The following is a 56159-nucleotide window of genomic DNA, read 5'->3' on the forward strand; positions in this document are numbered from 1 at the left end:
GGGGGGGGGGTGGGGGGGGGGGGGGTGGGGGGGGCGGGGGGGGGGGGGGGGGGGGGGGGCGGGGGGGGGGGGCCCCCCCCCCGCCCCCGGCCGGACCGCGTGGCCTACGGCCGCTTCGTCATCTGCGCCAGGTCGACCGCCCCCGCGACCCGGGCCGCCACCGTCTCCGCGTACGCCGCGTCCGGCCGCTCGAAAGCGGTGCGATGGGCGGAACGCAGAAACGTCACCACGCCCAGCGTCCGCCCCCTGCTCCGCAGCACCGCGCACAGCGCGTGCACCGAATCGCCCGGCCACTGTCGTTCGGCCGCCCACACCCCGGCCTCCTGCCCCGCCCCCGCACTGGCCCGCACCGAACCCGTACGGTCCACCGCCTGAAGGGCCGGATGGCCCGCCGCGTACCGCAGCGGAACGCCGCCACCGGCCACCGGCAGGCACGGCCCCGGCTCACCGGACGGGGTCGCCGCCACCCGCACCAGCCGCTCCCCCGCCACGAGATCGATCAGCGCGTGGTCGGCGAAGCCCGCGAGCGCGTAGTCCAGATGGGACGTCGCCGCCTCCATGGGGTCCTCGCACTCGGACGCGGACCGGGAGGCCCGGTGCAACTGGTTGGAACGGAACCGCACCCGGTCCGCCTCCTGCGCCGCCAGCTTCTCTGTCGTCACGTCCTGGAACAGCCAGCCCACCCCCAACGGAACCGGCTCCTCCGTAAGCGGCGACGCCAGCCGCAGGAATCCGCTGCGCCAGCACCTCCGCCGGTCCCCCTCCGCCGTCCGGAGCGTCACCCACAACTCCGCGAGTGCCGGGGGCGCGCCTTCCGCGAGCACATGCTGCAGCGCGCCCTCCAGATCCTCGAAACCCTGCGCGATCAGCTCCCCCAGCGGTCGCCCCAGCAGCGTCGTACGGCCACCACCCAGCGCCCGCGCCGCGTGCGCGTTGACGACCGTCGGCCGCAGATCGGCGTCCACGAGCACCACCCCCCACGACGCGTCCTCGAACAGCGCCTCGCTCAGCGCGATCGACCGCTCCAGATCGATCTGCGCATGCACCTCGCCGAACGCGCAGTACACCCCGGCCGGCTTCCCGTCCGCGCCCCGGACCCCCGCCGACTGCGTCCGTACGAGCACCCGGCCGCCGTCCTTGCGCAGCAGCGCGAACTCGTGGACCCGGCGACCGCCCCCGTCCATGACCGCCATCAGCCGCTCCTGGACCTCCCCCGCGTCCGCCCGCCGCACCGCCCACCCGGCGAACCCGGGCCGGCCGACGGCCTCCTGCGCGGACCAGCCGAGGATCCGCTCCGCCTCGCGGTTCCAATGGGTGATCGTGCCGTCCGCGTCGAACGCGCAGAGCGCGGTGTCCATCCCGTCGAGCAGCGCCGCGAGCAGCTCGGCCCCGGGCCCGGCCCCCGGACCCTCGTCGGGCCCGAGCGCGCCGGTCGTTCCACTGCTTGTGGACGCACTCATCCCGTACCCCCCGCAGGACGCATCCGGCATTTCCGCACGTCAGACCATTGAACTCGAACGTGACCCCGGACACACCGACTTCCCGGAAATCGGCTTCCCCATCCGATGCGGATCCGGCCCGCCAGGAAGCTTCGCCATCGCATGCGCCGGACTCCGCACGGCCCGACCTCCGGCCGGACGACAGCAGTTCGACGACATGACCTAGCACGCCGAACGATAGATATTCGATCTTCATCGAAAGATCACGCAAATGGGCGCTGATACTGGCCCGTCGAGCCACTCCGGCGCAGACACAGCTAGCGTCCTGACCAACACGTTGAAAGGAGACCACTCGCTCCCGTTCCCTCCTCTCGAGGGGAGCCGAGTGAACAGCCCCAGTCATCACGATCATCGATCAAAGGCACGTGCCCTTGATGACTACGTTTCCCGCAGGCGAGCCGACCCACCGAGCTGTGCTTCCTCAGCAGCCCGCCCCGGAATCCGTGGGAGCAGACACCCCTGGGAGCAGGGACGAAACGGCTCACGGACACCCCGCCCTGCGCGGGACGACCGGCGAGGAACATGGGCGAGGGGAGACCGACGGGCGCGGCACGCAGCCCCGTCGGCGTCACGCCGAAACGGCAGAGACCGGGGACGGTGACGTCCCCCCACCGAACAACACCTACAACGGCGGAACGGGCGCGGGCAGAGTCTTTGTCCTCGCCAAGGGCGGAGAACCACTCATGCCCTGCCACCCTGCCCGCGCACGCGAACTGCTCGCCAATGGCCGCGCCGTCGTCGCACGGCACACCCCCTTCACCATCCGTCTCAAAGACCGCACACGCGCCGACTCCGACGTCGACGGCATGCAAATGCGCATCGATCCCGGCTCCAAGGGAACCGGGATCGCACTGACCGACACAAAGCGGGAATCCACCGCCGACGGGACGCCCGTGACCGTACGACGCGGGCTGGTGTCGATCGAACTACGGCATCGGGGCAGCCAGATCCGCCGAGCCATGGGGCAACGAGCCGGATACCGCCGCAGACGGCGCTCGGCGAACTGCCGCTACCGCGCACGCAGGTCACACAACCGCACCCGCCCGAAAGGCTGGCGCCCACCCTCAGTGCGACACCGGATCGACACCACCTTGGCGACCGCCCACCGTCTCTGCCAGTACGCACCGGTCACGGAGATCCACATCGAACAGGTCGCCTTCGACACCCACGCCATGAGCGCAGGTTGCGGCCTCACCACCACCGAGTACCGCAGCGGCACTCTCGCGGGAACCGAGATACGCGAGTACCTGCTCGCCAAATGGGGACGTGCCTGTGCCTACTGCGGAGCCTGTGGTGTACCCCTGAACATCGACCACATCCAGCCCCGCAGCCGCGGCGGCTCCAACCGCATCTCCAACCTCACCCTCACCTGCATCGGCTGCAACCAGGCCAAGAACTCCACCTCCGTCGAAGAATTCCTGGCCCACCGCCCCGGACGCCTCGCGGCCATCCGCGCGCAGGTCAAGGCAACACTCCGCGACGCCGCCGTCATGAACGCGACACGCCAACTGCTCACGGACGCCCTCGCGGGCCTCGGTAAACCGGTGCGGACCTGGTCGGGAGGCCGTACGAAGTGGAACCGCACCGCCATGGGCCTGCCCAAGACACACACGCTCGACGCCCTATGCGTCGGACAGCTCGATCACGAGGCAGGCGCTGCGATCGTTCGCGTACCACAACAGCTCCAAGTCCTCACGGCAACAGGGCGCGGAAGCTACGCCCGTACCACCCCCGACCGGTACGGATACCCCGGCTCACCCGCGCGCGCCGGAAGCGGCATCACGGGTTCGCCACCGGCGACCTGGTCTACGCCTGCATGTCCAAGGGCAAATGGGCAGGTGGATGGACCGGGCGCATCTCGGTCCGCGCCTCCGGAAAACACAGCCTCGCTACGCCTGTGGGTCGCTGCACCGTGTCCCACAGGAACCTGCGGCTGCTGCAGCGTGCCGACGGATACGCGTACAGCTACCGGCAGGAAGTCATCGAATAAATGGGTTGAGCCATTCTCCGAGGGTTCATAGGCTGCTGCCACACGCAGGAAAGGAGGTGATCCGAAAAGTGCAGTCTTATCGGATTCGTGAGGTGGCTGCGGGCTGACAGCCCGTCGTCGCACATCGTGCACCTCGGCAGGCTGTCTGCCGAAACCCAAGCAGTCACCGACCCGCAGGCTCGCCGGTAAGTCCGGCCGGCTCCTCCGCAAGGAGGGACCAGAGCCTGCGGGTTTCTGCGTTCCCGGGAGCTCTTACGGCCTGGTGCACGACAGAGAGCGGATCAGGCCGCTACGGGCACAGGCGCTCGACGCGCCAGCTCCCGCCCTCGCGTACGTACCTCAGCCGGTCGTGCAGCCGGTTCTCGTGCCCCTGCCAGAATTCGATCGTGTCGGGGACGACACGGAAACCGCCCCACTGCGGGGGCGCGGGAACGTGTTCGCCCTCCGGGTAGCGGGCGGCGAGTTCCGCGTAGCGTGCGATCAGCTCCTCGCGGGTACCGATCACCGTCGACTGGGCGCTCGCCCAGGCGCCCAGCTGGGAACCGTGCGGGCGGGTGCGGAAGTAGGCGACCGTCTCGTCCCGGCCGACGCGGGCCGCCGTGCCGGTGACGATGACCTGGCGGGCCATCGGGTGCCAGGGGAAGAGCAGCGAGACGTACGGGTTGGCGGCCAGTTCGCGGCCCTTGCGGGATTCGTAGTTGGTGAAGAAGACGAAGCCGCGTTCGTCGTACTTCTTCAGCAGCACCGTGCGTGAGGACGGCCGGCCCTCGGGGGTGGCGGTGGAGACCACCATGGCGTTGGGCTCGTGGAGCAACCCGCCCACAGCCACCTGCCGGAACCAGTGGGCGAACTGCCGCATCGGGTCGGCGGCCAGCGTGTCCTCGGTGAAGGCCTCGGAGCGGTACTGCTCGCGCATCGCGGCCGGATCGGTGATGGAATCAGAAGGTGAATCTGCGGTGGGCACGGGGCCATCCTGCCGCAGCGGCCGAGTGCGTCCGGTAAGGAGGGCCTCGATCCGTCGCCGATGAATCGGGAAGCTGTGCCGGATGTCACGCTTCCCCGCATCGTGGGAACCCGCCAATATCTTGGGCAGGCCACTGTGGCCTTCGCAGAGCCGTCGACCGAGGGAGCCGCCATGTCCGACTTCGTACCGGGACTAGAAGGAGTCATCGCCTTCGAGACGGAGATCGCCGAACCGGACAAGGAAGGCGGCGCGCTCCGTTACCGCGGTGTCGACATCGAGGATCTCGTCGGCCATGTGTCGTTCGGACACGTCTGGGGGCTGCTGGTCGACGGGGCGTTCAACCCCGGTCTGCCGCCCGCCGAGCCGTTCCCGATCCCGGTGCACTCCGGTGACATCCGGGTCGATGTGCAGTCCGCGCTGGCCATGCTCGCGCCCGTGTGGGGCCTGAAGCCGCTGCTCGACATCGACGAGCGGACCGCGCGCGACGATCTGGCGCGGGCCGCCGTGATGGCGCTGTCGTACGTCGCCCAGTCGGCGCGCGGACAGGGGCTGCCGATGGTTCCGCAGAGCGAGATCGACAAGGCAGGGTCCGTGGTCGAGCGGTTCATGATCCGCTGGCGCGGTGAGCCGGATCCCAAGCACGTCAAGGCCGTCGACGCGTACTGGACATCGGCCGCCGAGCACGGCATGAACGCCTCCACGTTCACCGCCCGCGTCATCGCGTCGACCGGTGCCGATGTGGCGGCGGCGCTCTCGGGTGCGGTGGGTGCGATGTCGGGGCCGTTGCACGGTGGTGCGCCGTCCCGGGTGCTCGGCATGATCGAGGAGATCGAGCGGACCGGGGATGCCACCGCGTATGTGAAGAAGGCCCTGGACAAGGGTGAGCGGCTGATGGGCTTCGGGCACCGGGTCTACCGGGCGGAGGACCCTCGGGCGCGCGTTCTGCGGCGTACCGCCAAGGAGTTGGGGGCACCGCGCTTCGAGGTGGCACAGGCCCTGGAGAAGGCGGCACTGGAGGAGCTGCACGCGCGCCGTCCCGACCGGGTGCTGGCGACGAACGTGGAGTTCTGGGCGGCGATCATGCTGGACTTCGCGGAGGTTCCGGCGCACATGTTCACGTCGATGTTCACGTGTGCGCGTACGGCGGGATGGTCGGCGCACATTCTTGAGCAGAAGCGGACGGGGCGGCTGGTGCGTCCTTCGGCGCGGTACGTCGGACCGGGGTCGCGTGATCCCCGGGAGATCGAGGGGTACGAGCAGCTCGCGGATCTGGGGAACTGAGCGCCGGCCCCGGAGCCGCCCGGCGGCGGTGTCGGCGGGGCGGGCCGGGGCGGACCCGGCCGTGCCCGCCCGGAGTCAGGGAACGGGCCCCAGCGCCTCGTCCAGCAGTGCCGCCCACTGTGCCACGACCTTCCGGCGCCGGGCGGTGTCGTCGGTGAGGACGTTGGCCAGGCCCAGACCGCGGGCCATGTCGAGGAGGCCCTGGACGGATTCGCGCACGCCGGGGCGCGTCTCGTCGGCGGCCAGGAGTTCGACGGCGATGCGGTGGGTCTCGCGGCCCACACGGGCTTCGAGCTCGGTGACACGGGGACGGAGTTGTTCCTCGTTGGAGGCGGCGACCCAGAGCTGGAGCGCGGCGCGGAACAACGGGCCCGTGTAGAGGTCGACGAGGGCGGCGACGACGTCCGTACGGCCCTGGACGGGCAGGGCGCGCAGGGCGGCGGAGCGTTCTTCGGCGACGTATTCGACGGCTGCGGTGAACAGGTCCTCGCGCGTCGGGAAGTGATGCTGGGCGGCGCCGCGCGAGACGCCCGCGCGTTCGGCGACGACGGAGACGGTGGAGCCCGCCCAGCCGTGTTCGGCGAGGCAGGCCACCGCGGCTCCGAGGAGCCGGCGGCGCGTGGCGCGGCTGCGGTCCTGCTTGGGGGTCCGGTCGGTGGAGGGCGTCACAACACCCATGCGGGGTCCCGTCGTTCGAGGAAGGCCGTCATCCCCTCCCGTGCCTCGGCGGAGGCGAAGAGTGCTGCCGAGCGGGCGATGAGGTCTTCGGCGTACTGGTCGAAACTCATCCGCACAGTAGCCGTGACCAGCTCCTTCGATGCCGCCAGCCCCTGTGGTGAGGCCTTGCGCAGTCCCTCCAGTACGGGGGCGAGCGCCTGGTTCACGTCCTCGGCGGCGATCGTGATCAGGGAGATCCGGGCCGCCTCGGTCGCGTCGAAGCGTTCACCGGTGAGGTAGTAGCGGGTGGCGGCGCGCGGGTCGATGCGGGGCAGCAGCGGCAGGGAGATGACGGCGGGGGCGAGGCCGAGCCGCGACTCGGTGAGGGCGAACGAGGCGTCGGGGCCCGCCACCGAGATGTCGCAGGCGCTGAGCAGCCCGAGGCCGCCCGCCCGTACGTGGCCGGTGACCCGGGCGACGACGGGCTTGGGCAGTGCGACGATCTGCCGCATCAGGGCGACGAAGGCCGCCGGGTCGGGCGGTCCGGTGAGGTTGGCGCCCGCGCAGAACGTGTTGCCGGTGTGGGTGAGGACGACTGCTCGTACGGTGTCGTCGGCCGCGCAGGCGTCCAGGGCGACGGAGAGCTCGCCGACCAGCCGTGCGGAGAGTGCGTTGCGGTCGGCCGGTGAGTCGAGGGTGAGGGTGGTGATGCCCCGGTCGTGGGTGGGGCCGGCGAGCGGCGTCATGTGCGGGTCTCCTTCTCGCGGGTCTTTCGGGGCGGCTGTGGGCGCATCGTCCCCCGGGTTTCCCGGACGGCCTTCAGCCGGTCGTCCCACGGGGCTTCTCCCTGTCGCGCAGTTCGCGGCGCAGTATCTTCCCCGAGGTCGCGCGCGGCACCGCGCCGACGAACTCGACCTGCCGGATCTTCTTGTACGGGGCGACGCGCTCGGCGACGTACGCCATGACGCCGTCCGCCGTGAGGCCGTCGCCCGCCGCGGAGGGCCGGCGGACCAGATACGCCTTGGGAACCTCGTTGCCCTCCGCGTCGCACACCCCGATGACGGCGGCGTCCGCGATCGCTTCGTGGCCGAGCAGCAGCGCTTCGAGTTCGGCGGGGGCGACCTGGTAGCCCTTGTACTTGATCAGTTCCTTCACCCGGTCGACGACGAACAGCCAGCCGTCGGCGTCGACGCGTCCGATGTCGCCGGTGTGCACCCAGCCGTCGGCGTCGATCATGTCGGCAGTGGCCTGGGGACGGCCGAGGTAGCCCTTCATCACCTGCGGTCCACGGATCAGGATCTCGCCGTCGGTGCCGGTCGGGGCGTCCTCGCCGGCGCGGTCGAGCGAGGCGATCCGCATCTCGGTGCCGGGCAGCAGCCTGCCCACCGCGCCGGGTGGCGGGTTCGGGGCGGCGAGCGGGACGACATGGGTGCCGGGCGAGAGTTCCGTCATTCCGTACGCCTGGCGCACGGGCGGCAGTCCCAGGCGCTTCGAGCACGCGACGGCGAGCGCTGCGTCGAGCGGGGCGGCGGCGCTGACGACGTACTCCAGCGAGGAGAGGTCGTACTGGGCGACGGACGGGTGCTTGGCCAGCGCCAGGACGATCGGCGGGGCGACGTACAGGCCGCTGATCCGATGCTTCTCGATCGCGGCGAGGAACTGCGCGAGGTCGAAGCGCGGCAGTACGACGACGGTGGCGCCCATCCGCAGCGGGGCGTTCATCAGGGCGGTCAGCCCATAGATATGAAAGAAGGGGAGTACGGCCAGGATGCGGTCGCCGGGGCCCATGGGGATGAAGGGGCGCAGCTGCTCCAGGTTGGTGGCCATGGAGCGGTGGGTGAGCATGACGCCCTTGGGGGTTCCTGTGGTGCCGGAGGAGTACGGCAGGGCGGCGATGTCCTCGGCCGGGTCGACGGCGACACGGGGTTCGGGGGCGGTGGTGGCGAGCATGTCGAGCACGGAGGTGTGGCTCTCCGCCCGGTCGCAGACGAATATCTCCTCGATGCCGCCGGCGAGTTCGGCGGCTGCGTGGGCCGCTTCGAGGAGTGGGGAGACGGTGACGATCCAGCGGGCGGCGGAGTCGCGGAGCTGTTTGGCGAACTCCTGGGCCGTGGCCAGTGGATGGACGGTGGTGACGGTGGCGCCGGCCCGCGTCGCCCCGAAGAAGACCGCCGGGTAGACGATGGTGTTGGGGCTGTGCAGGGCCAGCACGTCGCCCTTGCGCACACCGGCTTCGACGAGGGCCGCGGCGATCTTCCGGTGGAAGGAGTCGAGCTGCCGGTAGGTGAGGGTGGAGCTGTCGTTCGTCCCGTCGATCAGGGCGACCGTGTCGCCGTGGGCGGCGGTGGCCTTCCCGAGGACCGCGTCATGGATGGGTTCGTCGAGTGTCCGGACGGACGGATAGTCGCTGTGGAACACATGCACCATGGCGTGGGGTCCCTTCGAAGCGGCGGCCGAAGCGGCGTGGAGGCGACGAGGCGCGGCGGAAAGCCGCGACCCGTGCCGCGTTGTGGAGAGACACAATCTCCTGCATCAGTACGACTTGGGGAGACCCAGGGACTGGTGGGACACGTAGTTCAGGATCATTTCCCGGCTGACGGGCGCTATCCGGGCGACGCGGGCCGCGGTGATCAGGGACGCGAGGCCGTACTCGCGGGTGAGGCCGTTGCCGCCCAGGGTGTGGACGGCCTGGTCGACGGCCTTGACGCAGGCTTCGCCGGCCGCGTATTTCGCCATGTTGGCGGCCTCTCCGGCGCCGATGTCGTCGCCCTCGTCGTACAGCCGGGCGGCCTTCTGCATCATCAGCCGGGCCAGTTCCAGTTCGATGTGGGCCTGGGCGAGGGGGTGGGCGATGGCCTGGTGGGAGCCGATGGGCTCCTTCCACACCTGGCGGTTCTTCGCGTACTCGACGGCGCGGGCGAGCGCGTAGCGGCCCATGCCGATGCCGAACGCGGCGGTCATGATGCGTTCGGGGTTGAGCCCGGCGAAGAGCTGGAGCAGTCCGGCGTCCTCATCGCCCACGAGGGCGTCGGCGGGCAGCCGTACGTCGTCGAGGACGAGCTCGAACTGCTTCTCCGGGGCCTGGAGTTCCATGTCGATCCGCGAGCGGCCGAAGCCGGGGGCGTCACGCGGGACGATGAAGAGGCAGGGCTTGAGCCTGCCGGTCCTGGCATCCTCGGTGCGGCCGACGACGAGGGTGGCGTCGGCGATGTCGACACCGGAGACGAAGACCTTGCGCCCGGTGAGCAGCCAGTCCTCGCCGTCCTTGCGGGCGGTGGTGGTGATGCGATGGGAGTTGGAGCCCGCGTCGGGTTCGGTGATGCCGAAGGCCATGGTGAGGCTGCCGTCGGCGAGGCCGGGCAGCCACTGCCGCTTCTGGGTGTCGGTGCCGAAGCGGGCGATGACGGTGCCGCAGATCGCCGGGGAGACGACCATCATCAGCAGCGGGCTGCCCGCCGCGCCGAGTTCCTCCAGGACGATGGAGAGTTCGGCCATTCCACTGCCTCCGCCGCCGTACTCCTCGGGGAGGTTCACGCCGAGGTAGCCGAGCGCGGCGGCTTCGGTCCACAGCTCGCGCGGGTGGGACCCGTCGCGCACGACGGAGGTCATGTAGTCCCGCCCGTAACGCTTTCCGAGGGCGGCGACGGCGGCGCGCAGGGCCTGGTGCTCTTCGGTTTCGAGGACGGTGCTCACGCGTACTCCTCAGGGTCTGCGGGTTCGGGGGCGCGCTCCGCGGCGTCGGTGACGGCGTCCGCGGGTTCGGTGACGACGGCGAGCAGGGTGCCGACCTCCACCTGAAGGCCGGGGGTGGCGTGCAGGGCGGTGAGGATGCCGGAGGCGGGGGCGAGGATGCGGTGTTCCATCTTCATCGCCTCCAGCCAGATCAGGGGCGCTCCCGCTTCGACCGTCGCCCCCGCCGCGAGTCCGTCCGCGACGCGGACGACGGTGCCGGGCATGGGGGCGAGCAGGGAGCCGGGTTCGGCCCGGTCGGTGGGGTCGGTGAAGCGGGGCAGGGCGGTGAGGGTGTACGAGCCGGTGGCGGTGTCCACATAGGTCGTGTCGCCGTGGACGGTGAGGGCGAAGTGGCGGGTGAGGGGTCCGGTTTCGAGGGTGACGTGGTCGGGGCGGGCGGTGACGACCCGTTCTCCGGTTTCGGGGACGGGGCCGGTGCGTGTGGTGCGGTACGCGGCCTGGAGCTCGGTGCCGTCGGGTTCGGCGCGGTAGCGCTTGACCCGGGGCTGCGAGGAGATGTTGCGCCAGGCTCCGAAGCGGGTGGGGCCGGGACCGGGGCCGTGGTGCCGGCCGGCGGCGTCGGCGAGGGCGGCGGCCAGGGCGGCGAGGCGCAGCTCCGTTCCGTCCGGCGCCGGGGTGAGGGTGTCCAGGTGGCGGTCGTAGAAGCCGGTGTCGAGGCGGGCGGCACGGAAGTCGGGGTGGCGCAGGGACCGTACGAGCAGGTCGCGGTTGGTGACCGGGCCGTGGACGCGGGCGCGTTCCAGGGCGCGGGCGAGGAGGCGCACGGCCTCGGCGCGGGTGGGGGCGTGGGCGATGACCTTGGCGAGCATCGGGTCGTAGTGGACGCCGATGGTGTCGCCGCCGGTGTATCCGGTGTCGAGGCGCAGTCCGGGTTCGTCCGGCACCTCCAGTGTGATCAGTGCTCCGGTCTGCGGCTGCCAGTCGCGAGTGGGGTCCTCGGCGTAGAGCCTGGCCTCGACGGCGTGCCCCCGCGGTTCGGGGGGCGCGGCGGCGGGCAGCGGTTCGCCCTCCGCGACACGCAGTTGCAGGGCCACCAGGTCGATCCCGAAGACCGCTTCGGTGACGGGGTGTTCGACCTGGAGGCGGGTGTTCATCTCCAGGAAGTACGGGCGCCCGTCGGCGGCGAGCAGGAACTCGACGGTGCCCGCGCCCCGGTAGCCGACCGCACGGGCGACGGCCACGGCGGCGTCGTGCAGCCGGGCCCGCAGCGCGTCGTCGAGTCCGGGTGCGGGGGCCTCCTCGACGACCTTCTGGTGGCGCCGCTGCAGTGAGCAGTCGCGGGTGCCGAGCGCCCAGACCCCGTCGTGCTCGTCGGCCACGATCTGGACCTCGACGTGCCGACCGCGCTCCACGTACGGCTCCGCGAAGACCTCGCCGTCCCCGAACGCGGCGGCGGCCTCGGCGGACGCCGCGGTCGACTCGCCGGGCAGAGACGACAGTTCGCGTACGATCCGCATCCCACGCCCGCCCCCGCCGGCGCCGCCTTCAGCAGCAGCGGCAGGTCGTCGGCGGTGGCCTTCGCCGTGTCGACGGGAGCGAGCAGCGGCACCCCGGCATCCGCCATCAGCTCCTTGGCACGGGTCTTGGACGCCATCAGCTCGATGGCCCTGACCGGCGGCCCCACCCAGACGAGTCCGGCGTCCTGCACGGCCTGGGCGAATCCGGCGTTCTCCGAGAGGAATCCATACCCGGGGTGGACGGCGTCGGCGCCTGCCGCGAGCGCGGCGGACACGACGAGATCGCCGCGCAGATAGGTGTCGGACGGGGCGGCGCCCGGCAGCCGTACGGCAAAGTCCGCCTCCCGCACGTGGAGCGCGCCGGCGTCGGCGTCGGAGTACACGGCGACGGTGGCGATGCCCAGCGCACGGCAGGTACGGAAGATCCGGCAGGCGATCTCGCCCCGGTTGGCCACCAGGAGCGATCGAATCATGGCTGACATGAGGGAAAACTCTTTCCACTAGGACACCGCAACCATCGATTGAGGAACCCCCGCGGGGGACCACCACCTCCGCGGGAGCGGCGGCGGTTCAGCCGCAGCAGGGCCGCCTCACATCCGGAAGATTCCGAAGCCGCCGCGAGTGCCCTCGACCGGGGCGGTGTGGATCGCGGACAGACACATACCGAGGACGGTCCTGGTGTCGCGCGGGTCGATGACCCCGTCGTCGTACAGCCGGCCGGACAGGAACATCGGCAGCGACTCGGACTCGATCTGCTGCTCGACCATGGCGCGCAGCCCGGCATCCGCGTCGGCGGCCTTGTCGTCGTATGGTTGCCCCTTGGCGGCGGCGGAGGCGCGGGCGACGATGGACAGCACCCCGGCGAGCTGCTGCGGCCCCATGACGGCGGACTTGCTGCTCGGCCAGGCGAAGAGGAAGCGGGGGTCGTACGCCCGTCCGCACATGCCGTAGTGCCCGGCCCCGTACGAGGCGCCCATCAGCACCGACAGATGCGGGACCCTGGAGTTCGACACCGCGTTGATCATCATCGCGCCGTGCTTGATGATGCCGCCCTGTTCGTACTCCTTGCCGACCATGTAGCCGGTGGTGTTGTGCAGGAAGAGCAGCGGGATGTCGCGCTGGTTGGCGAGCTGGATGAACTGGGCGGCCTTCTGCGACTCCTCGCTGAACAGCACCCCTTGCGCGTTGGCGACGATGCCGACGGGATATCCGTGCAGCGCGGCCCATCCGGTCACCAGGCTGGTGCCGTAGAGCGGTTTGAACGCGTCGAAGTCGGAGCCGTCGACGAGCCGCGCGATCACCTCGCGCGGGTCGAAGGGCACCTTCAGGTCGCCGGGCACGATGCCGATCAGCTCGTCCTCGTCGTACTTCGGCGGCTCGGCCGGGCCCGGATCGGGTTGTGCCTTGCGCCAGTTGAGCCGGGCGACGATCCGGCGGGCCTGGCGCAGCGCGTCCTGCTCGTCGACGGCGAAGTGGTCGGCGAGGCCGGAGGTGCGGGCGTGCATCTCGGCGCCGCCGAGCGATTCGTCGTCGCTCTCCTCGCCGGTCGCCATCTTCACCAGCGGCGGTCCGCCGAGGAAGACCTTGGACCGCTCCTTGATCATGACCGTGTGGTCGGACATGCCGGGGACGTACGCCCCGCCGGCGGTCGAGTTCCCGAAGACGACGGCCACGGTCGGGATGCCGGCCGCCGACAGCCGGGTGAGGTCGCGGAACAGCGCCCCGCCCGGGATGAAGATCTCCTTCTGCGACGGCAGGTCGGCGCCGCCCGACTCGACGAGGCTGATGCAGGGCAGCCGGTTGGCGAAGGCGATCTCGTTCGCCCGCAGTGCCTTCTTCAGGGTCCAGGGGTTGGAGGCTCCGCCGCGTACGGTCGGGTCGTTGGCGGTGATCAGGCACTCCACGCCCGACACCACTCCGATCCCGGTGACGAGTGACGCGCCGACCGCATAGTCGCTGCCCCAGGCGGCGAGCGGCGACAGTTCGAGAAACGGGGTGTCCTCGTCGACCAGGAGCTCGATCCGCTCGCGGGCGAGGAGCTTGCCACGCGCGCGGTGCCGCGCGACGTACTTCTCACCGCCGCCCGCCTGCGCCCTGGTGTGCTCGACGGCCAGCTCGTCGAGCTTCGCGAGCATGGCCGCGCGGTTCGCGGCGTACTCGGCCGACGCGGTGTCGAGCCCGGTGGGCAGGACGGTCATGCGTTCACCTCCGGTGCGTGGACGGCTTCCAGCAGCGTCACGGGGATGGGCAGGTACCGGGAGCGCAGCCACTCCCCCACCGCCTTGGCCTGCGGATCGAACCGGTGCCGGGCGGCGACCCCCTCGCCGAGCAGCCCGTGCACGACGAAGTTCAGGGCGCGGAGGTTCGGCAGGACATGGCGCACGACGGTGAGGGGGGCGGTCTCCGGCAGCAGCTCCTGGAACCGCTCGACGGTCAGTTCATGCGCCAGCCACCGCCAGGCTTCGTCGTCCACGGCCCACACCCCCACGTTGGCGTCCCCGCCCTTGTCCCCGCTGCGGGCGCCCGCGATCCGGCCGAGCGGGGCGGTGCGGGTGGGCCCGGCGGGCAACGGCGCGGGCAGCGGGGGTTGTTCGACTTCCTGAAGGGGACGTGTCCGGGCGGGAGGTTCCTGGTGCTCGCGCCGCCCGTCCGGGAGCACGGCGACGTGTGCGACCTCGTCGGCCGGTACGTACCGGGCTTCGAACACGCCGTACGGGGCGCCCTTGCCGGGCGGGGCCGTGACATGGAAGCCGGGGTAGCTGCCGAGGGCGAGCTCGACCGCTGTCCCGGAGACGGCGCGCCCGACGGCCTCCGCGTCCCGGTCGCGGACGACGAGCCGGAGCAGGGCGCTCGCGGTCTCCTCGGTGGCGGCGTCGGCCCGGTCGGTGCGGGACAGCTCCCAGCGCACCTCGTCCGGTTCGGTACGGGAACGGGCGAGCGCGTCCTCGAACTGGTCCCGCACGAGGCGCGCCTTGGCCTCGATGTCGAGCCCGGTGAGGACGAAGACGACCTCGTTGCGCCAGCCTCCGAGCCGGTTGAGGCCGGCCTTGAGGGTGGGCGGCGGGGCCTCGCCGCGCACGCCGGACATTCGCACCCGGTCGGGGCCGTCCTGGGTCAGCCGTACGGTGTCGAGCCGGGCGGTGACGTCCGGCCCGGCGTACCGGGCTCCTCCGGTCTCGTACAGCAGTTGCGCGGTGACGGTGCCGATGTCGACGATGCCGCCGGTGCCGTCGTGCTTGGTGATGACACAGCTGCCGTCGGCGTGGATCTCGGCGACGGGGAAGCCGGGCCGGAGCAGGTCGTGGTCCCGCTCGTGGCCGCGGAAGAACGAGTGGTTCCCCCCGGTGGCCTGGGTGCCGCACTCCAGTACGTGTCCGGCGACGACGGCCCCGGCGAGCGCGTCGTGGTCGTCGGGGCCCCAGCCGAAGTGGGCGGCGGCGGGTCCGGTGACGAGGGCGGCGTCGGTGACCCGCCCGGTGACGACGACGTCGGCGCCCGCGGTCAGACAGGCGGCGATCCCGGCGCCGCCGAGGTAGGCGTTGGCGGTGAGGAACCCCTCCGGTACGGGGAGGCTGTCGCCCTCCACATGGGCGACGCGCACGGGCACCCCGGCCTTCCGCGCCAGCTCCCTCACGGCGTCGGCCAGTCCGGCCGGGTTGAGACCTCCGGCATTGGCGACGATCCGCACGCCGCGCTCACGGGCGAGCCCGAGTCCTTCTTCGAGCTGGCGCAGGAAGGTGGTGGCGTATCCGCGCGTGGGGTCCTTGAGCCTGCTCCGGCCGAGGATGAGCATGGTCAGTTCGGCGAGGTAGTCGCCGGTGAGGACGTCGAGGGGCCCGCCGGTGAGCATCTCGCGCATGGCGTCGAAGCGGTCGCCGTAGAACCCGGAGGCGTTGCCGATCCGCAGGACCCGCCCGGTCACTTCCCGCCTCCCCGGGGCGAGCGGCCGGGGCCGGGCGGCCCGGCGAACGCCTGGGCGATGTCGAGCCACCGGTCGGCATCGGGCCCGGTGGCCCGGACGGCCAGGTCGTCCCGGTGGGCGCGCCGGGTGACGAGGAGGCAGAAGTCGACCAGCGGTCCGCCGACCCGCTGCGACGCGTCTTCGGCGCCGAACGCGATGACCTCGCCGTCGGGCGCTTCGAGTTCGACCCGGAACTCCTCCTGGGGCGCCTCAATGCCCCGTACCAGGTAGGCGTAGTCCCTGGCCCGCACCCCGATCCGGGCGACGTGCCGCAGCCGGGCGGTGGGGGTCCTGGTGACCCCGAGGGCGTCGGCGACGTCCTGGCCGTGCGCCCAGGTCTCCATGATCCGGGCGGTCGCCATGGAGGCGACGCTCATCGGCGGCCCGTACCAGGGGATACGGGCCCCGGCCGGTGCGTCCTGCAGCGCAGCCTCAAGCCGCTCCCGCCCGCGCCGCCACCGTGCGAGGAGCGCCGCCGGGTCCAGCACGGCCAACTCCTCAACCCCCCGGTCGACAAAGGTCTCCGGGGCCTCCTTCGCCCTGGCGGCCTCCCGGGCGAAGGCGTCGGCGTCGGTCGCGGCCAGCAGGGCGACCTCGTCGGTCCAGGTGAGATGGGCGATCTGATGCGCGATGTCCCAGCCGGGGGCGGGGGTCGGCACGGCCCACTGCCCGGCGCTCAACTCCCGTACGAGTGCGTCGAGTTCCTGACTCTCTTCGCGCAGATCGTCGAGCACGGCTGCGACATCGGGCACGGTGCGCTCCCCTCGGGGCAAGGCGGTGTGCCCAGGAGCATGGCAGCGGGCCTATAAACAAGCAAGCATGCTTGCATTATTTTCTGTCCCGGCACCGGGGCGGCTCGTCCCGCACGCGGTACGCCCTGAGGTCGCTCACGAAGCCGAACGCCCCGGCAGGACGTCACTGCACATCGGTGCGGCCCAGCCAGCTCGGCCGGACCGGCACCCCGTCCGCGTATCGCTCCACCGGCGAGGACGACGACGGTGACGGCGGAGGCGGCGGCACCGCGGCCTCGGGCTCAGGTTCCGCCGTCACCGGTTCGACTGCGGGCGGGGGCGGTGCGGCGCTGTCGTCCAGCAGTTCGGCCACCGTGAACCGGGTGCTGAAGGACTGCCAGGCGCCGTCGATCACCAGAAGGAAGCCGCCGCCCTCCCGGAAGAGCCGACGGCGCTTCGGGCTCCAGGGGTGCTCCGGCGCATGGTTCCTGGCCCGGCGCTCAAGCTCCATCAGGGCGTCTTCGCGTGTGCCTTCCAGGTGCGTCAGCACGTATGCCTCCGTGTGCTTGCGCTCCCCCGCCCCCACGGTCGTCTCCATGACCAGTCCCCAGGTCGCCATGCGCCCCGCCCCCTCCCCTCGGATCAGGAGCAACCCTAAAGGGCTGTCCCGTAATCCCTGGCGGGCGCGCGGGGGAGTTTCTGCGGCTGCACTACGGCTCGGAGTGACGGCCCTTCCATCATCCGTACGGACCGTGAAGGAACCGTCCGACAAGCCGAAACGGCCCGCCAGATGAAGCCGGTGACAGCCGCCGCGTCCGCGAGCCGTAGGGCAAGCACTCGGCAGATCCGTCGCGGACGGCGGAGCCGGCCAGGGAGCGCTGGTTCGACCGACGGGGCGGAGCGGGGCATTGACCGTCTCACATCGATCTTCGCGAAGATTTCATCTCTGAGTACAACCCTTCACGTTCGGCCCAGGTCTGGTCTGTCGGGTCAGCAGACCCACGGACCAGACTTGGGGAACAAATGCGTATGCGTGCCACTGTTGCCGCTGTCTCCGGCGCCCTGGCCCTGTCCGCCCTCGCCGTGCCGGTCTCTCGGGCGAGCAGCCCTTCGTTCGCGCTGACGCGGGCGGACGCCGCCCCAGTGATCAGCAAGGTCGTTGTGAACAGTGAAAAGCCGATCGTGCTCGGTACCACCGCCACCAAGAAGGTGACGGTCTCCGTCACCGCGTCCCACTCCTCGGGCATCGAGGACGCTCTCTCCTACATCTGGAGGGGCCGCGACAGCAACCCGAACCTGTACGGTTTCGCGTTCCACCCGGACGGGGACAGGGCCAAGTGCAAGGCCGCGAACGCCACCACCTCGACCTGCACCCTCACCATCACGGTCGATCCCGGATACCTGTGGAACACCAACGCCACGACCTGGCGGGTCTACGCCGGCGCATGGGGCAAGGACGGGAACTTCACCGAGAAGGACACGTTCTCCTCGGTCAGGTTCCAGCGGCTGTCGCGGCTGACGGCCAACGCCTCCCCGGAGCCCGTGAAGAAGGGCAGCACCATCACGGTCACGGGCAAGCTGGACCGGGCCAACTGGGACACCCGTAAGTACGCGGGTTACGCGTCCCAGTCGGTCAAACTCCAGTTCCGGAAGAAGAACAGCAGCACATACACCACCGTCAAAACGGTGAAGGGCTCCCCCACCGGCACGCTGAGGACCACGGTCAAGGCGGTGGAGGACGGCTACTGGCGCTGGAGCTTCGCCGGTACGGCCTCGACTCCCGCAGTCAACGCCACCGGTGACTTCGTCGACGTGAAGTAGTCCCGCAGCGCGCGGTAGCGAGAGAACCGAAGGGCCCGGCAGGCCGGGCCCTTCGTCGTTTCCGCGAGGGGGCGTTTGCGCCGGGAACTATGCCGTCCCCCTGCTCCCCTGCTCCCCTGCTCGAACAGCCCTGTCGAACGGCGCTGTCAGTGGCGCGCGATAGCTTCGGGATTGTTCGAGATCACGGGGTGAGAGGGGTGAATTCGTGGGTGTCAGGCATGCGTTGAGCGTCGTCCTGGTCGACGTCAACGACGAGGTGGTGACGGCCTGGCGGTCCGCGTTCGCGGACACGCCGGAGGTCGAGATCAGGCGGGGTTCCCTTCTCGATGTGGACGCCGACGCATGGGTCTCCCCCACCAACGAGCGTGGCCGGATGAACGGTGGGGTCGACGCCGTCGTCAAGCGGTACCTCGGCGCGGGCATCCAGGTGCGGGTGCAGCGGGCGATCCGCGACCGGTTCGGCGGACGGCTGCCGGTGGGCAGCGCGGTGTGCGTCCCGTCCGGGGCGGACGTACCCCGGTACCTGATCTCGACGCCCACCATGCGCCAGTCGTCGCAGAACGTCAGCGACACGATGAACGTGGCCCTGGCCTGCGCGGCCGCCTTCCAGGCGGTGCATCTGCAGAACCGGGCGAAGCCGGGCAGCATCCGGTCGGTGGCCCTCGTCGGGATGGGCGCGCAGACCGGGCAGGTGCCCGCGAAGGTGTGCGCCAACCTGATGTGGACGGGCTACACCCTCTTCCACGACCACGGTTTCGCGGACTACGACGAGTTGCGGGCCGCCGTACTGGGGCAGCTCGACGACATCGAGGGAGCGGGGTCCGCACGGCGGGTCCGGATCAACGTGCCGCAGCGGCCTTCCTTTCGTCACTGACCCGAAGACCTCGCAGGCCGGTGCCGCCCAGGGCGCGGACACCGGCGACGGCCCTGCCGCATCTGTTCAGCATGCCGGGGCGCCCGTGGAGGCGTCCGGTTCGAGTATCGGGAGTTCCCCCCTCGTGAGTGATGTCGACGTGACGGCCGCGGGCGATGCCGGTTCCCCGGCCGGGGATCCGCTGGGACTGGCCGACCTGTTCACCGGTGGCGGCGAGCCGTGGCTGCCGCTGCTCGGACCGGTGATCGAGGCGCAGCCGAGAGCCGCCGACTTCATCGGCCCGAAGCGCAGCCCGGAGGTCGTTCCGGTGCGCGAGCTGACGTTCCAGGCGTTGAAGCCGCATCCGCCGGAGAAGTGGAAGGTGGTCGTCTTCGGACAGAACCCCTATCCGCGGCCGGAGAGCGCGACGGGCATCGCGATGTTCGACAACACCTTCAACGACTGGAAGGACAGCCAGTTCGGCCGGGTCGTCAGCATCCGCTGCCTCATCAAGGCGGCCGCGATGTGGAAGTACGGCATCGTCAAGAAGACCCCGATCGGCGACGTCCGCGCCCTGCTGAAGAAGGAGGACACGGTTCAGCCGCCCGAGTGGTTCCAGGCGATGCTCACCCAGGGCGTGCTGCTGCTGAACGCGTCCCTCACGGCGAGCGCGGACGGGGCGATGGCGACCGATCGGCACACGTCGTTCTGGCGCCCCGTGGCCGAGCAGATCGTCGAGGAGATCCTCCGGGCGAAGCAGGACGCGGCGGAGGAGGACGACCGGGGGGTGGTGTTCGCCTGGTGGGGCGCGCACGCCCGGAGTCTGAAGAGGGTCGTCCAGCGGCTGGAGAAGAAGTACCCGGGGGTGCAGGTCCGTCACCTGGACCACGCCAATCCGGCCGCGCAGGGGGATCTGTTCTGCGAGGGCGACCACTTCGCCCAGGTGAACGACGCCCTGGCGGCGGTGGGGGCCGAGCCGGTCGACTGGCTGCCGCGGAAGGGCTGGGACCAGGGGACGGGCGGGGCGGGCGGGCCGCAGGACGGTGGTGTCGCACAGCGGATGGGGGCGTTCATCGCGTCCACGATGGAGTTGCACCAGCTGTATCTGGAGCGGCTCACCAGCGTCAAGGACGAGGGCCTCGTCCTGCCGCCCGTCACCGGGGTGTTCGACACGCCGCTGATGGACTTCCGGAAGGCCGTCGAGCCGGTCTCGCGGGTGCTCGCGCACCTGGATCGGCATATCGATCTGTCGAGCCGTTTCGGGGAGACGAAGGCCGCGGAGGCGGCGTCCGCGGGCGCGCTGTCCGGGGAGGCCGTGGGCGCCTTGTCGGCCGACGCGATCTCGGCCCTCTACCTGTACACGTGCGAGTCGGGCTTCTACCGCGAGATCAACGCCGTGCTGCGCTCGTCGGACCGCGAGCGCGTGGTGCCGTACCTGCCGTACCTGCGGTTGCTGTTCTCGGCGATGGAGGCGTTGCCGGCGCAGACGCGGCCGCTGTGGCGTGGTGTGGCGCTGGATCTGCGGTCCCAGTACCCGCTGGGGCGGACGGTGACGTGGTGGGGCGTGTCGTCGTGCACGTCCGAGCTGGGTGTGGCCCGTGCGTTCCTCGGCGGGCGTGGCCGGCGGACGCTGTTCGAGGTGACGCCCGCGCGGGCGGTGGGGATCCGGCGGTTCTCCGCGTTCACGGGCGAGGAGGAGTACATCCTCGCGCCGGGGACGCAGCTGAAGGTGACGGAGGTGAAGGCCGAACGTGGGGGTCTGTGCACCGTGCGGCTGACCGAGCTGGAGGGGGCCGGCCTGGTGTCGTGACATCCCGGGGCCGGGCACACGAGCGCTACGGGTCGGCGCGTCGGGTGTCCGGGGCAGGTGGTCGCGGAGTGCGGGCGGGCGCGGGCGGGCCGTCAGGCGCGGTCGCGGCCCTTCCCGCTCCGCACCTGACTGCGCACCGCCCCCATGCTCGCGCCGATGACCAGGGCGATGGCCAGGGCGTCCGTCGTGGAGAGGGCCTGGTCGAGGATCAGGAAGCCGGCCGTGGCCGCGATCGCCGGTTCGAGGCTCATCAGGATCGCGAAGGTGGGCGCGGGCAGACGGCGCAGCGCCATGAGTTCGAGGGTGTACGGAAGGACCGAGCTCATCAGTGCCACCACCGCGCCCAGCCCCAGCGTGGAAGGGACCAGCAGTTTCGAGCCCGACTCCAGGATGCCGAGGGGCAGGGAGAGGAGCGCGGCGACCACCAGGGCCAGGGCCAGGCCGTCCGCCTGGGGGAAGCGGCGGCCGGTGCGGGCGCTGAAGACGATGTACGTCGCCCACATGGCGCCCGCGCCCAGCGCGTACGCGGCGCCCCCCGGATCGAGTCGGTCGAAGCCCCCGCCGCTCAGCAGCACCACGCCGCCCAGCGCGAGGCCCGCCCACACCACGTTGATCAGGCGGCGGGAGGCGACCACCGAGAGGGCGAGCGGACCCAGCACCTCCAGGGTGACGGCCGCGCCCAGCGGGATGCGGTCGGCGGCCTGGTAGAAGAGCGTGTTCATGCCGCCCATGGCCAGCCCGAACGCGAGGACCGTGACCCAGTCGGCGCGCGTGTAGCCGCGCACCTTCGGGCGGCAGACGGCCATCATGACCAGCGCGGCGACGGCCAGGCGCAGGGTGACGACCCCGAGCGCGCCGGCCCGGGGCATGAGCAGGACCGCGACCGCGGAGCCGAACTGGACGGAGAGGCCGCCGGCGACCACCAGCGCGACCGGGGCGAGCGCCGCCCTCCGGCCCCCGGGGCGTGCGGGACCTGCCGCACCGCCCAGGGCGGACACCGCCTCCGGTACGGCCACGGCCGCGGCCTGCTCCGTGGCCGCGGCCGCTGCTGCACTGCGCTGGTCGTTCACCTGCGGTGTCCCTCCCGATTCCGAAGCCCGACGCCTGATGCACGACGGTGCATTTCAATGTACTGCTCGATTGAAAATACTGCACTCCCGTGGTGCGGTATCCCTCTTACGGTAGGTACCTTCGCGTGGTGCGTGAAATGCCTGCTGGGCTCCCGTTATGCTCCTCGCGCATGAGCCTGGGACGCAGCGATGACGGCCGCACCGGAAACCGGTCGGGCCACGACTCCGGCCGCGGCATCGAGGTCCGCCATCTGCGTGCCTTCCTCGCCGTCGCCGACGAGGGCAACGTCACCCGCGCCGCCGCCCGCCTCCGCCTCACCCAGCCCGCGGTCTCCCGCACACTCGCCGCCCTGGAGCAGCGCCTCGGCATCCGGCTCGTCGACCGGTCCACCCACCATCTCGCCCTCACCTTCGAGGGCGTCGCCTTCCGGGACAGGGCCGCCGCCGCGGTCGCCGCGTTCGACGCCGCGCTCGACCCCGGCGGGCTGCGCCACTGGCCACTGCGGCTCGGGCACGCCTGGTCCGCGTTCGGTCCGTACACCACCCCCCTGCTCCGCCGCTGGCAGGAGCGGTATCCGCAGACCCCGCTCGAACTGCTGCGGATCGACGACCGCACCGCCGGGCTCACCCGCGGCGAGGTCGACGCCGCGCTCCTGCGGGGGCCCGTCGAGGCGCCGGGGCTCGTCACCGAGGTGCTCCTGGAGGAGGACCGGGTGGCGGCCGTCGCCACCGACGGACCGCTCGCCGGGCACGCCGTGCTCACGCTCGCCGAGCTGGCGGGCAGCACCGTCGTCCTCAACACCGTCTCCGGCACGACCACCGTCGACCTCTGGCCGCCGGACACCCGGCCCGCCACGACCCTGACCGTCGCCAACACCGATGACTGGCTGACCGCCATCGCGGCGGGGCGCGGCGTCGGGGTGTCCGCCGCGTCCACCGTCGGCATGCATCCGCACCCCGGGGTCGCCTACCGCCCGCTCGTCGACGCCCCGACCATCCCGGTCCTGCTCGCCCGGCGTGATGCCCCCGGCCATCCCGCGCTGGACGATCTCGTCGCGCTCGCCCGCGAGATCGTGCGGGGCGACGCCCCGTACCGGGCCCCGTGAACAGGCACGGGATCCACGTCAGCGGGGCGTGCCGCTGCCCGGTACGACGGCCAGCGCGTCGATCTCGACCCGGAATCCGGGATGGACCAGGCCGGCGACCCTCACCAGGGAGCAGGCGGGCGGGCGCCCGGCGTCCTGGTGCTCGTCACGCACCCGGCGGAAGGCGGGCAGGTCCGCGAGATCGGTCAGGTACACCGTCAGCTTGACCACATCGCGCAGACCGCATCCCGCCGCCGCCAGCGCGGTGGACAGGTTCGCGTAGACCTGACGCACCTGCGTCTCGGCGTCCTCGGCGCCCACCGGGTTTCCGTCGCGGTCCACCGGCACCTGGCCCGAGACGGCGACCATGGTCCCGCTGAACGTCACCGCGTGGCTGTATCCGTTGGTGGGCGGAGCCCCCTCGGGGCGTACGTGGTGTTTCACTGCTTCTCCTCGTGCCGGTGTCCGTCGGGACACCCGTGCCGGTGCCCGCCGGAAAGTGTGCCCTCACCCCTCCGGCGGCACCCGAGGCAGGCCCTCCGCCAGCACCTCCGCCAGGTGCCGCGCCCGCACGCCGCCCAGTTGCTCCAGCTGCGTCCGGCAGGAGAATCCGTCCGCCAGCACCTCCGTGCCGGGCTCCGCGGCACGCACCGACGGCAGCAGTTGTTCCTCGGCGCAGGCCACCGACACCGCCCAGTGGCCCCGCTCGAAGCCGAAGTTTCCGGCGAGCCCACAGCATCCACCGCTCAACTCGCCCGTCAGACCGGCCCGTTCCCGCAGCCGGCGATCCGCGGCGTCGCCCAGGACCGCGTGCTGGTGACAGTGGGTCTGGCCGGTGACCGGGCGGTCCAGGCGGGGTGGCCGCCAGTGCGGGGCGTACTCCTCCAGGTACTGCGCCAAGGTCCTCACCGATCCGGCGAGTTCGGCCGCCCGCGGGTCGTCGGGGAGGAGCTCGGGCAGGTCGGTGCGGAGGGTGGCGGCGCAGCTCGGTTCGAGGACGACGACGGGGTCTCCCAGGACCGTACCGATCCGGTCCAGGGTCCGGCGCATCACCGTACGGGCCCTGTCGAGCTGGCCGGTCGACACATACGTGAGACCGCAGCACAGCCCGCGGCCGGGCGTCAGCACGGTCCGGCCCGCCGACTCCAGGACGCGGACCGCCGCCCGGCCCACTTCGGGCGAGAAGTGGTCGGTGAAGGTGTCGGGCCACAGGATGGCCACCTGGTCGTCGGAGAGGATCACCGTTCCTCCGGCCGACCGCCGCCGCAGCCACCGGGTGAACGTCTCGCGTGCGAGCACCGGGATCCCGCGCTCCGGCGCGATCCCGGCGAGCAGTTTGGCCAGGGCGGCCGACGGGCGCACCCGGGCCAGGGTGTTCAGCACGCCCGCGAACGGGGCGGCAGGACGCAGCCAGCCCGGCAGCCGCCCCATCGTGTAGTGGGCGGCCGGGCGCAGCCGCCCCCGGTAGTGGTGGTGCAGGAACTCCGCCTTGTACGTGGCCATGTCGACGCCCACCGGGCAGTCGCCGCGACAGCCCTTGCAAGCGAGGCACAGGTCGAGCGCGTCCCGCACCTCCTCGCTCCGCCAGCCGTCCGTGATCACCTCGCCCGCGAGCATCTCGTGCAGCAGCCGGGCCCGGCCCCGGGTGGAGTGGGCCTCCTCGTCGGTCGCCCGGAACGACGGGCACATCACGCCCGCGCCCGCGGGCCGGGCGGTACGGCACTTGGCGACGCCCACGCACCGGCGTACCGCGGCGGAGAAGTCGCCGCCGTCGTCCGGGTAGCCGAACGCGACGTCCACCGGGCGCCTCGGCAGCACCTCGAACCTGAGGTTCTCGTCGAGCCGGGCCGGGCGGACGAGGATGCCGGGGTTCATGCCGCCGTCCGGGTCCCAGATGTCCTTGAACCGGGCGAAGAGGGCGACCAGTTCGTCCCCGTACATGCGCGGGAGCAGTTCGGCGCGGGCCTGACCGTCACCGTGCTCCCCGCTCAGTGATCCGCCGTGTGCGACGACCAGGTCCGCCAGCTCTCCGGAGAAGCGGCGGAAGCGGGCCACCCCTTCGGGGTTCAGCAGGTCGAAGTCGATCCGGACGTGGACGCAGCCCTCGCCGAAGTGTCCGTACGGGGTACCGCGCAGTCCGTGCTCGGCGAGCAGGGCGCGGAAGTCGCGGAGGTACGGGCCGAGGCGGGCGGGTGGTACGGCGCAGTCCTCCCAGCCGGGCCAGGCCTCCGTGCCGTCCGGCATCCGGGTGGCGGTGCCGGCCGCGTCCTCGCGGACGCGCCACAGGGCCCGTTGTCCGGCCGGGTCGGTGACGACGACGCCGTCCAGCGCGTCGGCCGCCCGCAGGACGCGCTCGGCGTGCGCCCGCGCCTCGGCCGGGGTGGCGCCGCCCGTCTCGACGAAGAGCCAGGCACCGCCGCGCGGCAGCCCGGCCGGTTCCCGTACGAGATCGGCGGCCATGCCCTCCACGGTCAGGGGGTGGTGGGGGAGCAGACCGGCGGCGGCCTCGGCGGCGGCGGACTCGTCGGCGTAGGCGAGTACGGCGAGCGCGCGGGCCGCCGGCGCCTCGACCAGTCGTACGGACGCCTCCGTCACCACGCCGAGCGTGCCCTCGCTGCCGCAGAAGGCACGGACGAGGTCGGCCCCGCGCTCCGGCAGGAGTGCGTCCAGCGCGTACCCGGAGATGCGGCGCGGGAGCGCGGGGAAGCCGGTGCGCAGGAGAGCGAGGTCGGCACCGACGAGTTCGGGGAGTCCGACGAGCCCGGCGGGGAATCCGGGCCCGCCGCCCCGGCCCAGCCGCAGTGTGTCGCCGCCGTAGCGGGTCACGGTCAGGGCGTGCAGGTTGTCGGCCGTGGCGCCCCAGGCGACCGAGTGCGCGCCGCAGGAGTTGTTGCCGATCATGCCGCCCAGCGTGCAGCGGCTGTGTGTGGAGGGGTCGGGTCCGAAGGTGAGCCCGTGCGGGGCGGCGGCGGCGCGCAGATCGTCCAGGACCACGCCCGGCTGGACGACCGCGGTGCGGGACCGGGCGTCCAGTTCGACGATCCTCCGCAGGTGGCGGGTGAGGTCGAGGACGACCCCGGTGCCGGTGGACTGCCCGGCGATGGAGGTGCCGCCCCCGCGCGGGACCACGGGCACCGCGTGCGCGCGGCAGACGGCGAGCGCGGCGGCCACGTCGTCGGCGTCGCGCGGGGCGACGACGCCGAGGGGTACGCGGCGGTAGTTGGAGGCGTCCATCGTCGTCAACGCCCGTGCGGTGGGCCCGAAGTCGACCTCTCCGCGGACGGCGGAGCGCAGGGCCTGTGCGAGTTCGGCGCGTTCCGTGGGTTTCTGATGTGCGGCCATGGGCTCAGGATGCCGTTGATCGGGCCACTCGGCCGCCCGAGGCCGCACGATTCCCCTGAATACGTCAATACGTCGGAATACGTCGGACGCGTAGTCACATACGTAACAGAGAACGCCACAAGGACTTCCCAAAGGGAGTGTCAATTCTCATATAGTGACCACAACTTGGCTTGGAATTATCAGCTCCAGTTGTCGCGTTCGCCTGTGCCGTACGAAGTGTCCCGATCTGTCCCGCCCGCCCGTTCGTCCCGTCCGCCCCCAAGGACTCCACTTGAGCCCCTCATCCCGGCCGACCGCACTGGCCCTGCTGATCTCACTGGCCGTCACCGGATCCCTGTGCGTGTGGGCGGTCGTCGCCGCCCCCGACTCGGTACGGCCCACGCTGGCCTGGGGGGCGGGCGCCGCCGCCGTGCTGCTGTCCACCGCCGTGGCCACCGCCGTCCACGCCCGCGCCACCACGAACCGGCTGCGCGCCCGTCTCGCGGCGGAGACCCACCGGTTCACCGGCGAGATCAGCCGGCTCGTGTCCGCCTCCGCGGCCGAGGGCCAGCGCTTCACCGCCGAGACCGCCCGGATCAAGGCCGCCGCAGCGGCCGAGACGGCGCGGATCACCGCGCAGGCCCTCGCCGAGACCGAACGGCTCACCGCCGAGACCGAGCGGCTCGGCGCCCGCGCGGCCCACAGCGAGACCGAGCGTTCCGCCGCGATCGCCGCCTGCGCCAACGCCGCGGGCCGCATGCAGGCCCTGTCCACCAGCATGCTCGCGGACCTGCGCGAGATGGAGCACCGGCACGCCGCCGAGGACGTGCTCGGCGATCTGCTCCACCTGGACCACCGCACCGCCCAGGCCGGCCGCCTCGCCGACTCCATCGCCGTGCTGACCGGCGCCCGCTCCGGGCGGCGCTGGGCGAAGCCGATCGTGATGGAGTCGATCCTGCGCGGCGCGATGGGCCGGATCAGCGGCTATCAGCGCGTACGCCTCCACTCGACCAGTGATGTCGCGGTCGCCGGTCACGCGGCCGAGGGCGTCATGCACGCGCTCGCCGAACTCCTGGACAACGCGGCCAACTTCTCACCGCCCACGGCCGAGGTCCATGTGTACGTCGAGGAGGTGCCGGCCGGCATCGTCCTGACCGTCGAGGACAGCGGTCTGGTCATGAGCGATGTCCAGCTGCGCCGCGCCGAGCGCGCAGTTTCGGCCACGCACCAGGACCTGACGGGGCTCTCCGGTACCCGGCTCGGCCTCGCCGTCGTCGGCCGGCTGGCCCGCAAGCACGGTCTGACCGTGTCGTTCCGGCCGTCCGCGCGCGGCGGCACCGGCGCCCTGATGATGATCCCGCAGGAACTCCTCACCCGTGCCGCGCCGAAGGTCCCGGCCGCCCCGGCCCCGGTGTCCGAACCGGTGCCGTCCCAGCCGGTGACCCAGCCGGTGACCCAGCCCGTCCCCGAGCCGGAGCCCGCCCACGAGACGGCCGCCGCGGCCGACACCCGGCTCCCGCAGGACCCGGCACCGGCGGACTCCGCCGCGCTCCCGGACTCCCCCGCGTCCGAGACCACCCGCAACCTCCCCCGGTTCGGCGAGAGCGGACTCCCCAAGCGCCCCCGCGGCCGCACCCTCGCCGCCGCCGAGGCCCGCGCCAACGCCAACGGCACCGGCGCGACCCCGCCGCCCCGTACCGCCGACCCCAAGGAACAGGCAGCCCGCTTCAGCAGCTTCCGCCAGGCTGTCCGGCCCAATCCCCCGCACCCGGAAGAAGGCAACACCCGATGACCGCGACCACCGACGAGAAGCTCAACTGGCTGCTGGAGGGGCTCCTGGAGCGCACCCCCGGCACCCGTCATGCCCTCGTCCTGTCCAGGGACGGCCTCAAGCTGTGCCGTACCCCCGAGCTCTCCGTCGACCAGGCCGACCAGCTGGCCGCGATCTCGGCCGGTATCCAGAGCCTGTCGCACGGCGCGTCCGTCGAATTCGGTGACGGCACCGGCGGCGTACGGTCCGCCATGGCCGAGTTCTACGGCGGCGTGCTGTTCATCGTCGAGGCGGGCGCGGGCGCCCATCTCGCCGTCGTCGCCTCCGACGAGGCCGACGTCGGTCTCATCGGGCACAACATGAGCGAGCTCGTCGAGCAGCTCGGCGAGCACCTGAGCGCGCCGCCGCGCTCCTCCTCGGCCCCCGCGGCCGCCGTCGACGCGACAGCGAACGTATGACCCGCCGCCGCCCCGGCCGGGACGACGACCCGGACCGGCTGTACACCCTCACCGGTGGCCGCAGCCGGTCCGATTCGGACGCGTTCGACCTGGTGACGCTGGTGGTCTCCGAGTGCGAGCCGGTCCCCGGCATGCAGTCGGAGCACGTCACGATCCTGCGGATGTGCCAACTGCCCACCGCGGTCGTCGAGATCGCCGCGGGCCTCGGCCTGCCCGTCAGCATCGTCCGGATCATGCTGTCCGATCTGCTGGACACCGGCCGGATCAGCGCCCGCCACCCCCGTACCGCCCGTGTCGCGGACCGGCTCCCCGACCCCGACATCCTGGAACAGGTGCTCGTTGGACTCCGCAACCTCTGACCGTACCGCCCTGCAGGCGACGGCCGACAACGGACTGAAGATCGTCGTCGTCGGCGGCTTCGGGGTCGGCAAGACCACCATGGTCCGCTCCGTCAGCGAGATCCGTCCGCTGAACACGGAAGAGACCATGACCAGCGCGGGCGAGGCCGTCGACCATCTCGACGGTGTGCAGTCGAAGACGTCCACGACCGTCGCCTTCGACTTCGGCCGGATCTCGCTCGACGAACGCTCGGTGCTGTACCTCTTCGGCGCCCCCGGCCAGGAGCGGTTCTGGTTCCTGTGGGACCGGCTGTTCTCGGGCACGCTCGGCGCGGTCGTCCTCGTCGACACCCGCCGGCTCGCCGACTCCTGGTACGCGATCGACCGCCTGGAGCACCACGGCACGCCGTTCATCGTGGCGTGCAACGACTTCGGCGGCCCGCTCCACACCGAACAGCAGATACGGGAGGCGCTCGACCTCTCGGACGACATCCCCCTGGTGGAGTGCGACGCCCGGGACCGTTCATCCAGCAAGTACGTACTGATCACGCTGGTCGAGTACCTGCACGCCCTCTCGCAGGGCAAGGTCTCCACCCCGTCCGCCGCCCGTCCGGAGATCACGCCGGAGAAGACCCCGGAGCCCACCTCGTGACCCAGCCCCCGGCGCCGGCCTCCGGCTGCCCCGTGTCCCAGGGCCGCGAGCCGCTCTCCGGCCCGCGGTTCCAGACCGAACCGACCCGGCTGTACCGGGAGATGCGCCGCGACCACGGGGCCGTGGCGCCCGTCGTCCTCGACGGCGACGTCCCCGCCTGGCTCGTGCTCGGCTACCGCGAACTGCACCAGGTCACCGCCGACCCGGTGCTGTTCAGCCGGGACTCCGACCTGTGGAACCAGTGGGAGCGCATCCCCGACGACTGGCCGCTGCTGCCGATGATCGGCCGCAAGCAGCCGTCGATCCTCTACACGGTCGGCCCCCGGCACACCGAGCGCGCCGCGATGATCAGCAACGCGCTGGAGTCCGTCGACCCGTTCGCGCTGAAGCGGTACGCCGAGGAGTTCGCCGACGGACTCGTCGACCGGTTCTGCTCCACGGGCGGCACCGAGATCATCGCCGAGTACGCGATGCTGCTCCCCGCCCTCGTCCTGGCGAAGATCTACGGCTTCAGCGACACCGTCGGCGCGGAGCTCGTGGGCTCGATCAACGACATGATCGACGGCCGGGAACGGGCGCTGGCCGGTCAGCAGCACCTCGCCTCGTCCATGGTCCAGCTGCTGGTCGACAAGCACGCCGTGCCCGGCGACGACGTCGCCACGCGGATGCTCGCCGACCAGGGCGGATTCACCGACGAGGAGGTCGCCCAGGACCTGATGGTCATGATGGCCGCGGGCCACCAGCCGACCGCCGACTGGATCGGCAACTCGCTGCGGCTCATGCTCACCGACGACCGGTTCGCCGCCTCCCTCTCGGGTGGCCGGCACAGCGTCGCCGAGGCCATGAACGAGGTGCTCTGGGAGGACACCCCGACGCAGAACGTCGCGGGCCGCTGGGCCTCGCGCGACACCCACCTCGGCGGGCGCCACATCGAGGCGGGCGACCTGCTGCTGCTGGGCATCGCCGCCGCCAACTACGACCCGCAGGTCCGCACCGACGGCTCCGCGCTCACCGGCGGCAACAACGCGTTCCTCTCCTTCGGCCACGGCGAGCACCGCTGCCCGTTCCCCGCCCAGGAGACCGCCGAGGTCATCGCCCGCACCGGCATCGAGGTGCTCCTGGACCGGCTCCCGGACATCGACCTCGCCGTCCCCGCCGGACAGCTCACCCGCCGCCCGTCCCCGTGGCTGCGCGGACTGACGGACCTGCCGGTGGTCTTCACCCCCACCCCAGCCCTCGGAACCACGCTCAAAACCGCCATCGGAGGCAAGAGATGACCCGGATCGCGCTCGACCCCTTCGTCACCGACCTCGACGGCGAGAGCGCCCGGCTGCGCGCGGCCGGCCCGCTCGCCGAGGTGGAACTGCCCGGCGGGGTGCACTGCTACGCCGTCACCCACCACGCGGAGGCCCGCCAGCTGCTCACCGACAGCCGGATCGTGAAGGACATCAACGTCTGGAGTGCCTGGCAGCGCGGCGAGATACCGATGGACTGGCCGCTGATCGGCCTCGCCAACCCGGGGCGCTCCATGCTCACGGTGGACGGCGCGGACCACCGCCGGCTGCGCACCCTGGTCGCGCAGGCACTGACGGTGAAGCGGGTGGAACGGCTGCGGGCCGGCATCGAGGCGCTGACCACGGCGAGCCTGGACCGGCTGGCCGCGCTGCCCGAGGGCGAGGCGGTCGACCTGAAGGCGGAATTCGCGTATCCGCTGCCGATGAACGTGATCAGCGAACTGATGGGCGTGGACAGCGCGGACCACCCGCGGCTGAAGGAGCTCTTCGAGAAGTTCTTCTCGACGCAGACGCCGCCCGAGGAGGTCCCGCAGATGATGGCGGACCTCGGCGCGCTCTTCACGAAGATCGTCGACTCCAAGCGGGCCGAACCGGGCGACGACCTCACCAGCGCCCTGATCGCGGCCTCCGAGGACGGCGACCACCTCACCGACGAGGAGATCGTCAACACCCTGCAGCTGATCATCGCGGCCGGTCACGAGACCACGATCAGCCTGATCGTGAACGCGGTCGTCGCGCTCCAGACCCACCCCGAGCAGCGCAAGCAGGTGCTGAACGGTGAGGTGCCGTGGGAGAACGTGATCGAGGAGACCCTGCGCTGGAACACCCCCACGTCCCACGTCCTGATCCGGTTCGCCACGGAGGACGTCGAGGTCGGCGACAAGGTCCTGCCGAAGGGCGAGGCGCTGATCGTCTCCTTCGGCGCGCTCGGCCGCGACGAGGCACAGCACGGACCGACCGCCGGTGACTTCGACATCACCCGCTCCCCCAACCGCCACATCGCTTTCGGCCACGGTCCGCACGTCTGCCCGGGAGCGGCACTCTCCCGGCTGGAGGCGGGGGTGGCCCTGCCCGCGCTGTACGAGCGGTTCCCGGAGCTGGAACTCGCCGTCCCCGCGTCCGAGCTGCGGAACAAGCCGATCGTCACCCAGAACGACCTCCACGAGCTGCCGGTGGAACTGGGCTGACCCTGCCCCCGTCACGCGGTCCACGGACCGGCGCGCACGCCGTCCACGCACCGGAGCGGGTGTCTCATCCGACGGACACGGTCCTCGACCGTGTCCGTGAGGTACTACGCTCCGGTTCGTGGCCGATATCCAGATTCCCGCTGACATCAAGCCCGCCGACGGACGCTTCGGCGCCGGTCCTTCCAAGGTGCGGACGGAGGCGCTCGACGCGCTGGCCGCCACCGGTACGTCTCTTCTCGGTACGTCCCACCGCCAGGCCCCGGTCAAGAACCTGGTCGGCGCGGTGCGTCAGGGTGTGCGCGACCTCTTCTCCCTCCCCGAGGGCTACGAGGTGATCCTGGGCAACGGCGGCTCGACCGCCTTCTGGGACATCGCGACGCACGGGCTCATCGAGACGAAGTCCCAGCACCTCAACTTCGGCGAGTTCTCGTCGAAGTTCGCGAAGGCCGCCAAGCTCGCCCCGTGGCTGGCCGACCCCACCGTGATCGCCTCCGACCCCGGCACCCACCCGGACCCGCGGGCCGAGGCGGGCGTCGACGTCTACGCCTTCACGCACAACGAGACCTCGACCGGTGTCGCCGCACCGGTCAAGCGCGTCGCGGGCGCCGACGAGGGCTCCCTGGTCCTGGTGGACGCCACCTCCGGCGCGGGCGGCCTGCCGGTCGACATCACCGAGTCGGACGTCTACTACTTCGCCCCGCAGAAGTCCTTCGCCTCCGACGGCGGTCTCTGGATCGGTGTCTTCTCCCCGGCGGCCCTGGAGCGCGCCGCGCGCGTCCACGCGTCGGGCCGCCACATCCCCGAGTTCTTCAGCCTGCCCACGGCGATCGACAACTCCCTGAAGAACCAGACGTACAACACCCCGGCCCTCGCCACGCTCTTCCTCCTGAACGAGCAGCTGAACTGGCTGAACTCCCAGGGCGGCCTGGACTTCTCGGTCCGCCGCACGGCCACCTCGGCGCGGAACCTGTACGGCTGGGCCGAGGACTCCAAGTACGCGACCCCGTTCGTCTCCGACCCGGCGAAGCGCTCGCAGGTCATCGGCACGATCGACTTCGCGGACGAGATCGACGCCTCGGCCGTCGCCAAGGTGCTGCGCGCCAACGGCATCGTCGACACCGAGCCCTACCGCAAGCTGGGCCGCAACCAGCTGCGCGTGGCGATGTTCCCGGCCATCGACCCGGCGGACGTCCAGGCGCTGACGGCCTGCATCGACTACGTGATCGAGAAGCTGTAACGGTCACGCGGTCACGCGTACGGAGGGCCTCGCGCACATCGGATGCGCGGGGCCCTTCGCCGTTCACCCGACCGGGTGGCGGGGTGCCTTCCGGGTACGGGCGGCACGATCGTCCTACGATGATGGCCTCGACAACACCCCTTCAGGAGGCCCGCAATGTCTGCAGCAGCAGTCGAGCACCCCTGTGACGGTGAGCCGGAATCGCTGCTCGAAACGGCCAACATCCTCACGGAGCAGCACCCGGGTTACCGCGTCGAGATCATCGGAGGCGTCATCACCGTGGCCCCACCCCCGGACGGCCTGCACGCCAATGCGCTGACCACGCTCATGATTCCCTTCCTGGCCGCAGGGATCCACGGCGAGGAGACCAAGGTCCTCCAAGGCATGGGCCTCTGGCTCCCCGGCGGCCCCGAGGACTACGCCATCCCGGACCTGGCGGTCGTCGACGCCGATTTCGACGAGCATCCGGCCGAGAACAACTGCTACGACCCCGCCGTCTTCCGCCTCGTGCTGGAGGTCACCTCCAGCAACTACAACCAGGACCTGCGCAACAAGGTCGCCGCCTACGCGGAGGCCAAGATCCCGGTCTACGTGATCGTCGACCGCGAGCACGGCCGGGTGCACGTCCTGACCGAGCCCATGGGCGGCGGTTACGACAGCCACCAGGTGTACGCCCCCGGGCAGACAGTCGCGCTGCCCGATTCGATCGGTGCCCCGGTGACGCTCGATGTCGCCGAGCTCATCCGGGCCGGACGGCGCCGTAGCTGATCAACCGGCCGCCGCCAGCACCTTCCTGAGCCGGGTGACGCCCGCCGCCCACTCCTTGTCCCCTGCGTCGTCCCACAGCTCACGCAGCTCCGAGGATTCGCCCAGCACCGCGTCGAGGGCCTTCACCGCGAGGGGACGAAGGTCCACCGACAGGGTGGGCAGCGCCTTGTCGGGTCCGTACGAAGTGGTCACCGCCTCTCCCTCCGGGCACTGGGATCCGACCAGCGCGGCCGCCGCGACCGCCTCCTCGCCCTCGTCGCTGTCCAGGTAGTCCGCCGCGATCGCGATGCCCAGAACCTTGCGGATGACCGCTTCCCGCTCGGTCTCGGGAACGGCATCCAGGTTTCCCGAGAAGTCCGCGGCGGTGTCGTTGTCGAAATGACCGGTGTCCCAGGTGCCCATGAGGTCCCCTCAGCAAATGGCGGTGTCCGCTGGTGGGTTCCACCGGCAGACACCATCCTCACAGCCACCACTGACAACGAAGGCCGGGTCAGCCGGCCTGCCAACACCGCGGCGGCCCGCGCACCGGGCCCCGCCCCCCGTTCCCGTCCAGGAAGACCACGCCCATGCCGCCGTCCGCCACCGCCGTCCCGCCGCACGAGTTCACCCTCACCCGGGCGGTCCGCGCCCTGGAGTCCGGCGAGCTGACCGCGACCGCGCTGCTCGCCGACTGCCTCGACCGGATCGACGCCCGCGAGCCGGTGGTCGGGGCCTGGGAACATCTCGACCGGGACGCCGCCGTGCGACGGGCCCGCCTGCTGGACGACGGCCCCCGCCAAGGTCTCCTGCACGGTGTTCCGTTGGGCGTGAAGGACATCATCGACACCGCCGACCAGCCCACCGGTTACGGCTCGCCCCGCCACCGGGGCCACCGTCCCGACCGGGACGCGTGGTGCGTGGCCAGGCTGCGCGCGTCCGGCGCGGTGCTCGTCGGCAAGACGGTGACCACCGAGTTCGCGTACTTCACCCCCGGCCGGACCGCGAACCCGCACGCCCCGCACCACACGCCCGGCGGGTCCTCCAGCGGTTCGGCCGCGGCCGTCGCCGACCGCATGGTCCCGCTCGCCCTCGGCACCCAGACCGCCGCGTCGACCATCCGCCCGGCCGCGTACTGCGGCACCGCGGGCCATGTCGCCACGCCGGGCGCCTTTCCGCTCACCGGCATCGCCGGCCTCAGCCCCACGCTCGACTCGCTCGGCCTGCTGACCCGGACGGTCGAGGACCTCGCCCTGGCCCGCGCCGCCCTGCTCGGCCGTACCGCGCACAGCCGGGACGCGGTCCTGCCGGACGTCCCGCACCCCGTGGTCCTGATCTGCTCCGGCACGGGCCCCGGCGCGCCGGATCGGACGGCGTACGGTTTCCACCCCACCGACGGGGCCATGGACCGGGCGATGGAGGACACCCGCCGCACGCTCCTCGCCGCCGGGGCCGAGGTGCGTGAGCTGGCGATCGACGCGGATCTCGCCGAGCTCGTGCGGACCCACACCACGGTCATGGCGTACGAGGCCGCCCGTGCCCTCGCCACCGAGTACGACGCGGGCGCCCTGAGCACCACGCACATCACGGACGACTCACGCGCCGCATCCGATGCGTACGCGCCAGGGCCCCCCGCCGGTACCCCCGGCGAGCAGCCCCTCAGCGCCCCTCTCCGCCGTCTCGTCGAGGACGGCCACCGTGTCTCGCGGCTCGACTATCTGGATGCGCTGGACCACGCGGCCGCACAGCGCCGCCGTCTCCAGGCGCTGTTGGAGTCGGCGGACGCCGTCCTCGCCCCGGCCGCCGTCGGCCCCGCCCCCGCGGGCCTGGCCGCCACCGGCTCCCCGGTCTTCAGCCGGCCCTGGCAGGTGCTGGGGCTGCCGGCCGTGGCAGTCCCGGGCCACCGGGACGCGGACGGACTCCCTCTCGGGGTGCAGTTGATCGGCCGCGTCGGCGGCGACGAGCATCTGCTGGCCGTCGCCCATCGCGTGGAACGCCTGCTGACCGCTTCGGACGGCTGACCACGGGGCGAGGGCTCTCACTCAGCCCGCCCCGCCCCGCTCCCAGCGCCGTTCGCCGTCGCACCACGCCTGCGTCGGCACCAGCCCGGCGGCGGCGGCCACGGCGGCGGACGCGGCGTGGTCCGGATGGACATGGGCGACGACGGTCCGCACCGCTCCTGTTCCCGTCAGACGGGCCACCAGCCCCGCCGCCGCCTCCTTGGCGTATCCCCGCCCCTGCCACCGCGTCCCGACCACCCAGGCGATCTCCGCCTCCGCGTCCCGCGCGTGCACCGTCGCCTGTACGTAACCGGCCAGGCATCCCTCGTCCCGTACCCGCAGCACCCAGTTCCACCACGCCACCCCGGGATCCGGCGAACCGGCGGTCCAGCGTGCGTAGCGGACTCGCAGTTCACCGGCGCTCTCCGGGGCGCCGCCGGTGTACGTGTGCAGGGCCGGGTCGGCCAGCACGGCCGCCATCTCGTCCGCGTACGCGACCCGCAGGGGCAGGACGTCGAGCCGCTCGGTGGAGAAGGGGTCGGCACCGCTGTTCGTCATGGCACCCGATCGTATGCGCGCCGGTCGTCCGGCCTGTGTGCGCCGGTTCGTCGGGAAGTTGCTCAGCGGCTCAGTCGCCGGAACCGGCGCACCGCCGACGGCCATGAGGAGCGGCGGCCATCCGCTGATGGCGGCGCTCTCCGAGGACGCGTTCAGCTACGACGTCGACCACTTCGCGTTCGGCCTGCAACGGCTGCTCGACGGCTTCGGCGTGCTCGTCGAGCGGCGCGCCGGGGGCTGACGCGGGGCCGGGCCGCACGCGCGGGAGACCGGCCGTCGGTCGGTCAGCCGCGGCCACGGCGCCGTTTCATGAAGGCGAGCGCTCCCACGGCGGCGAGCACCAGCGCTCCGACCAGCGTGCCGCCCCTCGTCCCGTCGCCGCTCCCACCAGCGGCGGACGACGACGCGCCGCCGCCCCCCTTCGACGGCGACGTGCCCCCGCCGCCTCCGTCGCTCTGCACGTCCACCCGCGCCACATCGCTCCGCTCCCCCTCCGAGCCGAACATCAGCGCCGAGCCGTCCGCCGTGTACGTCACCGACTCGGCCTGCCGCTGGAGCGGCGCCCGGACCGCGTGGTCGGCGCCGAGCCTGCCGTTCCCGAAGGCGTAGGCACGGGCGCTGAAGTACGAACGCAGCACCAGCTCCTTGCCGTCCGGCGAGAAGGCGCCGTCCGTCACCCACGGCACCTCCCCCACACGCCGGAAGACGTTGGTGGCACCGGTGGTGAGCTTCGCGGGGCCCTCGTACAGCCCGCCGCCGTCCTCGTTCTTCGACGCGATGTAGACGCGCCCGGTCGTGGGGTGGACCATCAGCGCCTCGGCGTTGCGCGGGCCGTCGGCGTACTTCACGTCGAACTGCGTGGCGCGGACCGTGGCGTCCTTGAGCTGCTTCGGCTCCGGGAAGCGGTAGATCCAGACGTGTTCCCAGCTGCCGTTCAGGTTGTCGCCGATGTCACCGACGTACAGATCGCCGTCGGGCCCCAGCGAGATGGCCTCCACGTCGCGGGGGCGGCCCACCCCCCGCATGGTGATCGTCGCGACGGTCTTCCCGGTGCGGGAGTCGACGGCGTAGACGTACGGCCCGTCGTCGCTGTCGTTGTGCGTCCAATAGACGCCGGGGTGGGTGCGGCTGGCCGCGAGGCCGCTGGACTCGGTGATCCTGGGGTCCTCGATCGTGAAGCTCCGGTCGGCTCCGTCTCCGGCCGTCGCGGGAGCCGCCCCCGCGAGGAGAAACAGCGCGGCGGCTCCGGACACAGTCAGGTACGAACGCATGGACCCAAGTGTCCATCGTCACGTCGCAGGCCGCAGGAGTGATCCGCGATGATGACGCCATGCGTTTCACGTTTGTCGGCGATTCCATGACGATCGGCCGCGCCGGCGACTTCACCTGGCGCTACCGGATGTGGCAGCACCTGGATTCCGTCCTCGGCACCCCGTTCGAGATCGTCGGCCCGCGCAGCGAGCTGTACGACACCGGGACGAACACCCCCGTCTCGTACGCGTACGGCGCACCGGACTTCCCGGTCGGGGCCCGTGCCCATCTGGCCGGCTGGGGCGAGGGCTGGCTGCACATGGCCCCGGTGATCGCCGACACCGTCACCGAGCACCGCACGGACGTCCTGCTGGTCTCGCTCGGCCTGATAGACCTCGGGTTCTATACGGACAGTGGCCGGACCGCCCTGAACGCAAGGGCGTTCATCACGGCGGCCCGCATCGCGAACCCGCACGTCAAGATGGTGCTGCTGCCGGTGATACCGAACATACGGGCCGAGTCGGACGCGCCGTTCGCCGCCGAGTGCGACCGCTTCAACGAACTCCTCGCGAAGGCCGTCGCCGACCTCGACGACCCGATGTCCCCGATCCTGCTGGCCTCCCGCCCGCCGGGGTACGACATCCACCGGGACACGTACGACGGGACGCACCCCGGTCCCACCGGCGAACACAGGCTGGCGGGGGCGTTCGCCGACGCGATGCACCAGGCATGGGGCCTGGGCGGCCCGTACACGGCCCGCGCGTAGGGCCTGTCCGCCGCCCCCGCGCCTCGCCGCCGGTGCCTCACCGCCCCGAGGGCCGGGCCCGGACGTGCATCCGCTCGCCCTGCTGACCGAACAGGCTGAGGAATTCGACCGGCTCGGGCCCGGCGCTGGCCCACGCGTGCGGTGTGCGCGTGTCGAACTCCGCGACCTCGCCCGCCGTGAGGACCAGATCGTGCTCGCCCAGCACCAGCCGCAGCCGCCCTGCCAGTACGTACACCCACTCGTACCCCTCGTGCACCCGCTGCTCCAGCTCGCCCGTGGCACCGCGCCCGCCGGGCAGGATCTGCTTGTACGCGTGCAGCCCGCCGAGGTGCCGGGTCAGCGGTACGAACGTCATGCCGTCCCGGGTGAAGGGGCGGAAGTGGATGCGTGGATCGCCGGTGGGCGGGGCGCCGACGAGTTCGTCGAGCTGGACGCCGTACGCCTTGGCCAGGGGCAGCAGCAGTTCGAGCGTGGGTTTGCGGCCGCCCGACTCCAGGCGCGAGAGGGTGCTCAGCGAGATCCCGGTCGTCCCGGCGAGCTGCGCCAGGGTCGTACCGCGTTCCCGGCGCAGGGCGCGCAGCCGGGGCCCGACGCCCGTCAGTACGTTCGAGACCTCGTCGTCCGTACGCCCCACATGCTCCGCGCCTTCATCCATGCCGCCATTATTCGCCGTCCGCGTTTGCCGTCCCGGCAACGGGGCGTGTCAGGACGGCAGGATCATGGCCAGCGAGAGCCGGGTCAGCTCATCGGTCAGCCACTCGGCGTTGACCTGGCGGGGGCGGCGGCCATGGTGGGCCATGAGCTCGTCCACCGAGTGGTTCAGCACGGTGACGGTCACGTGATGGTCGCTGGGTACCGCCTCGCCGCGGCGCACGGCACGCTCGGCCTCGGAGGTCAGGAACTCGATCCACATGGCCCGCCAGGTCCCGAGGTGTTTGTCCACCTCCCGGCTGACCCCCAACGCCTCGACAAAGGCCACCCTGGCCGCGCACGGGTCCTCGGTGACCGCGTTCACATAGGCGTCGAAGAGCAGCCGGACCCGTTCCGCCGTCGGACAGTCCTCCATGCCCTCGGCCATCAGGGCGTTCTCGGCGGCGCGCAGCCCGTAGGTCGCCACCTCGTCGTAGATCGCCATCAGGAGCACCTCCCGCGAGACGAACTCCTGCTGGAAGATGTGGACGGGCACCTTCGCCTGCTCGCACAGGTCCTCGATGCTCGTGTGCGCGTACCCGTACGCGGCGAACAACTGGCGTCCGGCCCGCAGGAGTCGGTCCCGCGCCCCCGGCCCCTCCACGGCCTGTCCGGCCACCCTGCTCCGCTGGTTCGCCACGACACCCACCATCGGTCCTCCTTCGTCGTCCGTACCGCTGCCCCCACTCTCCACGCTCCGCGCTGCCGGTGGGGTCTCCGCCACACCCTCGCCCCCGCGTAGGACGGCACCTCGGTCAAGTCCGATTGCCCATCGAACCGTTGCTGCTACGGTCTGAATTTTGGACTCCGGGAGGCGCCCGGACCGCTGCCCGCCGCTGAGCGGACGCTCCCGACCGGCGCACGGACGCGACACGGAAACCACCGAAGAAACAGCCCCCGACGGGCCCGGAACCACCCTCTTCACACCCCCTCGCGGACGACGGCACGCCCGAAGAGGCCGGGCATGAGGGGGCGTTGCCTCACCACTCGTCCGGGGCCGCCAGGCACCCACCAGGGACCGGGACCGGCACCTCACGAGGACCGGGTTGCACCGCCTTGCGGATCTACGATTGCCCCTCCTGGGAAGGGAATCCGCATGGACCGGAACATACGTACGGTGGATGACGTGCTCAACCTCCTGGACAGCCTTTTCACCCGGGAGGCCGACCGGTGGACGGCGGACGGGGCCTCGTGGTGGGCCGGCGAGCCGTTCTGGACTCCGGCGGCATGAAGTCCCCCGGACGCCGCACGGCCGGTGAAGCGCGGGCTTCACCGGCCGTGGTGTTCCCGGGACGGGAGAGGCGGACGGGGCGTGCCCGGCCGCGGACCGTCAGGCCCGGGTGGTGCAGATCGTGTTGTACGGGCGGCCCGGACTCGGGAACAGTTCCAGGGGCTCGTCGGTCCCGGACGGGCATTCGGCCTTCGTCTTGGTCAGGCCGAGCACCTTGGCCACACCGCTGCCCCCGCTGCCGCAGGCGACCTCCTTGGCCTGGTCGTCCACGCAGTCGCCCTTCACCAACTGACCGCCGCCCGCTCCCGGGTCACCGGGGTGGTCACCGGAGAGATTGCGGCTGCAGATGGTCTTGCTGGGGATGCCGGCACTTGCGTCGCCGGAGCCGAAGGAGACCTTCACCGAGATGATCGCGTCCGTCCCGGGCGGGCACTGGATGGAATCGGAGAAGATGGCACCGTCCTTGATTTCGAGGGCCTTGATCGTCGCCTTGGAGTCGTCGCAGTCCATGGCCTGGTAGGCGTCCTTCGACCGGCCGCTGTCGGGACCGGCGCAGTCGCCGACCTTCCAGTCCTTGGCCACGTGGCTCCCGCCGCTGGACGACTGACTGCAGGCGGTGGCGGCCCCCAGGACGAGCGCGAGGGCGAGGACCGCCTTCGCGCAGTCCGGAAGAGCTCTACGAGAACCGCGCCGCGACGAGGAATCGGTGCCGCCGCTTCGGCTGCCGCTCCAAGATCGCGTGCTGCCGTCAACGCTCATGCTTCTCCTTGAGTCCGTGAGTGGGGGGTGTGGCCCGCATGGGGGCGCGCGTGAGGACGACCGGACCGAGCCCCGCGGTTCCCGGAACGAGCCGCCCATCTCACGAGCGCCGCCCGATCAACTCCCGGTATTCGTACGTATTTTGACGTGTCAGCGCCGCCGGAGCGGGGGCGCGAACGCGACGTCCGCGGCGTGCGCGACGACCTCCAGCTCGCTGCCGAGAGCCCATTCGGCGACCCGCGAGACCGCGGCGGCCGGAACCACGTCACTGATGCCGGGTGCCGCCGGGATGTCGTGCGTCGCGTGGGCGTCGTGCGGCATGACGACCCGGTACCCCAGCGCCAGGGCGGTACGGGCTGTCGCCTGGACGCACATCTCGGACATCACACCGCAGATGGCGAGCGCCCGTACCCCGGAATCGTTCAACAGACCGCCCAGCGGCGTCTCCCGGAAACCGTCGTCCTGAGTCTTGCGGACGACGAACTCCGCGGGGCCCGCCTCGACCTGGTGGTGGAGTTCCCAGCCGGACGTGTGCGGCTCGTCGCCCGCCCCGGGCGCCCCGTCGTTCTGCACGTGCACGACGAGCGCCCCACCCCGCCGGGCCCGTGCGATCAGGTCCGCGGTCCGGTCCACGAGCCGGTCCGTCTCGGGCACCGCCCTGTCACCCGAGACGGCGGCCGACTGAACGTCCACAACGAGCAGGGCCTCTACGGGCATCGCACGACTACTGGTCATCCCGCCATCATGTCCGCCCGCGCCGGGCACTTCCACATGCTTTCTCCCGACCGTTCGGCCCACGACATCGAAGCCGGCCAGGCCCACAACGCCTCGTGGCGCCAAGACAGTTGCCGACGGCCGGGCGAGACGGCGCCCTCGGATTCGGACCGCTGCGGGATTCCGCGAACGCGCACATCGTCTGATCGAGATCTATTTGATGATCAATCACCATCAATAGCACTTCGGCCTGATAGACCAAGGCGCCGAGGAAGACGTCGATTCCGACATATCAGACAATCACAGGAAGGGCTACTGTGGAGTTTCCTGTCAGCAGTGGTCACCGGTCCGCATGCCGGTGGCTGCTCCGCGCGGCGCGATCCGCTGTATGGCGTGGCGTCGCGATGTTGGTGGCCTTCGGGCTGGCGATGGGCTCGCTGGCCATGGCCGCATCCCCAGCCGCAGCCGCGGCCAGTGGCGGCAATGAGGTCCTGACATGGGGCCGCAATCAGTATGGCCAACTGGGTAATGGGAGCACATCCCCCAGTACCGGCCCGGGCAGTGAGGTTCCGATCGCGGCCTCGCTGCCCGCGGGCACCACCGTCACGGCGGTGGGTGGCGGTTATGGCTTCTCCGTGGCCCTGACGTCCACCGGCCAGGTGCTGACGTGGGGGCAGAATGACGTAGGTCAGCTGGGTGACGGAACATTCACCAACACCACAGTGCCGGTCGAGGTTCACCTGCCCGCCGGAGTCACGGTCACGGCGATCGCCGTGGGCGATGACCACGTCCTGGCTCTGACGTCCACCGGCGACGTCTGGGCCTGGGGATACAACGAGTGGGGCCAGTTGGGCAACGGCAACACCGGCACGGACAGCAACGTGCCGGTGCTGGTGCACCTGCCCGCCGGCACCACGGTCACGGCGATCTCCGCCGGCGCCGGTCACAGCTTGGCGCTGACGTCCACCGGCCAGGTGCTGGCCTGGGGAGACAACGACTTCGGTCAGTTGGGCGACGGCACCACCACCAACCGCAACGAACCGGTCCTGACGCACCTGCCTACCGGAACCACGATCACGTCGATCGCCGGAGGCGATGACCACAGCTTGGCGTTGACCTCCACGGGGGAGGTTCTGGCCTGGGGATACAACGGTTACGGCCAACTGGGCAACGGCACCACCACCAGCAGCAGCCTGCCGGTCCAGACCCACCTGCCCGCCGGAACCACGGTCACCTCGCTCGCCGCCGGCAGCGGCTTCCAGAGCTTCGCGCTGACGTCCACCGGCCAGGTACTCGCCTGGGGAGACAACGCCCACGGCCAGTTGGGCGACGGCACCACCACTCGCCGCACCGAACCGGTCCAGGTGCAGCTTCCCGCCGGCACCACGGTCACCGCGCTCGACAGCGGCGATGACCACACGGTGGCGTTGACCTCCACCGGCCAGGTTCTGGCGTGGGGCTACAACCGCTACGGCCAGGTCGGCGACGGCACCACCACCGACCGCCTGGTTCCCGTCCTGGTGGACCTGGCCGCCGACTCCACCGCCGTCGCGATCGGCGCCGGCAGCTACCACAGCCTCGCCGTCGCCGGCTCGCCGCAGAGCACGACGACGAGTCTCACGGTTCGCCCCGGACAGGCCCACGTCGGCAAGCCGGTCACCTTCACGGCCACCGTGACCTGTACCGCAGGCACTCCGACCGGCACGGTCAACTTCACCACCGACGGTCGGGTCATCGGCACCGCCACCCTCGACAGCAACGGCATCGCCACCCTCGTCGTCAAGAACCTCGCCAAGGGCACCCACGCCATCACGGCTCACTACGAGGGCAGCGAAACGTGCCCCGCTTCGAGTTCCGATCCCGTCTCCGTCACCATCACCAAGCCCAAGCCGAAGCCCCACCCCAAGCCCCACCCCAAGCCCCACCCCAAGCCCCACCCCAAGCCCCACCCCAAGCCCCACCCCAAGCCTCACCCCAAGCCGAAGCCCAAGCCGAAGCCCCACCGGCCCGGCCCGGACCACCCTCACCCGAGCCACCGTTCCGCACTCTGATGCCGGGACAGCAGACAGCATCTCCGGCACCATCACCACGGCCGCAGGAGCCCCCGCAGCGGTAGTCACAGGGGATGGCTCATCCGGCGTCGCTGCCCCGGGGCTCCGGCCCCGGGGCAGTGACGTGCGAGCCGCAGGGAACTCGGCAATCAGGCGGCAGGGCACCGAAGCTGCGAGGAGGCCACAGGCCGGAGGACCAGCCCGGCGAGGCCCGGAAGCCGCTGCGGAACTCGCCGCTCTCACCCGCCCCATCGGGGGCCTCGGGTACACAGTCGCTCACGGGAACACTCCCGGAACAACTGCTCTCCGCGGCCTGCGTCCCGGCCACGGCCAGGTCCCCGCGTGGCTGCCGATGGAGGCGTACGTGGTCATCCTGTCGATCCTCTCCGAGGCCTTGGCCTTCCTGGCCTTCGGCCTGATCGCCCGGTGGGGCGAAGTCTGGCCGTCCTGGATCCCGGGGTTGCGCGGCCGCCGGGTGCCGATCGCCGCGGCGGTGATCCCCGCCGGTTTCGGCGCTCTGATCCTGACCGCGATGTGGAGCTGGGGTCTTGTCACCGCCGCGTTCGGCGTGACGGCACAGTTGCGTCCCCTGCCGCCCGACAACCCCCTGACCCTCCACGACTGGCACTCCGCGCTGATGCTGGCCGCCTACGCCCCGCTGGTCCTGTGGGGTCCGCTGCTCGGCGCGTTGACGATCGCCTACTGGCGGCGGCGGGCAAGAAGGTGCCGGGCGACGCTGCGGCCGACCCCTCCTGACCGCTCAGCGCGCGAGGCGGCCCAGCAGTGAACCGGCGGCGACGATGCCCACCAGTGCCGCGAAGGCGAGGACCGCGAGGTCGAGGCCGAGGTGAGCCTGGGTGCCGATGAGCAGTCCGCGCAGGGCGTCGACCTCGTAGCTCAGCGGGTTCACCCTGCTGACGGCCTGGAGCCAGCCGGGCATCAGGGCGACCGGGTAGAGCGCGTTGGACGCGAAGAACAGCGGCATGGTGATGGCCTGGCCGATACCCATCAGGCGGTCGCGGGTCAGGACGATCCCGGCTATCGACATCGACAGGCAGGAGAAGAACGCCGAGGCGAGCACGACCACCACGACAACACCCAGCAGCCGCAACGGGTTCCAGGTCATGCCGACACCGATCAGTGCGGCGATCACGATGACGACCGCGGCCTGGATCACCGCCTTCACCCCGGCGGCGAAGGCCTTGCCCGTCACCAGGGCGGTGCGGGGCGTGGGGGTGACCATGAGTTTGGTGAGGACGCCGGAATCCCGCTCCCAGATGATCATGATGCCGTAGAAGATCGCGATGAACATGGCGGACTGGGCGATGATGCCGGGCGCGAGGAAGTCGAGATAGGGGACGCCGCCGGTCGGGATGGCGTGGATACGGGAGAACGTCACGCCGAAGATCAGCAGCCAGAGGGCGGGCTGGACGGCGCGGGTGTAGATCTCGGTGCGGTCGTGGCGCAGCTTCTGCATTTCCACGACGCACATCGCGATGACGCGCGCGGGGACGACGCGCCAGCCGGTGCGGGGCGGTGGCGGGGTCAGCAGCAGCGCGAAGCGCTGTTCCGGAGGGCCGGACTCAGCCGAGGCGGGATGCGGTGCGACGGGTACGGCGGACATCTCGGAACGCTCCCTTCCGTTCGTCGGAACCGGAGCCGGAACCGGGGTCGTCCAGTCCGCGCCCGGAGTGGTACCGGAAGACGTCCTCCAGGGACGGCGGCGGCAGGCCCGTCTCGTCGGAGTCCCGGCGGTGGACGACGAGTTCCTTCTTCAGCTCGGCGGGGGTGCCGAGCGCGCGCAGCCGGCCCAGGTGCATCAGCGCGAGCCGGTCGCAGCGCTGGTCGGCCTCGTCCATGGAGTGGGTGGTGACCAGCACGGTCATGCCGGTGCCGATCCGTATCTCGGTGATGCGGTCCCAGACGCTGTCCCGCGCGATCGGGTCCAGGCCGATGGTGGGCTCGTCCAGGATCATCAGCCGGGGCGCGCTGACCAGGGCCTGCGCGAGTTCGAGGCGGCGGACCATGCCGCCGGAGTACGTGCCGACGAGCCGGTGCGCGACCTCGCCGAGGCCGACCGCGTCCAGGGCCTGGGAGACCCGTGCGGCACGCCGGCGGCGGGGCACGTCGTAGACGCGGGCGAAGAGCTGGACGTTCTCCCGGCCGGTGAGGCTCGCATCGGCGGACAGCTGCTGCGGTACGTAACCGAGCAGACGCCGCACCGCCATCCGGTGCCGGGCCGCGTCCTGGCCGAACACCTCGATGACGCCGGGCGGTACGGGCAGCAGTGTGGTGATCGCGCGCAGGGTGGTGGTCTTGCCCGCGCCGTTGGGCCCCAGAAGGCCGAACACCTCCCCCGGGCGGACCAGCAGATCCAGGCCGTCGACGGCCTTCGCGTCGCCGAAGCTGTAGCTCAGCCCGGTGCAGTTGAGGGCGGGCGTGGTCTCCGTGGTCACGCGATCTCATCTCCTTCGCGCAGCGAGTCGGCGAGTCTGCGCAGGGCCGGGAGCGCGGCGGTCAGTGCCGCCCGGTCGGCCGCTTCCAGTCCGGCCAGGTGTTCGCGGAAGAGCGCCTCGCGGCGGGCGTGCCAGTCGCGCAGCCTCCCGGTCCCCGCGGGGGTCGGGTACAGCAGCGCGGCGCGTCCGTCGCCGGGGTCCTTCTCCCTGCGCAGCAGCCCTTCGGCGACGAGGTGGTTCACCAGGGTGCTGACCGAGTTGGCCGCGAGACAGAGATGGTGCGCGGCCGTCGAGACCCGGATGCCGGGCTCGGCGGCCACCAGCCGCAGCAGCTCGGCGTGCGCCCCTCGCACCCGGGGGACGCTCAGACCACTCCACAGGCGTCGCCGGGCGAGCCGCTGGATGCGGGGCAGGAGTCCGGCGAGCTCATCGGGGAGATCACCCGCCGTCATCTGACCATTTTAGCTCCGTATACGAGCTAATGTCCCTATGTGGAGCGGTCCGGACGGAGGGGCGGTCCGCCCGCCGCTCGACCGCCCGGAACCGTGGGCTCACCGCTCCGTGAACCGCTCCCCGCACCGACTGCAGAACACCGGCTCGGGGTCCTGCGAGAGCCGGCCGCACCCGGGGCAGACCCGGTCCAGCATGCAGGGCGCCTCGCCGCCCTCGGACGCCGCCGGGGACGCGGCCCGGGACGGGGCCGAGGACTTGATCATCAGGCCGGGGCGGCGGCGGTGGACGGTCACGTACGCCAGCCCCTCCGGCCCCGCGACGAGCGCGCGGCGCGAGGTGCGGGGCAGCCAGACGACCGTGGTCGGGGTCAGGTCCGTCGCGTCGCCGCCGCCGGCCACGACCCGGCCGCCGCCCGCGACGACGACGAGCAGGACGTCCAGGACGTCCTCCTGATGCTCACCGACCTCGGCGCCCGCTGGGAGGCATACCAGATTGGCGTCCAACTCGCGCCCGCTCTCGGCCAGTTGCCACAAGGCGCCGCGCTGCTCGGGGGACGCGGTGTCGAGCAGATCATTCAGTACGGCCAGTGCCCGGGGTGCGGAATTCACAGCGCTCAGGCTACGCCCGCCCTACGCTGACCCCTTTGCCCGCCGAGCCGAGGGAGCCGCCGCGCCATGATCCGCAAGCCCGACGAGAAGTACCCGCATATCGAACCGTACGAGCACGGCATGCTCGATGTCGGCGAAGGCAACCTCGTGTACTGGGAGGTGTGCGGCAACCCGGACGGCAAACCCGCGGTCGTCGTGCACGGCGGCCCGGGATCGGGCTGCGACGAACGGACCCGGCAGTACTTCGACCCGGAGCGCTACCGCGTGGTCCTCTTCGACCAGCGGGGCTGCGGCCGTTCCACCCCCCACGCGAGCGACCCGGCCACCGACATGCGGTTCAACACGACCGACCGGCTGATCGCCGACATGGAACGACTGCGCCGCCACCTCGGGATCGACAACTGGCTGCTGTACGGCGGTTCCTGGGGCTCGACGCTGATCCTCGCGTACGCCGAGCAGCACCCCGAACGGGTCTGCGAGATCGTGATTCCGGCGGTGACGACGACCCGGCGCAGCGAGATCGACTGGCTGTACCGGGGCGCCGGACAGATCTTCCCCGAGGCGTGGGAACTGTTCCGGTCGGGTGTGCCGGAGGCCGGGAGCGACGCGACCGCGGACGTCCTCGCCGCGTACGCCCGGCGAATGGAGAGCCCCGACGCCGGTGTACGGGAGAAGGCGACGGCCGACTGGTGTGCCTGGGAGGACGCGGTGCTCTCCCAGGAGACGAACACCGGACCGCCGCCGTACAGCGGGCGCCCCGACCGGGCGCGGCAGGCGCTGGTGCGGATCTGCTCCCACTACTTCTCCCGGGGTGCCTGGCTGGAGGAGGGGCAGCTGATCCGGGACGCGGGGCGGCTGGCGGGGATTCCGGGCGTGCTGGTGCACGGGCGGTTCGACCTGGGCGGCCCGCTGATCACCGCGTGGGACCTGACGAAGGCGTGGCCGGACGCGGAACTGACCGTGATCGACGCTGCGGGGCATCTGGGCGGTCCGGCGACGAGCCGGGCGGTGCTGGCGGCGCTGGACCGGTTCGCGGTCCGGACCCGGCCAGAGCGTCCCTGACGTACCAACCCGGCGCTCCCCGGACCTACGCGGTGCCACCCGCGTAGACACCACGGCGTCGGACCATGGCAAGCTGTGTCTCCGCTGTATGCGCGCGGTAGCACTCGTACCCCCCACTGGTCTTGTGACGACCGGTGCTGTCGCCCGACGCAGCACGTGACGGAACGACAGTCCAAAACGATCCCTGGGGTACGACTTGAGATCGAAGAAGAGAATCTGGATCACGGCTGCCGTGGCAACGGCCGGCGTGGCGGGTGTCCTGGTCTTCGAGGGAGTGACGGGCAATCCCTCGGTGGAGCCGGACGCCAAGTCCGGCCCGGCCAGGACCGATGTGCGCGCGACCGCGCTGAAGGTCGACGGCGACGGCACCACCGCCGTGCTCGGCAAGCGGGACACCAAGCCCTTCAGCATGCTGGGCGTCACCTGGACCGACCCGGCGGCCAAGGTCGCGGGAGCCGTGGAGGTACGGACCCGGTCCGCCGCCGACGGGAAGTGGACGTCGTGGCTGCCGCTCGAAACCGACGTCGACGGGCGCGCGGAGACCGGCCGCTCCGGCGTGCGAGGGAGCACCGAGCCGCGCTGGGTCGGCCCGTCCAACGGTGTCGAGGTACGGATCAACGCGGGTGGCAAGGTCTCCACGAAGCTGCCCGCGGGGCTGCGGCTGGACACCGTGGACCCGGGCCGGAGCGGCACCCTGAACGCGGACCCCGCCGCCTTCACCGCCGACCTCCCCGCGGACACCCCCCCGACCGATCCGACCGAGGACCCTTCGGACCCGGTCACGCCCGAGCCGCCCACGTCGCCCGCGCCCGGCGACGCCACGGAACCGCCCGCCGAGGTCCCGCCGACCGAGCCGGCATCGCCGCCCCCGTCCACCCCGGCCACGGACGTCACGACTCCCCCGGCGAGCCCGAGCCCTTCGGCGTCCGCGAGTGCGTCCCCGTCCGAGACTCTGCCGCCCGCACCGCCGTCGACCGTGCCGAAGCCGCCCATCACCCCGCGTGCGGGCTGGGGCGCCGACGAGTCGATCAGCCCGGAGGCCCCGGAGTACACGGACACCGTCAAGGCGGTCTTCGTGCACCACACCGCCGGGACCAACAACTACACGTGCGCCGAATCCGCGGCCGTCGTGCGCAGCGTGTACGCGTACCACGTCCAGAGCGAGAAGTGGAAGGACATCGGCTACAACTTCCTGGTCGACAAGTGCGGCACGATCTTCGAAGGACGCAAGGGCGGCGTGGACCGGCCGGTCTTCGGCGCGCACACCTACGGCTTCAACCGGCAGACGGCCGGCATCGCGGTCCTCGGCACGTACACGGACTCGGCCGCCCCGAGCGCGGTGACCACCTCGGTGGCCCGCATCGCCGCGTGGAAGCTCGGCCAGTACAAGGGTGACCCGGCGGGCAGCACCATGCTCACCGCGGGCGCCACCGGCGGCAACCTCGCCGGCACCAAGTTCACCGCCGGTACGCAGTACTCCTTCAAGCAGATCTCCGGCCACCGCGACGGCTTCGCGACCGAGTGCCCCGGCACCAAGCTGTACGGACAGCTGCCCGCGATCCGCAGCCTCGCCGCGGGACCCGTCACCGGACTGGCCATCAAGTCGGTGACCGGCGCCGGGCTCTCGGGCACGACGTACTACACCAAGTCCGCGGTCACCGTGGGCTGGTCGGCGACCACCCCGAGCGCGTTCGTCTCCACGTACGAGCTGCTGGTCGACGGCAAGTCCGTCGCCACCACCGCGGGCACCGCCACCTCTGCCAAGGCCACGCTCGCCGTCGGCACCCACAAGGTGGAGGTCCGCGCCACCCACCAGTCGGGCAAGGTCAGCACGTCCGCCGCGGCCACCGTCGTCGCCGACCAGACAGCGCCCTCCTTCACCACCAAGCCGAGCCTGGCCCTGCGCACCGGCACAGTGAACACCACGGCCGTCCCGGTCACCCTGAAGTGGAAGGCCACCGACGCCGCCTCGCTCAAGGAGGTCAGGCTCACCGCCCCGGTCGCCAAGACCTACGGTCCGACGACCACCAGCGCCTCGCACACCGCGAAGTCGGGGGCTGCGACCAGCTGGGCCATGACCGCGTACGACCAGGCGGGCAACACCGCCGCCGCGTCCGTCTCCGGCACACCGGTCATCGTCCAGGAGAGCTCGGCGACGAAGACCGGCACCTGGACGACGAAGTCCTCGTCCAGCTACCTCGGCGGCAAGTCGTACTCCAGCTCGTCCAAGAACGCGAGCCTGAGCTGGACGTTCACCGGGCGCTCGGTCGCCCTGATCGTCTCCAGGGCCGCCACCTCCGGCCAGGTGTACGTCTATGTGGACGGCGCGAAGGTGTCCACGGTGGACCTGAAGTCCAGCACCACCAAGTACCGCGACGCCCTGTGGACGCAGAACTGGACCAGCAGTGCCAAGCACACCGTCAAGATCGTCGTCGTGGCCACGTCGGGCCGGCCGACGGTCACCACCGACGGGATCGTGTACCTGAAGTGACCGCCTGAGACGTTCGGTCGCTCATTCGCATGACGCTCCTGCCCCTGGTGCTCCGCCGGGGGCAGGGCGCGTTCGGGGTCGCCCTTGCTTCGAGCGGACTCGAAGGCGTTGGCTTGGTGTCCATGAAGTACACGCAGCTCGGACGCACCGGACTCAAGGTCAGCCGCCTCGTCCTCGGCACCATGAACTTCGGCCCGCAGACCGATGAGGTGGACAGCCACGCCATCATGGACGCGGCGCTGGACACGGGTCTGAACTTCTTCGACACCGCGAATGTCTACGGCTGGGGCGAGAACAAGGGCCGTACCGAGGAGATCATCGGCACCTGGTTCGCCAAGGGCGGCGAACGCCGCGACAAGGTGGTCCTGGCCACCAAGATGTACGGGAACATGGGCGCCGACGGCGAGGCCTGGCCCAACCACGACAAGCTCTCCGCCGTGAACATCCGGCGCTCGGTCGAGGCGTCGCTGAAGCGGCTCCGGACGGACTACATCGACCTGTACCAGTTCCACCACGTCGACCGGAACACCCCCTTCGAGGAGGTCTGGCAGGCGATCGACGTCCTGGTGCAGCAGGGCAAGATCCTCTACGCGGGCTCGTCGAACTTCGCCGGCTACAAGATCGCCCAGGCCAATGAACTGGCGGCCCGGCGCGGCTCGTTGGGCCTGGTCAGCGAGCAGTGCATCTACAACCTGATCGAGCGCCGCGCCGAGATGGAGGTCATCCCGGCCGCCCAGGAGTACGGGCTCGGGGTCATCCCGTGGTCCCCGCTGCACGGCGGCCTGCTGGGCGGTGTGCTGAAGAAGGAGCGCGAGGGCACGGCGGGGCGTTCGGCCTCCGGCCGCAGCGCGGACGCGCTGCAGGACTCGGCGCAGCGCGCGAAGATCCAGGCGTACGAGGACCTGCTCGACAAGCACGGCCTGGAGCCGGGCGAGGTCGGCCTGGCCTGGCTGCTCTCCCGGCCGGGGGTGACGGGGCCGATCGTCGGGCCGCGCAACCAGGAGCAGCTGGACTCGGCGCTGCGGGCCCTGGATCTCGACCTCTCGGCGGAGCTGCTGGCCTCGCTGGACGAGATCTTCCCGGGGCCGGGACCGTCGCCGGAGGCGTTCGCCTGGTGAGGGCGGTCTGACGGACTGTTCGTCCGCATGACGGGCCGCCGTTGCCCCGTCCCCGTTCGGGGGCGAGGGCGACGGCGGCCCGTTGTGCGGCATCGCCGCGTACACGGAGGAGGAGTTCCTCGCCGGTGGCCCGCACGTATCTGCGGCCGCTGCACGACGGGCCGCTGCACGACGGGCCGCTGCCCGGCGAGGACACGCTGATCGAGCACGGGGTACAGGTCGTGGCGGTCCCGGAGCGTCGGCACAACATCGTGCTGGACAACCCGGAGGCGTTCGCCGAGGCGGCGGCAGCGGCCTTCGCCCTCTGAGACGCCGCCCGCCGCCCGCCGCGGAACCTTCGCCGCCGGCCTCAGCCGTGCGTCACTGCCCGACGGCGGCAGCCACGGCGACGACGACGAACATCAGCACGAGCACGGCCGCCATGATGCGGTTTCTGGTCTTCGGATCCACCCTTCGAGCGTAACCGCCGCTCTCAGTGGCCCAACGACCAGGATGCGATCGTCTCGTACCGCGGCTGCTCCCCCGGCACCCCGGCGACCGGCAGGTTGCTGCGTACGAGGGCCAGCTCGCCGACCTCCCACGGGGTGCCCTCGAAGTCTCCGAGAGCCTCGACGAAGGGGCGCAGGTCGGCCTGGGTGCGGCTGCGGGCGAGGGTGAGGTGCGCGCTGTAGCGGCGGCGCTCCTCCATCGGGATGCCGGTGCGGCGGGCGGCGGCGTCGGCGCGTTCGGCGAGGAGCCGCAGCGTGTCGGTCCCACCCGCGGCCCCCGCCCACAGTGCCCGCCCGTCGAATCGCCCGGCGCCGTGGATGCGCAGCGGGAAGGGCTCGGTACGGTGGGCCGCCCGCCCGAGACGCTCGTCCAGCTCGGGCAGCAGTTCCTCGTCCACGGACCCGAGAAACGCGAGCGTGAAGTGCCAGCCGGGCGTACCGGTCCAGCGCAGTTTCCCGGCACCGGGGAGCGCGCGCAGCGGGTCGACGGCACTGCGCAGTTCCTGCACTGCGCGGTCGGGCGGCAGAACGGCGACGAAGAGTCTGAGGCGGCTCATGGGCCGAGTGTCGCACCGTGCGGGCGTGTCCCGGGCTCCGTACGTATCGTTGTTCTACGCGGCTGCCCGCGCCCGTGCGGCAGCGGGGAGGAGCGGCACGATGACCGTCGCAGACACCGACAGGATCGAGATGGCCGACAACGGCGACGAGCGCACCTTGGACATGATGTTCGAGTGGCTTGAGCCCACCCCCGAGGGATTCAAGGTCGAGATCGTCGAGGGGATCATCTACATGTCGCCGCAGCGGGACATCCACTGGCGGATCATCCTGGCGCTCATCAGGCAGCTGCTCTCCAGGTACGGGGAGGAGCAATTGACATCTGATGTCCGCTTCGATTTTCCCGGGCGCCTCAACGGCCTCGCCCCGGATGTCGTGGCTCTGGCCAAGGGCGCTGCTCATGACGCCAAGGGGCGTTATCGCTACCAGGACATCGAGTTCGTCGCGGAGGTGATCTCCAAGGACACCGCCGCCAACGACTACGGCCCGAAGAAGGCCACGTATGCCGCCGCCGGCGTCCCGGTGTACGTCATCGCCGACCCGTACACCGGCACGTGGCACCTCCACGCGCTCCCGAAGGACGACGAGTACCGCAGTGTGCTGAGCCTCGATTTCGGCACCCCGATCGACCTGACCGACACCGTCGTCGGCCTCACCCTCCGGACCGATACGTTCCCCCGCGACTGACCGCGCCCCGGCACACGGCACGGCCCCGACCAGTACCCACCCGGTCGGGGCCGTGCCGTGTGTCGCATGGGCAGTCCTCAGGCCGCTGTGGCCAGCTCCTCGCGCGGGACGAACCGCACATGGGGGCGGCCCGGCCGGAGGTCGACCCGGAGCCGGAGGCCACCGACGCGGGCCAGCATGAAGCCGACACCGAGCGCGGCCACCAGCGAGAACGCACCGCCGACGATCATGCCTGTACGGACCCCGTAGGCGTCGCTGATCCAGCCGACGATCGGGGCGCCCACCGGCGTACCGCCGGCGAAGACCATCATGTACAGGCTCATGACCCGGCCGCGCATCGCCGGGTCGGCGGCCATCTGGACGCTCGTGTTCGCGCTGATGTTGGTCGTCAGGCCGATCATGCCGATCGGGACCAGCAGGATCGCGAAGAGCCAGACGGACGGCGACATGGCCGCGATGATCTCCAGCAGACCGAACACCGTGCCCGCGGCCACCAGCATCCGCAGCCGCGAGGAACGGCGGCGGGCGGCGAGCAGGGCGCCCGCGAGGGAGCCGGCCGCCATGAGGATGTTGAAGAACGAGTACATCCCGGCGCCGCCGTGGAAGATCTCGTCCGCGAAGGCCGTGAGCCAGATCGGGAAGTTGAACCCGAACGTGCCGACGAAGCCGACCAGGACGATCGGCCAGATCAGCTCGGGGCGGCCCGAGACGTAGCGCAGGCCCTCGCGCAGCTGGCCCTTGGCGCGCGGCACGACGACGGACTTGTGCAGCTCGCTCGTCCGCATCAGCATCAGGCCGACGAGCGGGGCCGCGAAGGACAGGCCGTTGAACATGAAGGCCCAGCCGCTGCCGACCGTGGTGATCAGGACACCGGCGACGGCCGGGCCGATGAGCCGGGCGGACTGGAAGTTCGCCGAGTTGAGGCTGACCGCGTTCCGCAGCTGGGCGGGGCCGACCATCTCGGAGACGAACGACTGACGGGCCGGGTTGTCGACGACCGTCACCATGCCGAGCAGGAACGCGATGAGGTAGACGTGCCACACCTGGACGACGCCGGAGAGCGTGAGCACCGCGAGGGCGATCCCGCACAGGCCGAGCGCCGCCTGGCTGACAAGAAGAAGCTTCCGCTTCGGGAGACGGTCGGCGATGACGCCGCCGTACAGGCCGAAGAGAAGCATCGGAAGGAACTGGAGGGCCGTGGTGATGCCGACGGCGGCGGCGGACCCGGTGAGGCTGAGGACCAGCCAGTCCTGCGTGATGCGGGACATCCAGGTACCGGTGTTGGAGATCACGGCGCCCGTCGCGAACAGGCGGTAGTTACGGATCTTCAGCGACGAGAAGGTCCCGCCGGTCGTGCTCTCGTGGGTGGAAGTCGGTGCGGGGGCGGAGTCTGCTCCGGATCCCGTACTCAAAAGGGTTCGCCTCCTCGGGCATATACATTTCGCTGACTGACGGGATGCGGCGGTGCGGACGGCGCCGGTCAGGGACCGGCGCGATCGCCCCGCTACAGGTGGGCGAGCTTCTCCAGCACGGGCGCCGCCTTGCGCAGCGTCTCCCACTCGTCCTCGTCCAGGCCCTCGGCGAGGGTGGTCAGCCAGGCGTTCCGCTTGGAGCGGCTCTCTTCGAGCATGGCTTCCGCCTGCTCGGTCTGGCTGACCATCTTCTGGCGACGGTCATCGGGGTGCGGTTCCAGTCTGACCAGCCCCTTCGCCTCCAGCAGCGCGACGATGCGAGTCATCGACGGAGGCTGCACATGCTCCTTGCGGGCCAGCTCACCGGGTGTGGCCGAACCGCAGCGGGCGAGCGTGCCGAGCACCGACATCTCGGTGGGGCTCAGCGACTCGTCGACGCGCTGGTGCTTCAGGCGTCGGCCGAGCAGCATCACGGCGGAGCGTAGGGAGCTCACGGCGGCCGCACTGTCGCCGTCGTGGATCAGGTCAGGCATGTTTATTAGGATAACTCATTACCTACCCTAAAGACCATTCGTGTTACACGCGCGAGAGGCAGATCACCTAATCGATCACCCGAACGAGTGAGTCGGCTCCGGAAAGTGACGCGAAACGACCTCCTGGGCCGTAACCCTGCTTGCCATGGGATCGACTGTGCTCAGCCTGCGGATAGACGGTGAGCTGCTCGACCGGCTCCGGCAGCATGCCGCCAAACGCGGAATGAGCGTCCAGGACTATGTGGTCCGGACGCTCATTCGCGATGACTTCGACGAGCGCTTCAAGGCGGCCGTCGACGAGACGGAGAAGTTCTACGGCCCGGAAGGGGCCGCGGGAATCA

The 56159-nt window shown here is 71.3% G+C and carries 52 protein-coding genes and 2 pseudogenes (1 of these 54 running past the window's edge); 26 read left to right on the forward strand and 28 right to left on the reverse strand.

Annotated elements, in window-relative coordinates:
• Positions 1–104: 104 nt before the first annotated feature.
• Entirely contained in the window at positions 105–1460 is a 1356-nt protein-coding gene (locus tag ACF1B9_RS34095; RefSeq protein ID WP_391738579.1) for a PAS domain-containing protein, read from the reverse strand.
• Between the two features lie 722 nt (positions 1461–2182).
• On the opposite strand from ACF1B9_RS34095, the gene iscB reads away from it, so the two are divergent.
• The gene (gene iscB / locus ACF1B9_RS34100; protein WP_391738577.1) at positions 2183–3520 is read left to right on the forward strand and encodes an RNA-guided endonuclease IscB; all 1338 of its coding nucleotides are present in this window, start codon (positions 2183–2185) and stop codon (positions 3518–3520) included.
• Between the two features lie 258 nt (positions 3521–3778).
• Here iscB and pdxH read toward each other — a convergent pair whose 3' ends face one another.
• Positions 3779–4405, reverse strand: a complete 627-nt coding sequence (gene pdxH / locus ACF1B9_RS34105) for a pyridoxamine 5'-phosphate oxidase (RefSeq protein ID WP_391739303.1) — start codon at positions 4403–4405, stop codon at positions 3779–3781.
• A 219-nt stretch (positions 4406–4624) separates the two neighbouring features.
• On the opposite strand from pdxH, the gene ACF1B9_RS34110 reads away from it, so the two are divergent.
• Positions 4625–5734: a citrate synthase 2 gene (locus ACF1B9_RS34110; protein WP_391738575.1), complete on the forward strand. Its 1110-nt coding sequence runs from the start codon at positions 4625–4627 to the stop codon at positions 5732–5734.
• 75 nt (positions 5735–5809) lie between these two features.
• Here the strand turns inward: ACF1B9_RS34110 and ACF1B9_RS34115 are convergent, their stop codons facing one another.
• The 9 genes and pseudogenes from ACF1B9_RS34115 to ACF1B9_RS34155 form a co-directional block, all read right to left on the reverse strand.
• The gene (locus ACF1B9_RS34115; RefSeq protein WP_391738574.1) at positions 5810–6412 is read right to left on the reverse strand and encodes a TetR/AcrR family transcriptional regulator; all 603 of its coding nucleotides are present in this window, start codon (positions 6410–6412) and stop codon (positions 5810–5812) included.
• Entirely contained in the window at positions 6400–7137 is a 738-nt protein-coding gene (locus tag ACF1B9_RS34120) for an enoyl-CoA hydratase family protein (protein WP_391738572.1), read from the reverse strand. The genes ACF1B9_RS34115 and ACF1B9_RS34120 overlap by 13 nt, the downstream gene beginning before the upstream one ends.
• A gap of 73 nt (positions 7138–7210) precedes the next feature.
• Positions 7211–8818, reverse strand: a complete 1608-nt coding sequence (locus ACF1B9_RS34125; protein ID WP_391738571.1) for an AMP-binding protein — start codon at positions 8816–8818, stop codon at positions 7211–7213.
• Positions 8819–8923: 105 nt separating this feature from the next.
• On the reverse strand, positions 8924–10084 hold the full coding sequence (locus ACF1B9_RS34130; protein WP_391738570.1) for an acyl-CoA dehydrogenase family protein: 1161 nt from the start codon (positions 10082–10084) through the stop codon (positions 8924–8926).
• Positions 10081–12074 (reverse strand): annotated as a pseudogene (locus ACF1B9_RS34135) (acetyl/propionyl/methylcrotonyl-CoA carboxylase subunit alpha). The gene ACF1B9_RS34130 and the pseudogene ACF1B9_RS34135 overlap by 4 nt, the downstream one beginning before the upstream one ends.
• A gap of 117 nt (positions 12075–12191) precedes the next feature.
• The gene (locus ACF1B9_RS34140) at positions 12192–13799 is read right to left on the reverse strand and encodes an acyl-CoA carboxylase subunit beta (RefSeq protein ID WP_391738569.1); all 1608 of its coding nucleotides are present in this window, start codon (positions 13797–13799) and stop codon (positions 12192–12194) included.
• Complete coding sequence (locus ACF1B9_RS34145) at positions 13796–15523, reverse strand: acyclic terpene utilization AtuA family protein (RefSeq protein ID WP_391738568.1); 1728 nt, start codon at positions 15521–15523, stop codon at positions 13796–13798. The genes ACF1B9_RS34140 and ACF1B9_RS34145 overlap by 4 nt, the downstream gene beginning before the upstream one ends.
• Complete coding sequence (locus ACF1B9_RS34150) at positions 15520–16314, reverse strand: TIGR03084 family metal-binding protein (RefSeq protein ID WP_391738567.1); 795 nt, start codon at positions 16312–16314, stop codon at positions 15520–15522. The genes ACF1B9_RS34145 and ACF1B9_RS34150 overlap by 4 nt, the downstream gene beginning before the upstream one ends.
• Positions 16315–16477: 163 nt before the next feature.
• Positions 16478–16912, reverse strand: coding sequence for a hypothetical protein (locus ACF1B9_RS34155; protein ID WP_391738565.1), 435 nt, complete (start codon positions 16910–16912; stop codon positions 16478–16480).
• Between the two features lie 404 nt (positions 16913–17316).
• Here ACF1B9_RS34155 and ACF1B9_RS34160 point away from each other — a divergent pair, with 404 nt between their 5' ends.
• The 3 genes from ACF1B9_RS34160 (at position 17317) to ACF1B9_RS34170 (ending at position 20777) form a co-directional block, all read left to right on the forward strand.
• The gene (locus ACF1B9_RS34160) at positions 17317–18114 is read left to right on the forward strand and encodes a DUF5707 domain-containing protein (RefSeq protein ID WP_391738563.1); all 798 of its coding nucleotides are present in this window, start codon (positions 17317–17319) and stop codon (positions 18112–18114) included.
• A gap of 205 nt (positions 18115–18319) precedes the next feature.
• Complete coding sequence (locus ACF1B9_RS34165) at positions 18320–18988, forward strand: macro domain-containing protein (protein WP_391738562.1); 669 nt, start codon at positions 18320–18322, stop codon at positions 18986–18988.
• Positions 18989–19112: 124 nt separating this feature from the next.
• Positions 19113–20777 carry an ADP-ribosyltransferase domain-containing protein gene (locus ACF1B9_RS34170; RefSeq protein ID WP_391738560.1) on the forward strand — a complete coding sequence of 555 codons (1665 nt, stop codon included), beginning with the start codon at positions 19113–19115 and terminating at the stop codon, positions 20775–20777.
• Positions 20778–20869: 92 nt separating this feature from the next.
• On the opposite strand, the gene ACF1B9_RS34175 is transcribed toward ACF1B9_RS34170, so the two are convergent.
• Entirely contained in the window at positions 20870–21847 is a 978-nt protein-coding gene (locus tag ACF1B9_RS34175) for a DMT family transporter (RefSeq protein WP_391738559.1), read from the reverse strand.
• Positions 21848–22017: 170 nt separating this feature from the next.
• Here ACF1B9_RS34175 and ACF1B9_RS34180 point away from each other — a divergent pair, with 170 nt between their 5' ends.
• Entirely contained in the window at positions 22018–22953 is a 936-nt protein-coding gene (locus ACF1B9_RS34180) for a LysR family transcriptional regulator (RefSeq protein ID WP_391738558.1), read from the forward strand.
• Positions 22954–22971: 18 nt separating this feature from the next.
• Here ACF1B9_RS34180 and ACF1B9_RS34185 read toward each other — a convergent pair whose 3' ends face one another.
• Together ACF1B9_RS34185 and ACF1B9_RS34190 are read right to left on the reverse strand one after the other, a co-directional pair.
• Positions 22972–23376 (reverse strand): RidA family protein, encoded by a 405-nt coding sequence (locus tag ACF1B9_RS34185; protein ID WP_391738557.1) that lies wholly within the window; start codon positions 23374–23376, stop codon positions 22972–22974.
• 63 nt (positions 23377–23439) lie between these two features.
• Positions 23440–26274, reverse strand: a complete 2835-nt coding sequence (locus tag ACF1B9_RS34190; protein WP_391738556.1) for an FAD-binding and (Fe-S)-binding domain-containing protein — start codon at positions 26272–26274, stop codon at positions 23440–23442.
• A gap of 271 nt (positions 26275–26545) precedes the next feature.
• Between ACF1B9_RS34190 and ACF1B9_RS34195 the strand changes: the two genes are divergently transcribed.
• The 8 genes from ACF1B9_RS34195 to ACF1B9_RS34230 all read left to right on the forward strand — a co-directional run bounded on the left by ACF1B9_RS34195 (position 26546) and on the right by ACF1B9_RS34230 (position 33959).
• Positions 26546–28045 carry an ATP-binding protein gene (locus ACF1B9_RS34195; RefSeq protein ID WP_391738555.1) on the forward strand — a complete coding sequence of 500 codons (1500 nt, stop codon included), beginning with the start codon at positions 26546–26548 and terminating at the stop codon, positions 28043–28045.
• Positions 28042–28482: a roadblock/LC7 domain-containing protein gene (locus tag ACF1B9_RS34200; RefSeq protein ID WP_365691168.1), complete on the forward strand. Its 441-nt coding sequence runs from the start codon at positions 28042–28044 to the stop codon at positions 28480–28482. The genes ACF1B9_RS34195 and ACF1B9_RS34200 overlap by 4 nt, the downstream gene beginning before the upstream one ends.
• A complete protein-coding gene (locus ACF1B9_RS34205) occupies positions 28479–28841 on the forward strand; it encodes a DUF742 domain-containing protein (RefSeq protein WP_351072405.1) in 363 nt (120 codons plus the stop codon). Before ACF1B9_RS34200 ends, ACF1B9_RS34205 begins: the two co-directional genes overlap by 4 nt.
• Positions 28822–29472 (forward strand): ATP/GTP-binding protein, encoded by a 651-nt coding sequence (locus ACF1B9_RS34210; protein ID WP_391738554.1) that lies wholly within the window; start codon positions 28822–28824, stop codon positions 29470–29472. The genes ACF1B9_RS34205 and ACF1B9_RS34210 overlap by 20 nt, the downstream gene beginning before the upstream one ends.
• A complete protein-coding gene (locus ACF1B9_RS34215; protein WP_391738553.1) occupies positions 29469–30749 on the forward strand; it encodes a cytochrome P450 in 1281 nt (426 codons plus the stop codon). The genes ACF1B9_RS34210 and ACF1B9_RS34215 overlap by 4 nt, the downstream gene beginning before the upstream one ends.
• Positions 30746–31954, forward strand: coding sequence for a cytochrome P450 (locus tag ACF1B9_RS34220; RefSeq protein ID WP_391738552.1), 1209 nt, complete (start codon positions 30746–30748; stop codon positions 31952–31954). The genes ACF1B9_RS34215 and ACF1B9_RS34220 overlap by 4 nt, the downstream gene beginning before the upstream one ends.
• Before the next feature lie 118 nt (positions 31955–32072).
• Positions 32073–33191: a phosphoserine transaminase gene (serC, locus tag ACF1B9_RS34225; RefSeq protein WP_391738551.1), complete on the forward strand. Its 1119-nt coding sequence runs from the start codon at positions 32073–32075 to the stop codon at positions 33189–33191.
• Positions 33192–33347: 156 nt separating this feature from the next.
• Entirely contained in the window at positions 33348–33959 is a 612-nt protein-coding gene (locus ACF1B9_RS34230) for a Uma2 family endonuclease (protein WP_391738550.1), read from the forward strand.
• Here the strand turns inward: ACF1B9_RS34230 and ACF1B9_RS34235 are convergent, their stop codons facing one another.
• On the reverse strand, positions 33960–34361 hold the full coding sequence (locus ACF1B9_RS34235; RefSeq protein ID WP_391738549.1) for a DUF4259 domain-containing protein: 402 nt from the start codon (positions 34359–34361) through the stop codon (positions 33960–33962).
• Positions 34362–34525: 164 nt separating this feature from the next.
• Here ACF1B9_RS34235 and ACF1B9_RS34240 point away from each other — a divergent pair, with 164 nt between their 5' ends.
• Positions 34526–35956, forward strand: coding sequence for an amidase (locus ACF1B9_RS34240; RefSeq protein ID WP_391738548.1), 1431 nt, complete (start codon positions 34526–34528; stop codon positions 35954–35956).
• Between the two features lie 21 nt (positions 35957–35977).
• Here ACF1B9_RS34240 and ACF1B9_RS34245 read toward each other — a convergent pair whose 3' ends face one another.
• Positions 35978–36493: a GNAT family N-acetyltransferase gene (locus ACF1B9_RS34245; protein WP_391738546.1), complete on the reverse strand. Its 516-nt coding sequence runs from the start codon at positions 36491–36493 to the stop codon at positions 35978–35980.
• Here ACF1B9_RS34245 and ACF1B9_RS34250 point away from each other — a divergent pair.
• A complete protein-coding gene (locus ACF1B9_RS34250) occupies positions 36492–36734 on the forward strand; it encodes a hypothetical protein (protein WP_391738545.1) in 243 nt (80 codons plus the stop codon). The genes ACF1B9_RS34245 and ACF1B9_RS34250 overlap by 2 nt on opposite strands.
• 43 nt (positions 36735–36777) lie before the next feature.
• Here the strand turns inward: ACF1B9_RS34250 and ACF1B9_RS34255 are convergent, their stop codons facing one another.
• Complete coding sequence (locus ACF1B9_RS34255) at positions 36778–37764, reverse strand: WD40 repeat domain-containing protein (protein WP_391738544.1); 987 nt, start codon at positions 37762–37764, stop codon at positions 36778–36780.
• Between the two features lie 59 nt (positions 37765–37823).
• Here ACF1B9_RS34255 and ACF1B9_RS34260 point away from each other — a divergent pair, with 59 nt between their 5' ends.
• Positions 37824–38510, forward strand: a complete 687-nt coding sequence (locus ACF1B9_RS34260) for a GDSL-type esterase/lipase family protein (RefSeq protein ID WP_391738543.1) — start codon at positions 37824–37826, stop codon at positions 38508–38510.
• A 37-nt stretch (positions 38511–38547) separates the two neighbouring features.
• On the opposite strand, the gene ACF1B9_RS34265 is transcribed toward ACF1B9_RS34260, so the two are convergent.
• Both ACF1B9_RS34265 and ACF1B9_RS34270 read right to left on the reverse strand, forming a co-directional pair.
• Positions 38548–39165 (reverse strand): helix-turn-helix domain-containing protein, encoded by a 618-nt coding sequence (locus ACF1B9_RS34265; RefSeq protein ID WP_391738541.1) that lies wholly within the window; start codon positions 39163–39165, stop codon positions 38548–38550.
• 48 nt (positions 39166–39213) lie between these two features.
• Positions 39214–39852, reverse strand: a complete 639-nt coding sequence (locus tag ACF1B9_RS34270; protein WP_391738539.1) for a TetR/AcrR family transcriptional regulator — start codon at positions 39850–39852, stop codon at positions 39214–39216.
• 444 nt (positions 39853–40296) lie between these two features.
• On the opposite strand from ACF1B9_RS34270, the pseudogene ACF1B9_RS34275 reads away from it, so the two are divergent.
• Positions 40297–40404: pseudogene (locus tag ACF1B9_RS34275) on the forward strand (SAM-dependent methyltransferase); the annotation flags it as partial.
• A 126-nt stretch (positions 40405–40530) separates the two neighbouring features.
• Here ACF1B9_RS34275 and ACF1B9_RS34280 read toward each other — a convergent pair.
• Together ACF1B9_RS34280 and ACF1B9_RS34285 are read right to left on the reverse strand one after the other, a co-directional pair.
• Positions 40531–41190 (reverse strand): hypothetical protein, encoded by a 660-nt coding sequence (locus ACF1B9_RS34280; protein ID WP_391738538.1) that lies wholly within the window; start codon positions 41188–41190, stop codon positions 40531–40533.
• Positions 41191–41340: 150 nt separating this feature from the next.
• A complete protein-coding gene (locus ACF1B9_RS34285) occupies positions 41341–41925 on the reverse strand; it encodes a cysteine hydrolase family protein (protein ID WP_391738536.1) in 585 nt (194 codons plus the stop codon).
• Positions 41926–42308: 383 nt separating this feature from the next.
• Between ACF1B9_RS34285 and ACF1B9_RS34290 the strand changes: the two genes are divergently transcribed.
• Both ACF1B9_RS34290 and ACF1B9_RS34295 read left to right on the forward strand, forming a co-directional pair.
• Entirely contained in the window at positions 42309–43955 is a 1647-nt protein-coding gene (locus tag ACF1B9_RS34290; protein ID WP_391795967.1) for an Ig-like domain repeat protein, read from the forward strand.
• Positions 43956–44319: 364 nt separating this feature from the next.
• Positions 44320–44742: a hypothetical protein gene (locus ACF1B9_RS34295; protein WP_391738534.1), complete on the forward strand. Its 423-nt coding sequence runs from the start codon at positions 44320–44322 to the stop codon at positions 44740–44742.
• On the opposite strand, the gene ACF1B9_RS34300 is transcribed toward ACF1B9_RS34295, so the two are convergent.
• The 4 genes from ACF1B9_RS34300 to ACF1B9_RS34315 form a co-directional block, all read right to left on the reverse strand.
• Positions 44716–45579, reverse strand: a complete 864-nt coding sequence (locus ACF1B9_RS34300) for an ABC transporter permease (protein ID WP_391738533.1) — start codon at positions 45577–45579, stop codon at positions 44716–44718. The genes ACF1B9_RS34295 and ACF1B9_RS34300 overlap by 27 nt on opposite strands.
• Complete coding sequence (locus tag ACF1B9_RS34305) at positions 45539–46411, reverse strand: ABC transporter ATP-binding protein (protein WP_391738531.1); 873 nt, start codon at positions 46409–46411, stop codon at positions 45539–45541. Before ACF1B9_RS34305 ends, ACF1B9_RS34300 begins: the two co-directional genes overlap by 41 nt.
• Positions 46408–46863: a MarR family winged helix-turn-helix transcriptional regulator gene (locus tag ACF1B9_RS34310; protein WP_391738530.1), complete on the reverse strand. Its 456-nt coding sequence runs from the start codon at positions 46861–46863 to the stop codon at positions 46408–46410. The genes ACF1B9_RS34305 and ACF1B9_RS34310 overlap by 4 nt, the downstream gene beginning before the upstream one ends.
• A 99-nt stretch (positions 46864–46962) precedes the next feature.
• A complete protein-coding gene (locus ACF1B9_RS34315; RefSeq protein ID WP_391738529.1) occupies positions 46963–47472 on the reverse strand; it encodes a hypothetical protein in 510 nt (169 codons plus the stop codon).
• A 66-nt stretch (positions 47473–47538) separates the two neighbouring features.
• Between ACF1B9_RS34315 and pip the strand changes: the two genes are divergently transcribed.
• From pip to ACF1B9_RS34335, 4 genes are all read left to right on the forward strand, one after another.
• The gene (pip, locus tag ACF1B9_RS34320) at positions 47539–48534 is read left to right on the forward strand and encodes a prolyl aminopeptidase (protein ID WP_391738528.1); all 996 of its coding nucleotides are present in this window, start codon (positions 47539–47541) and stop codon (positions 48532–48534) included.
• A gap of 196 nt (positions 48535–48730) precedes the next feature.
• The gene (locus tag ACF1B9_RS34325) at positions 48731–51025 is read left to right on the forward strand and encodes an N-acetylmuramoyl-L-alanine amidase (RefSeq protein WP_391738527.1); all 2295 of its coding nucleotides are present in this window, start codon (positions 48731–48733) and stop codon (positions 51023–51025) included.
• Positions 51026–51147: 122 nt separating this feature from the next.
• Complete coding sequence (locus ACF1B9_RS34330) at positions 51148–52143, forward strand: aldo/keto reductase (protein WP_391739302.1); 996 nt, start codon at positions 51148–51150, stop codon at positions 52141–52143.
• 125 nt (positions 52144–52268) lie between these two features.
• Entirely contained in the window at positions 52269–52451 is a 183-nt protein-coding gene (locus ACF1B9_RS34335; RefSeq protein WP_391738525.1) for a hypothetical protein, read from the forward strand.
• A gap of 164 nt (positions 52452–52615) precedes the next feature.
• On the opposite strand, the gene thpR is transcribed toward ACF1B9_RS34335, so the two are convergent.
• Positions 52616–53188 (reverse strand): RNA 2',3'-cyclic phosphodiesterase, encoded by a 573-nt coding sequence (gene thpR, locus ACF1B9_RS34340; RefSeq protein WP_391738523.1) that lies wholly within the window; start codon positions 53186–53188, stop codon positions 52616–52618.
• 100 nt (positions 53189–53288) lie between these two features.
• Between thpR and ACF1B9_RS34345 the strand changes: the two genes are divergently transcribed.
• Positions 53289–53873, forward strand: coding sequence for a Uma2 family endonuclease (locus ACF1B9_RS34345; protein WP_391738522.1), 585 nt, complete (start codon positions 53289–53291; stop codon positions 53871–53873).
• A 77-nt stretch (positions 53874–53950) separates the two neighbouring features.
• Here ACF1B9_RS34345 and ACF1B9_RS34350 read toward each other — a convergent pair whose 3' ends face one another.
• Together ACF1B9_RS34350 and ACF1B9_RS34355 are read right to left on the reverse strand one after the other, a co-directional pair.
• Positions 53951–55285: an MFS transporter gene (locus ACF1B9_RS34350; RefSeq protein WP_391738520.1), complete on the reverse strand. Its 1335-nt coding sequence runs from the start codon at positions 55283–55285 to the stop codon at positions 53951–53953.
• A 92-nt stretch (positions 55286–55377) separates the two neighbouring features.
• The gene (locus tag ACF1B9_RS34355; RefSeq protein ID WP_327273742.1) at positions 55378–55818 is read right to left on the reverse strand and encodes a MarR family transcriptional regulator; all 441 of its coding nucleotides are present in this window, start codon (positions 55816–55818) and stop codon (positions 55378–55380) included.
• Positions 55819–55963: 145 nt separating this feature from the next.
• Between ACF1B9_RS34355 and ACF1B9_RS34360 the strand changes: the two genes are divergently transcribed.
• Positions 55964–56159, forward strand: partial view of a ribbon-helix-helix protein, CopG family gene (locus ACF1B9_RS34360; RefSeq protein WP_391738518.1) — the 5' portion only. Its footprint extends 20 nt past the window's final position; the window shows 196 of its 216 coding nt (coding positions 1–196); the start codon lies at positions 55964–55966; its stop codon lies beyond the right edge, outside the window.

It is taken from the genome of Streptomyces sp. NPDC014727, from assembly GCF_043083485.1.
Taxonomy (GTDB): domain Bacteria; phylum Actinomycetota; class Actinomycetes; order Streptomycetales; family Streptomycetaceae; genus Streptomyces.

Coding starts and splice junctions, on each gene's coding strand:
- ACF1B9_RS34095 (WP_391738579.1), bottom strand. CDS start 1,460: ATGAGTGCGTCCACAAGCAGTGGAACGACCGGCGCGCTCGGGCCCGAC.
- iscB (WP_391738577.1), top strand. CDS start 2,183: ATGCCCTGCCACCCTGCCCGCGCACGCGAACTGCTCGCCAATGGCCGC.
- pdxH (WP_391739303.1), bottom strand. CDS start 4,405: ATGCGCGAGCAGTACCGCTCCGAGGCCTTCACCGAGGACACGCTGGCC.
- ACF1B9_RS34110 (WP_391738575.1), top strand. CDS start 4,625: ATGTCCGACTTCGTACCGGGACTAGAAGGAGTCATCGCCTTCGAGACG.
- ACF1B9_RS34115 (WP_391738574.1), bottom strand. CDS start 6,412: ATGGGTGTTGTGACGCCCTCCACCGACCGGACCCCCAAGCAGGACCGC.
- ACF1B9_RS34120 (WP_391738572.1), bottom strand. CDS start 7,137: ATGACGCCGCTCGCCGGCCCCACCCACGACCGGGGCATCACCACCCTC.
- ACF1B9_RS34125 (WP_391738571.1), bottom strand. CDS start 8,818: ATGGTGCATGTGTTCCACAGCGACTATCCGTCCGTCCGGACACTCGAC.
- ACF1B9_RS34140 (WP_391738569.1), bottom strand. CDS start 13,799: ATGACCGTCCTGCCCACCGGGCTCGACACCGCGTCGGCCGAGTACGCC.
- ACF1B9_RS34155 (WP_391738565.1), bottom strand. CDS start 16,912: ATGGCGACCTGGGGACTGGTCATGGAGACGACCGTGGGGGCGGGGGAG.
- ACF1B9_RS34160 (WP_391738563.1), top strand. CDS start 17,317: ATGCGTATGCGTGCCACTGTTGCCGCTGTCTCCGGCGCCCTGGCCCTG.
- ACF1B9_RS34180 (WP_391738558.1), top strand. CDS start 22,018: ATGAGCCTGGGACGCAGCGATGACGGCCGCACCGGAAACCGGTCGGGC.
- ACF1B9_RS34190 (WP_391738556.1), bottom strand. CDS start 26,274: ATGGCCGCACATCAGAAACCCACGGAACGCGCCGAACTCGCACAGGCC.
- ACF1B9_RS34200 (WP_365691168.1), top strand. CDS start 28,042: ATGACCGCGACCACCGACGAGAAGCTCAACTGGCTGCTGGAGGGGCTC.
- ACF1B9_RS34205 (WP_351072405.1), top strand. CDS start 28,479: ATGACCCGCCGCCGCCCCGGCCGGGACGACGACCCGGACCGGCTGTAC.
- ACF1B9_RS34220 (WP_391738552.1), top strand. CDS start 30,746: ATGACCCGGATCGCGCTCGACCCCTTCGTCACCGACCTCGACGGCGAG.
- ACF1B9_RS34230 (WP_391738550.1), top strand. CDS start 33,348: ATGTCTGCAGCAGCAGTCGAGCACCCCTGTGACGGTGAGCCGGAATCG.
- ACF1B9_RS34235 (WP_391738549.1), bottom strand. CDS start 34,361: ATGGGCACCTGGGACACCGGTCATTTCGACAACGACACCGCCGCGGAC.
- ACF1B9_RS34240 (WP_391738548.1), top strand. CDS start 34,526: ATGCCGCCGTCCGCCACCGCCGTCCCGCCGCACGAGTTCACCCTCACC.
- ACF1B9_RS34250 (WP_391738545.1), top strand. CDS start 36,492: ATGGCACCCGATCGTATGCGCGCCGGTCGTCCGGCCTGTGTGCGCCGG.
- ACF1B9_RS34245 (WP_391738546.1), bottom strand. CDS start 36,493: ATGACGAACAGCGGTGCCGACCCCTTCTCCACCGAGCGGCTCGACGTC.
- ACF1B9_RS34255 (WP_391738544.1), bottom strand. CDS start 37,764: ATGCGTTCGTACCTGACTGTGTCCGGAGCCGCCGCGCTGTTTCTCCTC.
- ACF1B9_RS34260 (WP_391738543.1), top strand. CDS start 37,824: ATGCGTTTCACGTTTGTCGGCGATTCCATGACGATCGGCCGCGCCGGC.
- ACF1B9_RS34265 (WP_391738541.1), bottom strand. CDS start 39,165: ATGGATGAAGGCGCGGAGCATGTGGGGCGTACGGACGACGAGGTCTCG.
- ACF1B9_RS34270 (WP_391738539.1), bottom strand. CDS start 39,852: ATGGTGGGTGTCGTGGCGAACCAGCGGAGCAGGGTGGCCGGACAGGCC.
- ACF1B9_RS34280 (WP_391738538.1), bottom strand. CDS start 41,190: ATGAGCGTTGACGGCAGCACGCGATCTTGGAGCGGCAGCCGAAGCGGC.
- ACF1B9_RS34285 (WP_391738536.1), bottom strand. CDS start 41,925: ATGACCAGTAGTCGTGCGATGCCCGTAGAGGCCCTGCTCGTTGTGGAC.
- ACF1B9_RS34290 (WP_391795967.1), top strand. CDS start 42,309: ATGTTGGTGGCCTTCGGGCTGGCGATGGGCTCGCTGGCCATGGCCGCA.
- ACF1B9_RS34300 (WP_391738533.1), bottom strand. CDS start 45,579: ATGTCCGCCGTACCCGTCGCACCGCATCCCGCCTCGGCTGAGTCCGGC.
- ACF1B9_RS34310 (WP_391738530.1), bottom strand. CDS start 46,863: ATGACGGCGGGTGATCTCCCCGATGAGCTCGCCGGACTCCTGCCCCGC.
- pip (WP_391738528.1), top strand. CDS start 47,539: ATGATCCGCAAGCCCGACGAGAAGTACCCGCATATCGAACCGTACGAG.
- ACF1B9_RS34330 (WP_391739302.1), top strand. CDS start 51,148: ATGAAGTACACGCAGCTCGGACGCACCGGACTCAAGGTCAGCCGCCTC.
- thpR (WP_391738523.1), bottom strand. CDS start 53,188: ATGAGCCGCCTCAGACTCTTCGTCGCCGTTCTGCCGCCCGACCGCGCA.
- ACF1B9_RS34345 (WP_391738522.1), top strand. CDS start 53,289: ATGACCGTCGCAGACACCGACAGGATCGAGATGGCCGACAACGGCGAC.
- ACF1B9_RS34355 (WP_327273742.1), bottom strand. CDS start 55,818: ATGCCTGACCTGATCCACGACGGCGACAGTGCGGCCGCCGTGAGCTCC.